This window comes from Pseudomonas sp. GW821-FHT01E10, from assembly GCF_059422365.1.
The window spans coordinates 1-56,235 of record NZ_JBWKWT010000018.1 but is presented as its reverse complement, the minus strand read 5'-3'; the positions used below and the strand labels follow the sequence as shown (position 1 = coordinate 56,235).

The 56,235-nt window shown below is 58.6% G+C and carries 54 protein-coding genes and 1 pseudogene (1 of these 55 only partly in view); 35 read left to right on the top strand and 20 right to left on the bottom strand.

Annotated features, from left to right (window positions below; genetic code table 11):
• From tssH to AC07V0_RS24235, 17 genes are all read left to right on the top strand, one after another.
• Positions 1-313, top strand: the 3' portion of a protein-coding gene (gene tssH, locus AC07V0_RS24315) for a type VI secretion system ATPase TssH (RefSeq protein WP_086945196.1). 2,336 nt of this gene lie to the left of the window's left edge; the window shows 313 of its 2,649 coding nt (coding positions 2,337-2,649); its start codon lies beyond the left edge, outside the window; it ends in the stop codon at positions 311-313.
• Between the two features lie 10 nt (positions 314-323).
• Positions 324-1,841: a sigma-54 interaction domain-containing protein gene (locus AC07V0_RS24310; RefSeq protein WP_086945195.1), complete on the top strand. Its 1,518-nt coding sequence runs from the start codon at positions 324-326 to the stop codon at positions 1,839-1,841.
• A gap of 306 nt (positions 1,842-2,147) precedes the next feature.
• On the top strand, positions 2,148-2,288 hold the full coding sequence (locus tag AC07V0_RS24305; protein WP_018927443.1) for a hypothetical protein: 141 nt from the start codon (positions 2,148-2,150) through the stop codon (positions 2,286-2,288).
• 17 nt (positions 2,289-2,305) lie between these two features.
• Positions 2,306-3,502 (top strand): type VI secretion system-associated FHA domain protein TagH, encoded by a 1,197-nt coding sequence (gene tagH / locus AC07V0_RS24300; protein WP_086945194.1) that lies wholly within the window; start codon positions 2,306-2,308, stop codon positions 3,500-3,502.
• 5 nt (positions 3,503-3,507) lie between these two features.
• Positions 3,508-4,008, top strand: a complete 501-nt coding sequence (tssJ, locus tag AC07V0_RS24295; RefSeq protein ID WP_018927445.1) for a type VI secretion system lipoprotein TssJ — start codon at positions 3,508-3,510, stop codon at positions 4,006-4,008.
• Between the two features lie 2 nt (positions 4,009-4,010).
• Positions 4,011-5,342 carry a type VI secretion system baseplate subunit TssK gene (tssK, locus tag AC07V0_RS24290; protein WP_018927446.1) on the top strand — a complete coding sequence of 444 codons (1,332 nt, stop codon included), beginning with the start codon at positions 4,011-4,013 and terminating at the stop codon, positions 5,340-5,342.
• A gap of 5 nt (positions 5,343-5,347) precedes the next feature.
• On the top strand, positions 5,348-6,223 hold the full coding sequence (icmH, locus tag AC07V0_RS24285; protein ID WP_018927447.1) for a type IVB secretion system protein IcmH/DotU: 876 nt from the start codon (positions 5,348-5,350) through the stop codon (positions 6,221-6,223).
• 13 nt (positions 6,224-6,236) lie between these two features.
• Positions 6,237-9,776, top strand: coding sequence for a type VI secretion system membrane subunit TssM (gene tssM, locus AC07V0_RS24280; protein ID WP_173861177.1), 3,540 nt, complete (start codon positions 6,237-6,239; stop codon positions 9,774-9,776).
• Positions 9,776-10,504 carry a PP2C family protein-serine/threonine phosphatase gene (locus AC07V0_RS24275; protein WP_086945192.1) on the top strand — a complete coding sequence of 243 codons (729 nt, stop codon included), beginning with the start codon at positions 9,776-9,778 and terminating at the stop codon, positions 10,502-10,504. Before tssM ends, AC07V0_RS24275 begins: the two co-directional genes overlap by 1 nt.
• The gene (locus AC07V0_RS24270; RefSeq protein WP_173861178.1) at positions 10,501-11,517 is read left to right on the top strand and encodes a serine/threonine-protein kinase; all 1,017 of its coding nucleotides are present in this window, start codon (positions 10,501-10,503) and stop codon (positions 11,515-11,517) included. The genes AC07V0_RS24275 and AC07V0_RS24270 overlap by 4 nt, the downstream gene beginning before the upstream one ends.
• Before the next feature lie 28 nt (positions 11,518-11,545).
• Positions 11,546-13,582, top strand: a complete 2,037-nt coding sequence (locus tag AC07V0_RS24265; RefSeq protein WP_086945190.1) for a type VI secretion system Vgr family protein — start codon at positions 11,546-11,548, stop codon at positions 13,580-13,582.
• A 5-nt stretch (positions 13,583-13,587) separates the two neighbouring features.
• The gene (locus AC07V0_RS24260) at positions 13,588-14,610 is read left to right on the top strand and encodes a tetratricopeptide repeat protein (protein ID WP_086945189.1); all 1,023 of its coding nucleotides are present in this window, start codon (positions 13,588-13,590) and stop codon (positions 14,608-14,610) included.
• 16 nt (positions 14,611-14,626) lie between these two features.
• Complete coding sequence (locus tag AC07V0_RS24255; protein WP_086945188.1) at positions 14,627-17,551, top strand: hypothetical protein; 2,925 nt, start codon at positions 14,627-14,629, stop codon at positions 17,549-17,551.
• Positions 17,552-17,965, top strand: a complete 414-nt coding sequence (locus AC07V0_RS24250; RefSeq protein ID WP_086945187.1) for a hypothetical protein — start codon at positions 17,552-17,554, stop codon at positions 17,963-17,965.
• Between the two features lie 256 nt (positions 17,966-18,221).
• A complete protein-coding gene (locus AC07V0_RS24245) occupies positions 18,222-18,638 on the top strand; it encodes a lysozyme inhibitor LprI family protein (protein ID WP_495019978.1) in 417 nt (138 codons plus the stop codon).
• Between the two features lie 243 nt (positions 18,639-18,881).
• Positions 18,882-19,370, top strand: a complete 489-nt coding sequence (locus AC07V0_RS24240) for a hypothetical protein (RefSeq protein WP_245852776.1) — start codon at positions 18,882-18,884, stop codon at positions 19,368-19,370.
• Between the two features lie 43 nt (positions 19,371-19,413).
• The gene (locus AC07V0_RS24235; protein WP_086945184.1) at positions 19,414-20,775 is read left to right on the top strand and encodes a lysozyme inhibitor LprI family protein; all 1,362 of its coding nucleotides are present in this window, start codon (positions 19,414-19,416) and stop codon (positions 20,773-20,775) included.
• A gap of 79 nt (positions 20,776-20,854) precedes the next feature.
• On the opposite strand, the gene AC07V0_RS24230 is transcribed toward AC07V0_RS24235, so the two are convergent.
• Positions 20,855-21,235, bottom strand: a complete 381-nt coding sequence (locus AC07V0_RS24230; protein ID WP_086945183.1) for a DUF6124 family protein — start codon at positions 21,233-21,235, stop codon at positions 20,855-20,857.
• A gap of 390 nt (positions 21,236-21,625) precedes the next feature.
• Here AC07V0_RS24230 and AC07V0_RS24225 point away from each other — a divergent pair, with 390 nt between their 5' ends.
• The 12 genes from AC07V0_RS24225 (at position 21,626) to AC07V0_RS24170 (ending at position 32,549) form a co-directional block, all read left to right on the top strand.
• Positions 21,626-22,906 (top strand): hypothetical protein, encoded by a 1,281-nt coding sequence (locus tag AC07V0_RS24225; RefSeq protein WP_086945182.1) that lies wholly within the window; start codon positions 21,626-21,628, stop codon positions 22,904-22,906.
• 109 nt (positions 22,907-23,015) lie between these two features.
• Positions 23,016-23,486, top strand: coding sequence for a cell division protein (locus tag AC07V0_RS24220; RefSeq protein WP_086945181.1), 471 nt, complete (start codon positions 23,016-23,018; stop codon positions 23,484-23,486).
• A gap of 8 nt (positions 23,487-23,494) precedes the next feature.
• A complete protein-coding gene (locus AC07V0_RS24215; RefSeq protein WP_086945180.1) occupies positions 23,495-24,937 on the top strand; it encodes a TIGR01777 family oxidoreductase in 1,443 nt (480 codons plus the stop codon).
• Between the two features lie 9 nt (positions 24,938-24,946).
• Positions 24,947-27,397: an alpha/beta fold hydrolase gene (locus AC07V0_RS24210; protein WP_086945179.1), complete on the top strand. Its 2,451-nt coding sequence runs from the start codon at positions 24,947-24,949 to the stop codon at positions 27,395-27,397.
• A gap of 53 nt (positions 27,398-27,450) precedes the next feature.
• Positions 27,451-28,194 carry a hypothetical protein gene (locus AC07V0_RS24205; RefSeq protein ID WP_018927464.1) on the top strand — a complete coding sequence of 248 codons (744 nt, stop codon included), beginning with the start codon at positions 27,451-27,453 and terminating at the stop codon, positions 28,192-28,194.
• A 76-nt stretch (positions 28,195-28,270) separates the two neighbouring features.
• The gene (locus tag AC07V0_RS24200; RefSeq protein WP_086945178.1) at positions 28,271-28,720 is read left to right on the top strand and encodes a hypothetical protein; all 450 of its coding nucleotides are present in this window, start codon (positions 28,271-28,273) and stop codon (positions 28,718-28,720) included.
• A gap of 10 nt (positions 28,721-28,730) precedes the next feature.
• Positions 28,731-28,862 carry a hypothetical protein gene (locus tag AC07V0_RS24195; protein ID WP_256580758.1) on the top strand — a complete coding sequence of 44 codons (132 nt, stop codon included), beginning with the start codon at positions 28,731-28,733 and terminating at the stop codon, positions 28,860-28,862.
• A 19-nt stretch (positions 28,863-28,881) separates the two neighbouring features.
• On the top strand, positions 28,882-29,430 hold the full coding sequence (locus AC07V0_RS24190; RefSeq protein ID WP_086945177.1) for a hypothetical protein: 549 nt from the start codon (positions 28,882-28,884) through the stop codon (positions 29,428-29,430).
• Positions 29,417-30,262 carry a tetratricopeptide repeat protein gene (locus tag AC07V0_RS24185; RefSeq protein WP_086945176.1) on the top strand — a complete coding sequence of 282 codons (846 nt, stop codon included), beginning with the start codon at positions 29,417-29,419 and terminating at the stop codon, positions 30,260-30,262. Before AC07V0_RS24190 ends, AC07V0_RS24185 begins: the two co-directional genes overlap by 14 nt.
• A 2-nt stretch (positions 30,263-30,264) precedes the next feature.
• Positions 30,265-31,020, top strand: coding sequence for a lysozyme inhibitor LprI family protein (locus AC07V0_RS24180; RefSeq protein ID WP_086945175.1), 756 nt, complete (start codon positions 30,265-30,267; stop codon positions 31,018-31,020).
• A gap of 44 nt (positions 31,021-31,064) precedes the next feature.
• Complete coding sequence (locus AC07V0_RS24175) at positions 31,065-32,063, top strand: hypothetical protein (protein ID WP_245846300.1); 999 nt, start codon at positions 31,065-31,067, stop codon at positions 32,061-32,063.
• Positions 32,064-32,144: 81 nt separating this feature from the next.
• On the top strand, positions 32,145-32,549 hold the full coding sequence (locus tag AC07V0_RS24170; RefSeq protein ID WP_018927471.1) for a hypothetical protein: 405 nt from the start codon (positions 32,145-32,147) through the stop codon (positions 32,547-32,549).
• A gap of 55 nt (positions 32,550-32,604) precedes the next feature.
• Here the strand turns inward: AC07V0_RS24170 and AC07V0_RS24165 are convergent, their stop codons facing one another.
• Positions 32,605-32,985 carry a DUF6124 family protein gene (locus AC07V0_RS24165; RefSeq protein WP_064621110.1) on the bottom strand — a complete coding sequence of 127 codons (381 nt, stop codon included), beginning with the start codon at positions 32,983-32,985 and terminating at the stop codon, positions 32,605-32,607.
• Positions 32,986-33,516: 531 nt separating this feature from the next.
• On the opposite strand from AC07V0_RS24165, the gene AC07V0_RS24160 reads away from it, so the two are divergent.
• Positions 33,517-33,900, top strand: coding sequence for a hypothetical protein (locus AC07V0_RS24160; protein WP_064621109.1), 384 nt, complete (start codon positions 33,517-33,519; stop codon positions 33,898-33,900).
• A gap of 286 nt (positions 33,901-34,186) precedes the next feature.
• On the opposite strand, the gene AC07V0_RS24155 is transcribed toward AC07V0_RS24160, so the two are convergent.
• The 6 genes from AC07V0_RS24155 to exbB all read right to left on the bottom strand — a co-directional run bounded on the left by AC07V0_RS24155 (position 34,187) and on the right by exbB (position 40,997).
• Positions 34,187-35,587, bottom strand: coding sequence for an aminoacyl-tRNA deacylase and HDOD domain-containing protein (locus tag AC07V0_RS24155; RefSeq protein ID WP_064621108.1), 1,401 nt, complete (start codon positions 35,585-35,587; stop codon positions 34,187-34,189).
• Positions 35,588-35,665: 78 nt separating this feature from the next.
• On the bottom strand, positions 35,666-37,741 hold the full coding sequence (gene recG, locus AC07V0_RS24150) for an ATP-dependent DNA helicase RecG (protein ID WP_018927475.1): 2,076 nt from the start codon (positions 37,739-37,741) through the stop codon (positions 35,666-35,668).
• 9 nt (positions 37,742-37,750) lie between these two features.
• The gene (locus tag AC07V0_RS24145; protein ID WP_008007618.1) at positions 37,751-38,680 is read right to left on the bottom strand and encodes a hydrogen peroxide-inducible genes activator; all 930 of its coding nucleotides are present in this window, start codon (positions 38,678-38,680) and stop codon (positions 37,751-37,753) included.
• Between the two features lie 188 nt (positions 38,681-38,868).
• Positions 38,869-39,615 (bottom strand): energy transducer TonB family protein, encoded by a 747-nt coding sequence (locus AC07V0_RS24140; protein ID WP_018927476.1) that lies wholly within the window; start codon positions 39,613-39,615, stop codon positions 38,869-38,871.
• Positions 39,612-40,040 (bottom strand): TonB system transport protein ExbD, encoded by a 429-nt coding sequence (exbD, locus tag AC07V0_RS24135; protein WP_007934588.1) that lies wholly within the window; start codon positions 40,038-40,040, stop codon positions 39,612-39,614. Before exbD ends, AC07V0_RS24140 begins: the two co-directional genes overlap by 4 nt.
• A 6-nt stretch (positions 40,041-40,046) precedes the next feature.
• A complete protein-coding gene (exbB, locus tag AC07V0_RS24130; RefSeq protein ID WP_064621107.1) occupies positions 40,047-40,997 on the bottom strand; it encodes a tonB-system energizer ExbB in 951 nt (316 codons plus the stop codon).
• A 189-nt stretch (positions 40,998-41,186) separates the two neighbouring features.
• On the opposite strand from exbB, the gene AC07V0_RS24125 reads away from it, so the two are divergent.
• Complete coding sequence (locus tag AC07V0_RS24125; protein WP_495019977.1) at positions 41,187-42,044, top strand: SDR family oxidoreductase; 858 nt, start codon at positions 41,187-41,189, stop codon at positions 42,042-42,044.
• Between the two features lie 140 nt (positions 42,045-42,184).
• On the opposite strand, the gene AC07V0_RS24120 is transcribed toward AC07V0_RS24125, so the two are convergent.
• From AC07V0_RS24120 to AC07V0_RS24095, 6 genes are all read right to left on the bottom strand, one after another.
• Positions 42,185-42,925: a hypothetical protein gene (locus tag AC07V0_RS24120; RefSeq protein ID WP_018927479.1), complete on the bottom strand. Its 741-nt coding sequence runs from the start codon at positions 42,923-42,925 to the stop codon at positions 42,185-42,187.
• A gap of 69 nt (positions 42,926-42,994) precedes the next feature.
• Positions 42,995-43,375, bottom strand: a complete 381-nt coding sequence (locus AC07V0_RS24115; protein ID WP_018927480.1) for a RidA family protein — start codon at positions 43,373-43,375, stop codon at positions 42,995-42,997.
• A gap of 24 nt (positions 43,376-43,399) precedes the next feature.
• On the bottom strand, positions 43,400-45,505 hold the full coding sequence (gene spoT / locus AC07V0_RS24110; protein WP_007934594.1) for a bifunctional GTP diphosphokinase/guanosine-3',5'-bis pyrophosphate 3'-pyrophosphohydrolase: 2,106 nt from the start codon (positions 45,503-45,505) through the stop codon (positions 43,400-43,402).
• Positions 45,506-45,561: 56 nt separating this feature from the next.
• On the bottom strand, positions 45,562-45,825 hold the full coding sequence (gene rpoZ, locus AC07V0_RS24105; RefSeq protein WP_003177259.1) for a DNA-directed RNA polymerase subunit omega: 264 nt from the start codon (positions 45,823-45,825) through the stop codon (positions 45,562-45,564).
• Positions 45,826-45,992: 167 nt separating this feature from the next.
• Positions 45,993-46,613 (bottom strand): guanylate kinase, encoded by a 621-nt coding sequence (gene gmk / locus AC07V0_RS24100; RefSeq protein WP_018927481.1) that lies wholly within the window; start codon positions 46,611-46,613, stop codon positions 45,993-45,995.
• A 12-nt stretch (positions 46,614-46,625) separates the two neighbouring features.
• Positions 46,626-47,489, bottom strand: coding sequence for a YicC/YloC family endoribonuclease (locus AC07V0_RS24095; RefSeq protein ID WP_018927482.1), 864 nt, complete (start codon positions 47,487-47,489; stop codon positions 46,626-46,628).
• A gap of 268 nt (positions 47,490-47,757) precedes the next feature.
• Between AC07V0_RS24095 and rph the strand changes: the two genes are divergently transcribed.
• Positions 47,758-48,480, top strand: a complete 723-nt coding sequence (gene rph, locus AC07V0_RS24090) for a ribonuclease PH (protein WP_007934600.1) — start codon at positions 47,758-47,760, stop codon at positions 48,478-48,480.
• A gap of 30 nt (positions 48,481-48,510) precedes the next feature.
• Positions 48,511-48,879: a DUF4870 domain-containing protein gene (locus AC07V0_RS24085; RefSeq protein ID WP_018927483.1), complete on the top strand. Its 369-nt coding sequence runs from the start codon at positions 48,511-48,513 to the stop codon at positions 48,877-48,879.
• Positions 48,880-48,951: 72 nt separating this feature from the next.
• Here AC07V0_RS24085 and crc read toward each other — a convergent pair whose 3' ends face one another.
• Positions 48,952-49,731 (bottom strand): catabolite repression control protein Crc, encoded by a 780-nt coding sequence (crc, locus tag AC07V0_RS24080; protein ID WP_007934608.1) that lies wholly within the window; start codon positions 49,729-49,731, stop codon positions 48,952-48,954.
• Between the two features lie 82 nt (positions 49,732-49,813).
• On the opposite strand from crc, the gene pyrE reads away from it, so the two are divergent.
• Complete coding sequence (gene pyrE / locus AC07V0_RS24075; protein WP_018927484.1) at positions 49,814-50,458, top strand: orotate phosphoribosyltransferase; 645 nt, start codon at positions 49,814-49,816, stop codon at positions 50,456-50,458.
• Between the two features lie 91 nt (positions 50,459-50,549).
• Here pyrE and AC07V0_RS24070 read toward each other — a convergent pair whose 3' ends face one another.
• The 5 genes and pseudogenes from AC07V0_RS24070 to coaBC form a co-directional block, all read right to left on the bottom strand.
• Complete coding sequence (locus AC07V0_RS24070) at positions 50,550-50,810, bottom strand: zinc ribbon-containing protein (RefSeq protein WP_018927485.1); 261 nt, start codon at positions 50,808-50,810, stop codon at positions 50,550-50,552.
• Between the two features lie 196 nt (positions 50,811-51,006).
• Positions 51,007-51,912, bottom strand: coding sequence for an acetylglutamate kinase (argB, locus tag AC07V0_RS24065; protein WP_018927486.1), 906 nt, complete (start codon positions 51,910-51,912; stop codon positions 51,007-51,009).
• Between the two features lie 25 nt (positions 51,913-51,937).
• Positions 51,938-53,314, bottom strand: a pseudogene (locus AC07V0_RS24060) (phosphomannomutase/phosphoglucomutase); the annotation flags it as partial.
• A gap of 342 nt (positions 53,315-53,656) precedes the next feature.
• Positions 53,657-54,112: a dUTP diphosphatase gene (gene dut, locus AC07V0_RS24055; RefSeq protein WP_018927488.1), complete on the bottom strand. Its 456-nt coding sequence runs from the start codon at positions 54,110-54,112 to the stop codon at positions 53,657-53,659.
• A gap of 5 nt (positions 54,113-54,117) precedes the next feature.
• A complete protein-coding gene (gene coaBC, locus AC07V0_RS24050) occupies positions 54,118-55,326 on the bottom strand; it encodes a bifunctional phosphopantothenoylcysteine decarboxylase/phosphopantothenate--cysteine ligase CoaBC (protein ID WP_086944349.1) in 1,209 nt (402 codons plus the stop codon).
• A 135-nt stretch (positions 55,327-55,461) separates the two neighbouring features.
• Here coaBC and radC point away from each other — a divergent pair, with 135 nt between their 5' ends.
• Positions 55,462-56,136, top strand: a complete 675-nt coding sequence (radC, locus tag AC07V0_RS24045; RefSeq protein ID WP_086944350.1) for a RadC family protein — start codon at positions 55,462-55,464, stop codon at positions 56,134-56,136.
• The last annotated feature ends 99 nt before the right edge of the window (positions 56,137-56,235 follow it).

Sequence of the window (56,235 nt, the reverse complement as noted above, 5' to 3'; positions counted from 1 at the left end):
GCGCGTGGTGCCTTACTACCCGGTGGGCGGCCCGGTGCTGCGTGAGCTGATCGAAATCAAACTCGGTCGTCTGGGCGAGCGCCTGAACCGCCGTCAGCTGGATTTCACTTACTCCCAGGACCTTGTCGATCACCTGGCTGAACGCTGCACTCAAAGCGACAGCGGTGCGCGCCTGATCGACCACTTGCTCGACCTGCATGTACTGCCGCTGGTGGCCGACCGTTTGCTCGATGCGATGGCCACCGGTGAAAGCCTCAAGCGCGTGCATGCGACGCTCGACGGCAATGCCAGCGTGACGTGCGAGTTCGCCTGAGGTGGGTGTGATGTTCACTCAAGTGCCGCAACCGCTGGTCTATGCCGAAGCCTTGCTGGCGCAGTTCGCCAGCCTGTCGCGGGCGGCGGACAGCGCTGTGCTGCTGGGTGACTTCGTGCGCGGCCTGGCCGAGCTCAGCGGTTGCGAGCTGACGCAGTTGTACCTGCTGGATGCGACCCACACTTGCCTGGGGATGAACGCCGAGTGCCTGAACGGCGTTCTGCAACCCCGGGAAGGGGCCAGCCTGCCGGCGGATTACAACGGTGAACAACTGCTGCAATTCGCCCTGTGCCAGAACCGCGTGGTGTGCCTCAGCGAGCTGAGCGGCAGCCTGCACGAAACCAGCTTCCTGCCGCCCCAGGCCACGCCCTGGCAGTCGCTGCTGTGCGTGCCGCTAGTCAATCAGCAGAAGGCTGTCGAAGGTTTGCTGCTGTGCGCCAGTCGCCGGGTAATCGACCTGCAAGGCTTTGCCGATTCCCTCGGTCAACTGGGCTCGTTCGTGCTCGGCCAACTGCACTTGCTGCAGCGTTTGCGTCAGCCGAACGGTGATACACGCCCGGCGCCGCTCAACGTCCCGAGCGCCAGCGGTTATGGCCTGATCGGCAAGAGCGCGGCGATGCGCCAGACCTATTCGCTGATCAGCAAAGTTCTGCACAGCCCGTACACCGTACTGCTGCGCGGTGAGACCGGCACCGGCAAGGAAGTGGTCGCGCGGGCGATTCACGATTGCGGCCCGCGCCGGTCCCAGGCGTTCATCGTGCAGAACTGCGCGGCGTTCCCCGAGAACCTGCTGGAAAGCGAGCTGTTCGGCTACCGCAAGGGCGCCTTCACCGGTGCTGATCGCGACCGTGCCGGGCTCTTCGATGCGGCCAACGGCGGCACCTTGCTGCTCGATGAAATCGGCGACATGCCGTTATCGCTGCAAGCCAAATTGCTGCGGGTATTGCAGGAGGGCGAGATCCGCCCGCTGGGTTCCAACGACACCCACAAAATCGACGTGCGCATCATCGCCGCGACGCACCGGGATTTGTCGGTGCTGGTCAGCGAAGGCAAGTTCCGCGAGGACTTGTACTACCGCCTCGCGCAATTCCCGATCGAACTGCCGGCGCTGCGTCAGCGCGAAGGCGACATCCTCGACCTGGCGCGGCACTTCGCCGACAAGGCTTGCGTGTTTCTGCAGCGCGATGCGGTGCGTTGGTCCGACGCGGCGCTGGATCACCTGTCCGGTTATGCCTTCCCCGGCAACGTTCGCGAACTCAAGGGTTTGGTCGAGCGCGCAGTGCTGCTGTGCGAGGGCGGCGAGTTGCTGGCCGAGCATTTCTCCCTGCGCATGGAAGCCATGCCGGAAGACAGCAGCCTGAACCTGCGCGAACGCCTGGAGCAGGTCGAGCGAAGTCTGCTGCTCGACTGCCTGCGCAAAAACGACGGCAACCAGACCCTCGCCGCCCGCGAACTCGGGCTGCCACGGCGCACGCTGCTGTACCGCCTCGGGCGGCTGAATATCAATTTGGGTGACTTCGATGGCTGATCTCGATTTCTACAACCCGACCACTCAGGTTGGAATGCCCCCTGTGGCTGGCGAATTCCCTGTGGCGAGGGAGCTTGCTCCCGCTGGGCTGCGCAGCAGCCCCAAAACCCTGCGCCGCGGTGTGGCAGTCAAACCGCACCCTCTGTTTTACGACTGCTTCGCAGCCGAGCGGGAGCAAGCTCCCTCGCCACAAAGGCGATGCGCAAGGCCTCTGGCTGGAGCGCTCGAATCCACCTCATCTGCTTCTGATAGCGCCACCCGAAAGGGTCGGCGCTTTGTGCTTTGTCTACCTCTGGAGACCCTCTGATGCCTGTTCGTCACTGGCAAGCCGTCCTGCTGACCTTCGTCGTTCTATGCGGCCTCGGCGGCTGTAGCGGCAATTACAAATACAACGACAACACCTATCGCCCATTGGGTGATCCGCAGGCGGTCAATCGCGGCAAGTGACCGCAAGGAGCATCATCATGGAACTGGTTTTCGAAATGCTGAACACCAAGCAGTTCGTGCCCACGGATTTGTGCCAGAAGACCTTCAAACAGGCCGGTGGCGTGATCGGCCGGGGCGAGGACTGCGACTGGATCATCCCCGACCGCAAGCGTCACCTGTCTAACCACCACGCGGTGATCAGCTACCGCGAAGGCACGTTTTTCCTGACCGATACCAGCAGCAACGGTATCCAGGACAGCGAAAGCGGCGCGCGCCTGCGCAAGGGCGAGCCGATGCGCATCGAACACGGCAGCGTGTATGTGCTGGGTGACTTCGAGATTCGCGCGCGACTGGTGCGCGACCCGGCGACGTTCGACGTCGAAGTCGGCCGTCCGCAGGCCGCGGGCAGCATCATCCCGGACGATGCGTTCCTCGACCTTGACCCGCTCAATGCCCTCGACCAGCAAGAACGCGTGTACTCGGAGATCGAGGAGCTGATTTCCCCGAGCACGGTGATCGAGGACACCCGTCAGCGCGCCGACTACGCGCGCATCGACATGGAAAGCCTGATGGTGCCGGAGCTGATCGCCGCCCCGGCAGAACCAGCGCCAGCCCCGCTGCCAAAAGCGGTTGAGCGTCAGAGCGAAGGTTTCTGGGAGCACTTCGGTGCGGCGTTGGGCGTGGACCTCAAAGGCCTCGACCACGACGCCCGCGAAGCCCTGGCCCTGAACGCCGCACGTCTGCTCAAGCAGAGCGTCGGCGGTTTGCAGCAGAGCCTGCGCACCCGAAGCGAGCTGAAAAACGAACTGCGCCTGGCCCAGACCACCGTACAAGGCAGCCAAAAGAACCCGTTGAAATTCGCCGTCGATGCCGGCGAAGCGCTGGGCATTTTGTTGCAGGGCAACAAGCCGGGCCAATTGCCGGCCGAGCAAGCGATCTCCCGTGCGTTCCGCGATTTGCAGGCGCATCAGGTGGCCTTGCTGACCGCCAGCCGCGCCGCTGTTCGCGGCACCCTGGAGCACTTCTCGCCGCAACAGCTGACCCTGCGTTTCGAGCGAGACAACAAGCCGTTTCTCGCCACCTCCGGCAGTCGCTGGAGAGCTTATGGGCGTTATCACCAGGCCCTGCGTCAGGACGATGACTGGAGCGAACGTCTGCTGGCCCGCGACTTCGCCCAGGCCTACGAAGAACAGATCCGCCTGATTTCCACCCTTCACACCGACCACCAAGGATGATGCGCATGTCTCGCTGTTCCACCGCTTTTTTCAAGATGCTGACTGCGTTCGCTGCTTTGGTGCTGCTGGCTGGTTGCTCGTCGCTGTCGCCGTATTCCACCGTGACCAAACTCAACCTGAAGCTGACCGCCAGCGATCAATTGAACCCGGACCTCAACGGTCGTCCATCGCCGATCGTCGTGCGCCTGTTCGAGCTCAAGCACCCGGTGGCCTTCGAGAACGCTGATTTCTTCAGCCTCTACGAACGCGCCAAGGAATCCCTGGCCCCGGACCTGGTGGCCAGCGAAGAACTGGAACTGCGCCCAGGCGAAACCGTCGAGCTCAAGCTCAGCGTGGAAGAGGGCAGCCGTTACGTTGGCGTGCTCGCCGCCTACCGCGACCTGCCGGAAACCAAGTGGCGCTACACCGTGCAAATCACTCCGGTGCAAGTCACCGCGGCTGATCTGACCCTCGATCAGGCCGGCATCCGCAACACCCATGAAACGCTCGCCAAGGCGGATGACTGAACATGAATGCCCATAAAGTCATTTGGCAGGAAGGCATGCTGCTGCGTCCGCAGCACTTCCAGCACAACGATCGCTACTACGACCACCAGATGAAGACCCGCACCCAGTTGCTGGGCAGCTACACCTGGGGCTTCCTCAACCTGGAAATCGACTTGCAGTTCCTCAACATGGGCAAACTGGTGATCAGCCAGGCCTCGGGGATTCTGCCCGACGGCAGCCTGTTCGAACTGGGCGGCAACACCGAGCCGTTGGCCCTGGACGTGCCGCCGAACACCGGCAATACGCCGATCTACCTGGCACTGCCGTTGGTGACGGGTAACCACATTGAGGCCCGCCGCCCGGAGCAATCCGACGTGCTGGCGCGCTACACCGCGTATGAAGCGGAAGTGGCCGACTCCAACGCCGGTGATGACTCCGCCAGCCAGGTCAGTTGCGCCCGTCCGGACTTCAAGCTATTGCTCGGCGAGCAGCAGAGCGATCAGGCCTACGTGAAGCTGAAGATCTGCGAAGTGCTCGACACCACGCCTGACGGCGTGATCAGCCTCGACCCGGATTTCGTGCCGACCTACATTCAGGCGCACTCGTCCAGCTACCTGCTGTCATGCCTCAAAGAAGTGATCAGCATGCTCGGCCACCGGGGCGACACCATCGCCGACCGGATCCGCTCCAACGGCAAGGTCGGCGGCGCGGAAGTCGGCGACTTCATGATGCTGCAACTGATCAACCGCACTGAACTGTTGCTGCGCCATTACCTCGGCCTGGAACAGGTTCACCCGGAAGAGTTGTACCGCACGCTGCTGACCATGCTCGGCGATCTGGCGACGTTTTCCAGCGACAGCAAACGCCCGCGTCTGGACAGCCGTTACCAGCACAGCGACCAGGGCGCGAGCTTCCGCAAACTGATGGAAGCGATTCGTCAGGTGCTGTCGATGGTGCTCGAACAGCACGCCATCGAACTGGTTCTGCAAGCGCGTCAGTACGGGATCATCGTGTCGCCGTTGCACGACCACAAACTGCTGGGCTCGGCTTCGTTCGTGCTCGCGGCCAGTGCCAACTGCGACTCCGAAGAACTGCGCCATCGCCTGCCGGCGCACCTCAAGGTCGGCCCGGTGGAGCGCATCCGCCAACTGGTCAACCTGCACCTGCCGGGCATCAAGGTCAAACCGTTGCCGGTGGCCCCACGGCAGATCGCGTTCCACTCCAACAAAACCTATTTCATCCTCGAACTCAGTTCCGAAGACCTGGCGCAACTCGAACGCTCCGGCGGCTTCGCGTTCCACGTGTCCGGCGAATTCGCCGAGCTTGAACTGAAATTCTGGGCCATCAGGAACTGACCGACATGATCAAGGACATGGAACACACCCAGGACGACAAAACCGTCCTGCTCGACCGCCAGGGCCACGGCCCGGCCTCGAGTCCGCTGACTGACTTCGCGGCACCGCCGCGTTTTGAACAGTTGGAAGAACGGATGATCTATGCCGCGCGCCTGCGCCCGGCCGAAGCGTTCAACATCAGCCTCAATTCGCTGGTGGCGGCGGCGTCCGAGCTGCTGTCGGAAGTGGTGCGGCTCAAACACAGCGACACCCGCGAAGACCTGTACGCGCTCAACGAGCGGCTGACCGCCGGGCTGAAACTGTTTGAAGTGCGGGCGCTGCACAATGGCGCCGAAAGCAGCCAGGTGATGGCCGCCCGTTACGTGCTCTGCACCGTGGTCGATGAAGCCGTCGTCACCACGCCGTGGGGCAACGAAAGCGAGTGGTCGCAGATGAGCCTGCTCAGCAGCTTCCACAACGAAACCTTCGGTGGCGAGAAGTTCTTCCAACTGCTGGATCGCCTGTCGAAAAACCCGGTCAAGCACCTGCCGATGCTGGAGCTGATGTACCTGTGTCTGTCCCTCGGCTTCGAAGGCAAGTACCGCGTGCAGGCCCGCGGCATGCTCGAGCTCGAAGGCATCCGCGACGCCCTGTATCGGCAGATTCGCCAACTGCGCGGCGACGTGCCTCGCGAATTGTCGCCGCATTGGGAAGGCTTGAACGATCAGCGTCGCAGCCTGGTGCGCATCGTGCCGGCGTGGATGGTGGTGCTGTTCACCGTGGTGTGCCTGGTGGTGATGTATTCGGGCTTTGCCTGGGTGCTGGGCGAACAACGCGAAACCGTTCTGCAACCTTATCAGCAGCTTGATCCGGCCACGGCTCAGCCGCAGTCGAAGCCGTAAACAGGGACGTGTGATGAAAAAGTTTTTCAAGAAAGTCGGCGCATTCCTGCGCCAGACCTGGGTATGGACCCTGTTGCTGGTGCTGTTCGTTGCGCTGCTGGTGTGGTTCGTCGGGCCGCTGCTGGCGGTCAATGACTACAAGTTCTGGGAAGGTTCGACCTCCCGTTTGCTGACCATCAGTGTGCTGTTCCTGATCTGGGGCCTGACCATGGTCTTCGTCAGTTGGCGCGCCGGTGTGCGCAAAAAGGCTGTGGAAGCCACCGAAGACGGCCAGGACCGCATTCGCCGTGAAGAGCTGATCGACGAAGAAGAGAAAGAGTTGAAGGTGCGTTTCAAGGACGCCCTGAAAACCCTGAAGACGTCGAGCCTGTATCGCGGCCGCAGTGAACGCTGGCGCAGTGATTTGCCGTGGTACTTGCTGATCGGCCCGCAGGGCAGCGGCAAGACCAGCCTGCTGGACTTCTCGGGCCTTGAGTTTCCGATCAACAAGATCGACCGCAAACTCACCCGCGACACCCTCGGCACGCGGCATTGCGACTGGTACTTCGCCGACCACGGCGTGCTGATCGACACCGCCGGGCGTTACCTGACCCAGCCGGATGCCGAAGTCGATGGCAGTGCCTGGAGCACCTTGCTCGACCTGCTGCGCAAGCGTCGCCGCAACCGCCCGTTGAACGGCGTGCTGGTGACCATTCCGGTGGAAACCCTGCTGGGCGGCAGCGAGCAGGACCTCGAAACCCTGGCCCGCCAGGTGCGTGCGCGCCTGCAAGACGTGCATCAGAAACTGCACGTCGATGTGCCGATTTATCTGGTGTTGAGCAAGGCCGATCGCCTGCTCGGTTTCGACGAGTTCTTCGATCAACTGACCCGCGAAGAAAGCGATCAGGTCCTCGGCACCAGCTTCCGCAAAGAGCAGAGCGGCACCGATGTGGCCGTGCTGCGCGCCGAGTTCGAAGAGCTGCTGCGTCGCCTCAACAGCCAGGTGATCATGCGCATGCACCAGGAGCGCGACACCCAGCGCCGTGGCCGCATCCTCGACTTCCCGCATCAACTGGGGCAGATCGGCGAGCGCCTGTGCCTGTTCGTCGACCTGGCGTTCACCGGCAACCGCTACCAGCGTGTCAGCCAGTTGCGCGGTTTCTACCTGACCAGCGCACCGCACCTGACTCAACAGATGGACCAGACCACCGCCAGTATCGGCGCCAACCTGGGCATGAGCGCCGGCATGCTGCCAACCCTGCGCAGCGGCCGTTCGCGGTTCATTCACCATTTGCTCAGCCGGGTGATCTTCCCCGAGGCCGACCTGGCCGGTCTGGACAAGCGCGAGCGCAGCCGCATCCATTGGGGTCAACGTGCCCTGTACGTGGGCGCACTGGCGGCACTGGCGCTGTTCGGCATGCTCTGGGCCGGTGGGTTCTCGGCCAACTATGAGCGTCTGGAAAACCTGCGTTCCCTGGCACAAACCTGGAACCAGCAACGCTCGGCCCTGACTGCGCGCGATGATTCCATGGCGGTGCTCAAGACCCTCGACACCAGCTACGCGGCGACACAAGTGTTCCCGAACAAAGGTGACGTGTCGTACCACGAACGTGGTGGCCTGTACCAGGGCGAAGACGCCAATCCGGTGGTCAAGAGCGCCTACGAGCGTGAGCTCGAAGCGCAACTGCTGCCACGGGTTGCGACGCTGCTGGAAGGGCAGATCCGCGCCAACATGAAGGACCGCGAACGCCTGCTCAACAGCCTGCGCGCATACCTGATGCTGAACATGAAAGATCGCCGCGATGCGGCATGGCTCAAGGATTGGGTCGCTACCGAATGGTCCCAGCGTTACGCCGGCAACACCGCGGTGCAGAACGGTTTGAACACCCACTTCGAGCGTTTGCTCAAGCAGCCGTTTATCTACCCGCTCAACGAACAACTGGTGGCGCAGGCGCGTCAGGTGCTGCGCAGCGAGTCGCTGGCCAACGTGGTTTACCGGATGCTGCGCGAGCAGGCTCGCAGCCTGCCGGAATACCGCCTGAGCCAACACATCGGCCCGCAGGGTTCGTTGTTTGTCGGCACCGATTACGTGATTCCGGGGTTCTACACCCAGCAAGGCTATCAGCAGTATTTCTCGGTCCAGGGCGCTGCGCTGGTCACCGATATCCTGCGTGATAACTGGGTGCTGGGCGAAGGCTCGGGCATCAGCGGCATGGACTTGCGTCGCCTGATGGTCGAGCTGGAGCAGCTGTACTTCCGCGACTACGCCAACTTCTGGAGCGAAGCGGTCGGCCAGGTGGCTCTGCCCGCGATCAGCGATTTCAGTGAGGGTGCCGAGCAACTGGCGGGCCTGACGTCGGCCAATTCCCCGGTGCTGCAACTGCTGGTGGAAGTGCGCGAGAACACTCGTTTCCCGGCGGAAGCCGAACCGGTTGATGAAGCCGCCGATGCCGCCGCGAAACTGGGCGAGCAGAAGGGCAAGCTCGGCAAGCTGGGCAAACTGGCGTCGGCCGCAGCGGACGCGGCGTCTGACATGGCCGCGACCAAAAACCTGCCGGACACCGCGAAGAAATCCCTGCAACGTCGCTTCGAACCGCTGCACCGCTTGCTGGATGACAACAACGGCCCGGCCGCTGATTTGACTCCGGCCCTGCAAGCCCTCAACGACCTGCAAATGCAAATGGCGAGCCTGGCCCGCGCCAGTTCACCGGAGCAGGCCGCGTTCGAAATGGCCAAGACCCGCATGAGCGGCCAGCGTGATGCGCTGAGCAACCTGCGCAATGCGTCGAACCGTCTGCCGCGTCCGGTGAGCGTGTGGTTCAACGTGCTGGCCGAAGACACCTGGCGTCTGGTGCTCAACGATTCCTACCAGTACCTGAACCAGCGTTATCAGAGCGAGCTGTACAGCTTCTACGGCAAGGCGATCAACAAGCGTTACCCGTTCAGTGCCCACAGCACCAGCGACGTCGCGATCAGCGACTTCCGCGAGTTCTTCAAGGCCCAAGGCATCGCCGATCGGTTCTTTGATACCTACATGCGTCCATTCGTCAGTGGCGATCCAGGCAACTACCGCCTGCGCAGCATTGACGGTCACAGCATGCCGATCTCCAAGGTCTACCTCGACCAGATGGCCGCGGCACAAGTGATCCGCCAGAGCTTCTTCGCCATCAACCCGGCCGAGCCGCAAGTGCAGTTCAAACTGGAGCCGTACACCCTCGACCCGGCGGTCAGCCGTTCCGAGTTCAAGTTTGGCGACAAGACCATCGAATACCGCCACGGCCCGATCGTGCCGGTGTCGTTCAAATGGCCGACCGACGCTGAAGACGGTCGCACCAGCCTGGTCCTCGACAAAATGGCTGGCCGCCCGATCGGTATCGAGAAGAACACCGGCCCATGGTCGCTGTTCCGTCTGTTCGACCTGATGCAGACCGAGTACCTGACCGGTCGCGACGTGCTGGTGCTCAAGGCAGACGTGGGTGGCCTGCGCGCCAACTACTTGCTGTCGAGCCAGCGCACGCCGAACCCGTTCGACATGGGCGTGCTGCGTACCTTCCGTATGCCGGTGCAGCTCTGATGCTGGTTGCCAGCCCCTGGCGCAGCGCTGCGCGTACCGATCCGGGCAAGGTTCGGGCGCGCAACGAAGATGCCTTTCTCGACTGTCCACAGCAGGGGCTGTGGGTGGTCGCGGACGGCATGGGCGGTCATCAGGGTGGCGACATCGCCAGCCAGTTGATCGTCGCCAGCCTGGCGGAATTGCCGGTGCAGGATGACTTCGACGAACGACTCAAAGGTATTCGCCAGTGTCTGCACTGGCTCAACCGCCGCTTGGGTCAGGAGTTGACCGTCACCGCCGGCCGTCACGACAGCATCATGGGCAGCACCGTGGTGGCGCTGCTGGTGGAAGGTAATCGCGCGGCCTGCATCTGGGCCGGCGACAGCCGCTGCTACCTGTGGCGCGGCCAGCGTTTGTATCAGCTGTCCAAGGACCATTCGCTGCAACAACAACTGATCGACGAACAGAACATGAGCGTCGAAGACGCTCGCGCGCATCCTGCCGCTCATGCGCTGACCCGTGCGGTCGGCGCTGCCGAGCAACTGACGCTGGATGTGTTGGAACTCGAGGTCTATCCCGGCGATGCGTTTCTGTTGTGCAGCGACGGTTTGTATCAAGGGCTGACTAGCGATGCCCTGGGCACCGCCCTGAGCCTGACCGCGCCGCACGTTGCGCTGGAGCGTCTGTTCGACGGCGCTCTGCGTGGCTCGGCCCGGGATAACCTGACTGCCGTGGTGATCCGCCAATGACTGAACTCATGCCACCGATCGACGACCTGCTGGTGACCGAGGAAGAAGCCAATAACCTGACTTACTTCGCTTTCGCCACGTCGCTAAACGGAAAGCCGCATCAGGCCAAACCTGCGCTGGCGCCGACCCGGGCCAGCATCAGTGAACTGCCCGACGTGCTGGCGGGACGTTACCGCATTGAGCGTCTGCTGGGGGCTGGTGGCATGGGCGCGGTTTACCGTGCACGGGATCTGCTGCGCGAACAGTTCGGCGATCCCGACCCTTACATTGCGCTGAAAATCCTCAGCGAAGAATTTGCCGAATCGCCGGACGCCAGTGCCTTGCTCTACAGCGAGTTCACCCTGACCCGACGATTGCGCCACGACAACGTGCTGCGTTTGCACACCTTTGAAGTGGACACCGACTGCCAGCGGGCCTTCATCACCATGGAACTCATGCGTGGGCTGACCCTGGACAAATTACTCTGCGAGCGGCCCCTGGGCCTGCCGTGGTTCGAGCTGCGCGACATCGCGCTGCCGCTGCTTGATGCGCTGGCCTACACCCACGCTCGCGGCGTGCTGCACGGCGACCTGAAGCCGAGCAACGTGATGCTCAGCGAAGAGGGCGTGCGTCTGTTCGACTACGGCCTCGGCCAGGCCGAAGAGGGCATCTTGCCCGGCCTGCCGCACCTGAGCCGCGACCGCTTCAACGCCTGGACCCCCGGCTACGCCGCCCCCGAACTGCTTGAAGGCCAGCCACTCTCGGCCAGCGCGGACGTGTACGGCGTGGCCTGCGTGCTCTATGAATTGGCGGGCGGCAAACACCCGTTCCGCCGCTTGCCGTCGACCGAGGCCCGCGACGGCCACCTCGACCGTGAGCTGCACGCACCTCGAAATCTACCCAAACACTGCTGGCCAGCCCTGCGAACGGCGCTGGCTTTCGATGCGGCCAAGCGCACCATCACCGCCGCCCAATTGCGTGACGCCCTGGGCGCCACTTCGTCTTTGCTGCAACGCCTGCGACTGCGGGCGTAACGGATGACTACCGAACAGGGAGCAAGCAATGTTCAACTCAGCTAACGAAACGCACTTCAGCCTGACCGTCGAAGACTATGTGGGCGACCTGCAAGTGTTGTCGTTCACCGGCACCGAAGGCATCAGCCAGCCGTATCGCTTTGACCTGGAACTGGTCAGCGAAAACCCCGACCTGGACCTGGAAAAGCTCCTGCACAAGCAAGCTTTTTTGGCCTTCGATCCAAAGGGTTCCGGCATCCACGGCCAGATCTACCGCGTCGCCCAAGGCGATGCCGGCAAGCGCCTGACCCGCTACAAAGTCTCCCTGGTGCCGCACCTGCAATACCTGCATCACCGCACCAACCAGCGCATCTACCAGCAGATGTCGGCGCCGAAAATCATCGCCCTGATCCTCGAAGAACACGGCATCAAGGGCAACGCCTACCGCTTCCAGCTGAGCACCCCGTGCCCGGACCGCGACTACTGCGTGCAATACGACGAAACCGACCTGCACTTCGTCCAGCGCCTGTGCGAAGAAGAAGGCATTCACTACCACTTCCAGCACAGCGAAAAAGCCCATCTGCTGGTGTTCGGCGACGACCAGACCGTGTTCCCCAAACTCGGCCAGCCCACCGCCTACGTACAGGGCAGCGGCATGGTCGCCGACGAGCCAGTGATCAAAGGCTTCAAACTGCGCCTGGAAACCCGCACCGGCCGCGTCACCCGCCGCGACTACGACTTCGAAAAGCCCAACCTGCGACTTGAAGCGGCGTACAAACCCGACGGCGAAAGCACCGAACCGGACCTCGAAGACTACGACTACCCCGGCCGCTTCCTCGACCGTGCCCGCGGCAAATTCCTCAGCCAACGTGCCCTTGAACGCCACCGCGCCGACTATCAACAAGCCGAAGGCCGTGGCGACCAGACCACCCTCGTCAGCGGCCACTTCCTCGAAATCTCCGACCACCCACGCACCGAGTGGAACGACCTCTGGCTACTCACCGAAGTCGTCCACGAAGGCAAACAGCCACAAGTGCTCGAAGAGGCGGTGACCAGCGACACCACCGACAACAAAGACGACTTCCACCAGGGCTACCGCAACCGCTTCCTCGCCACCCCGTGGAACGTGTTCTACCGCCCGGCCCTGGAACACCCAAAACCCCGCGTCCTCGGCAGCCAGACCGCCATGGTCACCGGCCCCAAAGGCGAAGAAATCCACTGCGACCAATACGGCCGCATCAAAGTGCAATTCCACTGGGACCGCGAAGGCCTGGCCGACGACAAAACCAGCTGCTGGATGCGCGTCTCTTCGAGCTGGGCCGGCGACCGCTACGGCGCCATCGCAATCCCGCGCATCGGCATGGAAGTGCTCGTCACCTTCCTCGAAGGCGACCCCGACCAACCGCTGGTGACCGGTTGCCTGTACCACAAGGAAAACCAGGTTCCCTACGACCTGCCGACGAACAAAACCCGCACCGTCTTCAAAACCCTCAGCTCACCAGGGGGTGGTGGGTACAACGAACTGCGGATCGAAGACAAGAAAGGGGCGGAGCAGATCTTTATTCATGCCCAACGGGATTGGGATGAAAACATCGAGCACGACCAGAAGATTCGGGTGGGGAATGAACGCCACGACACCGTGGTGAAGAACACCTACACCGAGCTGAAGGCCGAAGAGCACCGCACCACGATTGCTGATCGCAAGACCGAAGCGCGGATGGATGATCACCTGACGGTGGGGCAGAACCAGCACGTCAAGCTTGGGACTGCGCAGCTGACCAGTGCCGGGAAGGAAATACACCTCAAGGCTGGGGACAAGATTGTTATCGAAGCGGGGATGGAGCTGACGGTAAAAGCGGGCGGAAGCTTCATCAAGCTCGATGCCGGTGGGGTTACCGTGGTTGGGCCGGTGGTGAAGATCAATGCCGGTGGATCTGCAGGCTCGGGGACCGGGATTGGGATTAAGCCACCGGTGCTGCCGGGGGCGGCGGATAAGGATAAGGCGGGGAGTTTGATGGATCAGGCGTTGGGGAATGCTTCGCCTGAGAAGGTTAAACCGAAGGCTTTTTTTGTGTTTTCTGAGTGATCGACATGAATGGTGTTTTGAAGAAGAGTGGTGGCCTCGCTGTAGCGGTTTTCACCGCGTCGCTGCTGAGCCTGTTTCATGGCAGTGCTTATGCGGATGAATGCCCGTCTGAGGATTTTGCCCAGTTCCTTCCGGCGTTCTCTGCGAATGCTGAAACTCAGCAGCGGTTGACTGCGATGACGGTGAAGTCGCTGGTTTTGAAACCGGTGGGAGAGCATGGAGTTTTTGAGCCGCAAACGAGGGGAGTCAACAGTTCCAATTTGGCGTTTCCGCTAATGGCGCCCGTAGCCACAGACAAGACAAAAGGTGTCGAAGTCGAAGCGATCGACGACAGTCACTTCAATGTTGTGGATAAGCGGGCGGGTAACAGCAACATCAAGATCTTCAACTTTTCGCGCCAGGCGTGCTGGGTGCTTGAGGGTGTTGAAGACTGGTCGATCAGTGAGAAAGATCTGGTGGTGGCGAGCAAGCCGAGCATGAGCACCGCCGAGAATTTATGTTTTCAGCGTGCGGAAGCCTACGGAGGGCTGGGGGGGCTAGAGCAATACCGGCTGACAGGTGAGTTATTCGAAGCTTCGCTGGAAAATTATCTATGTGCGGCCGCCTCGGGTGATCCTCAGGCCAGTCTGAATGCTGCGAGTTTGAGTCTTTCGGGGATGGCTTCGCAGTTGGAGACGGAGAAGGTTGAGGCGCTTTTTAAAGCGGCGGCGACCACTCTCGCCGATGGTGCCGCCTCTCTATCCACGTTTTATTGCTACGGGAATAACACCGCGGCTGAAGGCCCTTGCCAGCATCCCGAACAAGCTGAAAAGGAGCTTATCCGCGCGGCATCGATGGGCTCGGCTGACGCTATGAATTATTTGGGTTACTCCTTTGAAACAGGGGAGTTGGTGACCAAGGATTTATCCAAGGCACTGGCGTGCTATCGCCTGGCCGCCGACAAGGGTAACGACACTGCCCTGAACAATTTGAATCGATTGAAAACGCAAGCGGCTGAAGCTAATCAAGCCAGCAGCCATTGCTACTAATTTGCAGGATGCAGAAATGACAGAGCCACTTGATTTAACGAACAAGTACACCGGCGGCGACTACGTATACAAGATGGGCGGGGACGGCGTCAAAACGAACGTAACCGGAAAAAAACTGATTGATTGTTCGCATATGGTTAATTTGTTGCTGACAGGTGCCGGCTACAACATTCCGTATGAAGAGACGCGTGAGATGGAGAATTCCAACTATTACACGACTGTTTTGCCGAAAGATGTGAAACGCGGAGATATTGCTCTTTGGATTAATGAGATTTCCCATAAAGGCGGTAGCCCGCTATTTCACACAGGAATTGTTGAAGATTTCAATCCTGGCACTAACAGCGGACATATATTTGGTGCGCAAACAAGCACTGGTCCTGCAAAGGCTTTGTTTGGTCCTAAGCCTCCAAGCCACTATTGGCCCGTCGTTACAAAGTTTCTAAGGGCTAAAGAAGAGTTTAGGACCGGTGCAGCAGCGCCTGCACCTGCTCAAAAGACGGCCCAACCGTCGACCAGCAAAGCTTCTATTATGAATTTTCAGTATCCCATCAGAAAACATGGCGGGAGTCAGTTTGAAGATGCTGATGAACTATACAAAGCTCTCGAAGCTGAAACATCGGGGCACTACTTGCTTGGAAGTAATCAGTTCTGGCACGGAGGGATTCATATCACTAATGCCAGCGCACCTCAGTGCGTTCGTGATGAGCCTGTACGCTGTATCGGTGATGGTGTGGTTGTGGCTTATAGATTGAATAAAAACTATCTGTCTTCAGAGTACGCAGGGGCGACAAGCTGTGCGAATTTAAAGTATTCGACATCATTTTGCCTAGTGCGCCACGAGTATGAGTCTCCTGCCAATGAGAAGTCGGAAGCAGTAAAAAGCAATAAATTAAGTTTTTTTAGTCTTTATATGCATATTTTGCCCTATGAGCTTTATAGTGCGGAAGAAGAAAAAACTAGTAGGATTGTTAAAGTCGTAAATGGTGGGTGGCCTGCACGTAATCATCATAAAGATCAAGCTGAAAGTAGTACTGTAGGTGATATACATAATGGCGTTGAGTTCGAAATTCTGAAGGAGCAACCTACCCTTGATGGTAAGTATACATTCGCCCAAGGACGGATACTTAAAGGTAAAATTGCCGAGCTAAAAAAAGGGGATGTTGTTTGGTTCGCTACTCAAGAAGATGGCAAGCCAATAAGAAATAGCAAGGGCAAGGAGCGATTAAAAGCAGTTCTTCCTCCTGAGCGACTAACGCCCGGCTATTGGAAAGGGATGGTCGATGCAAGTGTCAGTTCATTACAAGGACTCAAAGTAAGAAGTGCCCCGGTCGGTGAAAATGGCGGGGCGCAGGTTGCACCGGAGCAAGTGCTTTGTACTGGGAGTATGATACGGTTTGATAGTGGGAAGGTTCAGTGGTTGTTCCTTGAAGATGGAAAAAAATACCCAATGGCGGAGTGTTCATTTATTCCCTCAGAAGGAACCGGCCTCAAAGGGGCCGGTGTATTGCCAGAAAAATTCTGGTGCTGCGTGGATGACGTCGGTCCGAAACGACTAATAACAAGGAAAAAAATCACACCGACCGTTTTTGATAGCGTGGTTATTACTAATTCAGCAATCAAGGCAGGCGAGCCAGTAGGATATATGGGACTCTATGAGGTGCCTGCTAATGCAAAAGGTGGAGTTCACAGCAAATATCAGGTTCATGTCGAGGTTTTTAGTGCGGATACAGAACTAGAAAGTTACTTGAAAAATCCAGCGGCGTTGGTTGATGGGAAGAAATACCTGGTTTTGAACGAAGGGCAGATGCTGGCCGCCAAAACTGGGACTGATGAAGCTCCTGTATTCACCGAGCAGGAGCCTGCTATGAAGGCAAAAACTTATGCTTCGATGGATCGAGTTAGTATTGTAAAGGATGCTGCAGGAAAGGAATGGGTAAAAGTTACTGTCCGAAATGACGGTAAACCTCAAACTGGGTTTGTTAATAAAGAAAAGGGAGAGCTGATTTGTCAGCATGATTGGGAAAAGCTGGGTTTCAGAGTAGTAAAAGAATCCAATCCTAACGCCGATGGGTTCTTGGATCCAGGGGATATGCCGGTATTCTTTCAGGAGCTGTATGCAGAAATCGATGCCAAGGGTACTAAAGACAATGACGTAACTCCGGCTGAGCTTCAAGCGGCTCTGCGTGATCCGGAAATACGTAGTAGTTGGTCAAAGTTGATTGCTAATCATCCTACCGAGTGGCAGGCAAAGTCTTCTGAGGCAAAGTGGGAAAAGTTAAAAACTCTACTGGAGGACTCACCGGAGCTACTCAGACATGAGCAGGAGCGAATAGATAAGCTTGTATTCTGGGATGAAATGGCTGGTTCGATGCAGGTTGCATTCACCAATAAAGTTTATCATTTCCATCCTATAGAATTTATTAGTAATCTTAAGCCGAAGGGTGGTGCAGCCCATACCGGGTTATTTACTGTGGCAGACGGTAAAGCAGCGATTAAAGTGATTTACGAAAAATATGGAAAAGAAATGGCGATCATTATCGAGCGGATGTATCGCGACGAGACGGCCCATTTTGAGTCGGGTCAATATGCAAATTGTGGAACCGGTGGGATGGAGGCTTTTGGCGGCCCTCCTTACTATGGTTGGGATGGTGCAATCTTCGAAGCAAATCCAGAATATGCACCGGTTGGTACTTGGTCGGCATTCGAGAACAAGGGGATGAGCGGCCAAGGCGGCAACCAACAGGTTACAGATAAGAAAAAAGTTTTCATAGTATTGCCTTCGGTGTTGGCTGGCATGGAGTATAAGGCTGCATACATCAACAAGTATGACGGTAACTGGGCACGCTGGCACTCTAAAGAAATAGGTGCGCAAAATGCGTATAAAACTCATATTCAAGCAATTCGCGCTAGGTTTGTAGAGGCGCTGGAGAAAGGAGAGTAAATGAAGATTTTAAATCTTGTTCCTAGTATTGCCTTCAAAGCATGCATTGGGGCAGCGCTTTTTTTAATTACAGGATTGGCTTTCGCAGATGGTCAAGACGGTGTTGATGCTCGTTCTGAGGGTGAAGGCTGCTATGGCTACCTGACCGAGATGGTTAGGAGTAGTGACTTTCCATTTCGTTATACAAAGAAAGAAAAAATTAATCTGTTGATTGATGATGATAATGGTGAGCGCATACTGGCTCAGTTGTTCTATAAAACTTCTGGTGAAGGTATTGTTGGGTGGGTTAAGTATTATGTTCAAGATGAGGCGCTATTTAATGCATCGGCAGATTTGGATGAGCCTGTTGAGTTGAAGTATGATAAAAAATACGCGGAGTTGTATAAGGGTTGTATTGCTAAGCTTAATAAGTAATTTTGTTTGTGGGGATGGGGGTTGTCTGTGAGGTTAAATGCCGGCTCCAATAAATAGAGCCGGCTCGTTTCTTACTCGTCCTCCTTTTTTACTAGAGAATTGAGTAGTGAAAAAACAGGCGGATGGCGCCGATATATAGTCGTATGTTTGATGTGAAAACAAAAGCGAAAAGGGGACTGACTTAGTTATGAGGTAGGTTTAGTTGTTGTTAAATAAATCGACCCCTTTTTTATTTGAAAGTATCGGTTTAGTGACAATGAAATCGTTTATCTTGTTTGTTTGCTTAGTTTTTCCGATCTTTTCTTTTTCAGGTGAAAAAAGTTGTGGTGCAGTTACGTCAACTTTGGAGTTTAATTTATGTGTTAAGCAGGTACATGATTCTGCTGACTCTAGATTGAATGTTAGTTACAAGCAACTTATCGCGAGAGTGAAGTCTCAATATCAAATAGCTCCTGACCAAGGAGCGAAATTTTTGGTTAAGTTAAAAGCTTCACAATTGGCTTGGCTGAAGTTGCGAGATACTAATTGCGCTATAGAAGCTTTTGAGTATGATGAGAAAATGCCGGCTTATGAGGTGGCGGTAAATGTTTGCGTCACCAAAATGAGTCTCGAGCGTTCAGAGTATTTAGATAATACTTTTCCAGATAACTATAACGCCCCTAAGGAAAAATGATTAGGTGAGCGTGGTGTGTTTTACAGCTGGTTTATATGCTGCGCTTAGCGAAAGGTAGCGAAAGGTAGCGAAAGAGGACTGATTTAGTTATGAGGTAGGTTTAGTTGGCGATTAATAAATCGGTCCCCTTTTTGCTGTCCACTTAAAGGCCGAGTATTTGGTTACCATTGTTTGTTTAAATAGGTTGTTACGATGCGTAAATTTTGTTTTTTATTATTGGTATTTATGCTCTGTAGGGTCTCCGTGGCTCAGGACGATAGCCTCTATCTGCGGGGGGTGGTAGTAGATGGACCCTATAAAACAACTGCTGTCGAAAATGCGGAATTATCGGTTTTGGAAACGGGAGATGCAGAGTATCCCGTGTCTTTAGTCCTCGACGTGAAAAACAGCGATGGAGTATCGGCTAGACAGTTAGTTGATAAATATGATGTTGCTGGTTCGCCACCTAAGGTCGAATCGATATTTTTTTATCCGGTCCAGGATGTAAAGAATGTCTTTGTTTTGGTTTCTTGGGAAATTAACAGTAGAGGTATTGGTACCTACGGTACTCTGTATCAGGTCTATGCTTATGCACGAAGTAGCAATGGTAGGTTGATCTCCAATCGATTGATTCAGGCTAATAGGTACTTGAGCGGGATCGATGGCTTTAGTGAGGGTGTGCCACAAACGTTTGCTTATAAAGATGCGGCCTCAATAAAGGCATACGTAAAGAAGCACCTTAATACGCCATAACCCCTTACGAAGGGATCTGTTAAAAAATACAAGGATGATTGGGATGAATCAGTTTATAAGACTCCTTATTGGTGCAACGTTTAGTGGTCTGCTAGGTTTGCCCACTGCATTTGCGCAGGATGATTGCAGCGAGAGCACCATAAGCGAGCAAATTGACAGGTGTTCTGATGTCGCGAAGAACGCTGCCGATTCTCAGTTGAATACGAGTTACCACCAACTGATGGCTCGACTCGAAGCGCAGTATCGAGCCGAACCCGACACTGGGGCGGCGTATACGGCGAAGGTCAAAGAAGCACAGCGTGTGTGGATAAAATTGCGCGATGCGAATTGTCCGCTCGAAGCGTTTGAGATTAAGCCTGGCACGTCCGCCTATGTAGCGACGGTGAACAATTGCATCGCAAGAATGAGCCGCGAGCGTACAGCCTTTCTGGACAATATTGCGCCCGACATCGTGAATGGTTCAGCTGTTGGGCGAGGGGCAGACGTCTCGTGTCCATCCCAGAACTTTGCTCAGTTTCTGCCGGCGTTTTCTGCCAATGCCGAGTCCCAGAAGCGCCTAACCGCACTGGCGGTAAAAATATTGGTATTGAAGCGCACCTCGGACCCTGGTCAATTTGAACCGCAAATTACTGCGGAGACTGGCTCCAGTTTGGCGTTTCCGTTGATGGCCGCGATGGAAGGCAAAACTGAAGGGGTTGAGATCGAAACAGTCGATGACACTCACATGAACGTTGTGGATAAACGGGCCGGTAACAGCAACATCAAGATTTTTAACTTTGCTAAAAAGTCGTGCTGGTCGCTGGTGGGGATTGAGGATTGGTCGATCAGCGAGAAGGAGCTTGTCGCACCCGGTAGACCCGGAATGAGCCGCGCGGAGAACCTTTGTTATCAACGTGCTGAGGGCTTGGGTGGGTTAGGGTTTCTTGAGCGATACCGTCTGACTGGGGAGTTGATTGAAGCGTCCCTGGAAAACTATGTCTGTGCTGCGGAGTCGGGCGATCCACAGGCGAGTCTGTCGGCGGCAAGATTGAGTCTTTCGCAGATGGCGCCTCAATTGGAAACCAGCAAGCTTGAGGCATTGTTCAAAGCGGCATCGACGACACCGAACGGCGCGCTGGGTTATGCCACTTATTTTTGTAACGGTAATTCCACCGACTATAGCGGCCCTTGCCTGCACCCCGAGCAGGCAGAAAGGGAGGTTATTCGCGCAGTTTCCATGGGCTCCACAGATGCGATGAATTACCTGGGGTCTTCTTTTGAGAATGGCCAGTTGGGAACAAAGGATATGTCCCGGGCGTTGGCCTGTTATCAGTTGTCAGCTGATAAAGGTAGCCCGGGGGGGAGCGACGGCGTGAAGCGTTTGGTTTCGCAAGGCTCAGACATAAAGGCCAGTCACTGTCTGTAAATTTCACCGTGCAGGTATAAACGCTGAAGAAGGGGACTTTAAGTCCCCTTCGTAACGTCCCTTTTTTATCCGAGTTTCACTACGCCTTCGCCCGATGCTCCGCCGGATTCGGCGAATCAATATGATCCAGCGCTCGCTCCACCAACAACTGCACCCCATCGGCCATTCTGCTGAGTGCCAGGGCGACTGAGCGGCGGGTGCCTTCGATGTCATCAGCCAGGTCGGCGGCGATGGCGCTGATGGACTTCAGGTCTTCTGAGGCGTTGGCCAGGAGGGCTTCGGTGTCGATGTCGGGGGAGACGGTGAAGAGTTTGCCTTTGCGCTTGGGTTTTTCTTTGGGGGGTGGGGCGAAATGGTGGTCGAGGGCGCGTTCGGCGGCTTCGTGGAGCTTTCTGGAATCTAAGGATTCGTAGGGGGATGTGGCTTCGTTTTCAGGAGGATTTGGTGTTGGCTTGAACATAGATGTAATCCCGTAATTAAGGAGCCGACACCGTTTCGCGTGCACTTCGAAAGAGGTGGCAGCTGTGCATAGGTGTGCAAGACCGGCGGGATTACCCGGCAGACCCGAAGGTCTCCCATACACAGCCGCCATAACGGTTCGCGAGCATAGAAAAATGCTCGATGAATTGCCATAACCATTGTGTATCCCGCCGGACTTGCACGTCCGTGTCACCGATTTTGCGGTGACGAACAGAGGTTATCGATGAGCGCGAGCGCTGGATAGTTCATGAACAGCCCGGCGTGTTGAAGGAAATGTCCGATGGTGTCGACGTCTACGTAGGCGGATGATTGAGCGTTTTTAAACACGACACCTGAGCCGTTTAAACCGTAGGTTTTTTGAGTGATCAACATGGATTGTATTTTTAAAAAAGGATACGGCTTCACGGCGGCGCTGATGGGCGCCGTTGTTCTGAGCCTGTTCCTTGGCGGCACGGATGCGTTCGCTGAAGATCAACCTTGCCCGTTCGACGTGCCTCAAACAGAACTGAAGGTTGCAAGCTGCGTTCAGGAAGGGGGCGTGAACGTACTCAAGCTTGTACCCCGTAACCAGCCGGACTACGCCAACAACTTCGATAGTCTCCCCACTGTCATTGTCACTGGGAAAAATCTGCAGGACATTTTGGCGGTTGTCGGAATCGACAATACACGGCGCTACAACAAGCTGATCGAACTGCCTGATGCTGAATCAATCATGGAGTTTTCGGACGCTACGGCGACAGCCAAAGCGTCGATGCAGCAGCAAGGCTGGAAGCTGCTGGACATGAAAAACGTCATTTATCCTAGGCCGGGCGGTGTTGAAGGGTTCGGATTAATCTGCAACACACTTCAAGCAGAAACAGCACAGGGCTTTGTCGTTGTTTCTCAGTGCAATACTTTTTATGAAAGCGAGAGATCAAGCCTGAAAAAGATCCTTTCCAGGATCACCTGCGAACCCCCAAAAAGTGAAGCATTCCCAGCGCTCAACACAGACTCGGGCTCTATCGTTTTCAACCACGCCAAACTGCCCGAAGACGAATCCCAAGACGCCGATGACGTCGCCATCAACGTCGATTATGTAAATTGTGCCGATGGTACAAAAAAGAACATAGGCGGCCTGCCATTTTTGGCGGCCACTGGACGAGTGCAAGCGGCTTTCTTTGCGCAGGCTGAACCCGAAGCCGAGCCGATGCTATTCGTCATTCATGCGGTCGGAATCAGAGCTGATACGGGCGTTAATTATTTGGGCGAGTATTACACCACTCATGCGTATTCCCGTACGGCGGCGGGTTATGTGAGAGATGAGCGGTTGTCGAATTATTTTGGTAATGGCGGCGATATTGCGCGCGATTCCGAGTCGTCGGAGTTGATCTACACGTTCCCTTATAAAACCGCTGAGGGGATCGTCGCCAAACTCAATTCTGCCGCCTATAAACGCTGGGCAGCGGGGGACAGGGTGACGCTCACGATTAACAAAAAGACCTCGATTCACAGTTCGCCCGTTTTGGCGGACATGACGAAAATGTATTTGATCAAGGGCGACTCGGTGTTGCAGGAAGGGGTTGAGGCCGGGTGGCTGCAAATCATGTTTAAAACCCCCAAAGGAAAGGAAATTCGGGGCTGGGTTCAATGCAACGATGCCGATGGTTGTTAGTCGATTTTCTATTAGAAATTTTAGAGGCGAGACCGGTCCCGTGATTAATCACTAAATCTCCCGATTTCCTTTAGACTTGCGCCCCTCAAGGAAGACCTCAGGACACGGAATGCCAGTCCCCTCAAATACCCTTCGCCAAGCCCTGGTCGTTTGGCTATACGCCGCCGCACTGGTGCATCTGCTCGTCAGCATCCTGCTGACTTGGGCCGGCCATTCCGGTTCGCTCGACGGCTATCTGCAAACTATCGAAAAAGCCTTCTGGTTGGCCGACACCGTACCCACCGCCGCCCGCGCGCAACAAGTCTGGTGGCTCGCCCTATTCGGCGCCACGCTGCAAAGCTATTCCCTCTACATGCTCGCCCTCGTGCACTTCGGCCATCGTCTTAAAACCCCTATGGCATGGGGCTGGTTGATTGCCGGCATCGTGCTCTGGGCGCCGCAGGACATGTTGATTTCCCTCCAGGCGCAGGTCTGGTCGCATCTGTGGTTCGACAGCTTCGCGCTGCTCACTTTACTGCCTCCGCTGATCTGGCTGTATCGCCACGACCGCCGCACCTCCACCTCAACACACACCGAGTGATGCCAACCATGCCTGACTTTTCTCTCCTGGATTGGGCGATTGCTCTGTTGATTGCCCAGGCCTGCCTGGGTGCGCTCGATACCCTGTACCACCACGAACTGACGGTGGCGTTGCCGTATCGCCACAGTGCCCGGCTGGAGTTGTCGATCCACGCGATGCGCTCGTGTTTCTACGGGATTCTGTTTCTGGGCATGGCGCATCTGGCATTCCACGGCACGTGGGCGATTGTGATTGCGCTGCTGTTCGCGCTGGAGATCGGCCTGACGCTCTGGGACTTCGTGGTCGAGGACCGCAGCCGCAAGTTGCCGGCCATCGAGCGCATCATGCATACCGTGCTGGCGGTGAACGGCGGGGCTTTCTTTGCTCTGTACGGGGGGCAATTGGCGCAGTGGGCGAGTTTGTCTACCGGCCTGAGCGCTATCGATTTCGGCTGGCGTGGCTGGTTGCTGACGCTGTTCGCTATCGGCGTTACGGCTTCGGGTATTCGTGACGGATTGGCGGCGTTGCGCATGCAGCGCGAAGGTAAGCCGTCTAACCCGTTCGCTGGCGGAGCTTACAAACGGGTACTGGTGACCGGTGGCACCGGGTTTATCGGTGAAGCCTTGGTCAATCAATTGCTCGACGCCGGCCACACCGTCAGCGTGCTGGCTCGCGATCCTTTGAAAGCCGCGTACCTGTTCGACGGCCGCGCCCGTTGCCTGCGTTCGCTGAGCAAACTCGGTTACAACGAAACCTTCGACGTGGTGATCAACCTGGCGGGGGCACCGGTTGCTGGTCCGCGTTGGAGCGCCAAGCGTCAGGCACAACTGATCGCCAGTCGCGTCAATACCACCGAAGCGCTGATGACTTGGCTGAAAAATGCCACGCATAAACCGGCGTTGTGGGTTCAGGCCTCGGCCATTGGCTTCTACGGCGTGCGCGATGCCAGCGAACGTCTCGATGAAACATCGACCAGGGGCGATGGCTTCATGGCCGAACTCTGCGCGCAATGGGAAACGGCCGCGCAACCGGCCACTGAGTTCGGTGTGCGTCAGGTGGTGATGCGCCTCGGCGTGGTGTTCGGGCCGGGCGGTGCGTTGTTGCCGTTGCTGATTCCGTTTCGCCTGGGCTTTGGCGGACGCATGGGCGATGGTCAGCAGATCATGAGCTGGGTGCATCGCGACGATGTGATTCAAGTGATCGCACGCGCGTTCGATGATGAGAGCTTGAGCGGCACTTACAACTTGGTGGCGCCGGATACGGTCAGTCAGGCAGCGTTTGCCGAGCAGGTCGGCAAGGTCTTGAAGCGTCCGGTGTGGTTTCACATTCCGGCGGCACCGGTGCGCGCACTGGCGGGGGAAATGGCTCAACTGTTTTTCGACGGCCAGCGTGTGGTGCCCGAGCGTTTGAGCGAGGCGGGCTACACGTTCCGCTATCCAGCCCTCGACGCCGCCCTGCGCGATCTGGCCTGAGGATTGTTCATGAGCAAGCCCCTGATGTACCTGCTGGCCGGCAACGGTAGCGCCGCCGATTGGTGGGATGATGCGCTGCCGCACTTTCAGCGCTATCAGGTGGTGCCGCTGGAGTTGCCGGGCTTTGGCAACAATCCACAGGCACCCTGCGAAGACCTCGCGGCGTACGCTCAAGCGTTGCTCGCGATGACGGTGCAGGGCAGCGCGATCATGGCGGTCGGGGTGAATGCGTTGCTGGTGTTGCATGCGCTGCAACGTCAGCCGGGGCACTTTTGCCGCAGTGTGTTGCTCGCGCCAGTCGGGGCGTTCTTGTGGCAACGACGGCTGCCAGCGTTGATGTCGCCGCTGCCGATTCGCAAGACCATTCACTGGTTGCTGGCGAACAAACCAGCGCTTTTTAAACACAAGTTCTCCAATCAGACTTGGACACCCGCGCAATACCAGCGCATGGGCGCCGGGTATGCCCGCTGCCGCGCGTTTGTGCCGCACTGGGACTTGGTGCGAGCAGACACCGCGTTGCCGCTGCTGGAGTGGATCACTGATCCGGTCGAGCTGGTCTGGGGCGATCAGGACAATGTGCTGGGCATCGCTCAGGCCGCAGCATGGTCAGCCATTCTTGCCCGCGCTGATCTGACTATCAGCCTGAAACCCGGTTGGGGTCATTACCCGTGGATCGACTCGCCGGCCGAATTCGCTGCGTGGCTGGAGTCGGGCGAGCGTGGGTTCGTCGCGCATACCAAGGGCGGGCGCTTGCGTCTGGCCGAGTTGGCCGGGCAAGCGGTGCCGCCGGCGCTGTCACTCAATGATTGTCACGATGAACGTCTGCTGGCGTTTCTCGCGAGCCAACCGGACGCCACGTGGGCGGTGCGCTCCTCCAGTTATGGCGAGGATAAAGCCGATGCGGCGAACGCCGGGCTGAGCACCACATTCCTGCGGGAACCGACGCCCAACGTGCCTGCGCGCATTGCCGAGCTGAGCGCGGCAGGTGTGGAAGAAGTGGTGGTGCAACGCTTCATCACACCGCAGTTGTCCGGGATCGCTTTTGTGCGACATCTGTCGGTGGAACTGGAATGGGTCGAAGGTCATCTTGAGTCGTTGGCCGATGGTCGGGTGAGCCCCGAGCGGGCGATCCTTTCCCGCCTCGGCGACTCTTGGGGCAGCGATACTTTCAAACCTTCCCACGGCCTGACAGCGGACCTGTTGTGGCGTTTTCTGCAAGACGTGTTGCGAGTCTTCCATTACGTGCCTGGCGACGTCGAATGGGCCTGGGATGGCCAGCAACTATGGTTGCTGCAATACCGGCCGATCAGCGATTACGGCTGGCGTCGGCACCTGACTGCCGCCAACATCGCCGAGATCCTGCCGCCCCAACCCAGCACTTTGGTGGAGTACGCCCAACGGCGTGCGGCGGCGAGTATTCCAGCGATCATGGCGCGTTGGGATTCGCGGGTGTTGCAGGACAACGAACCGTTCACGGCGGTGTTTGGCGGCGCCTCGTACATCAACAACGATTTGTTTCTCGCACGACTCGCAGACTGGGGCATCTCTGCCAGCAGCTACGCCGGCGAAGTCGGTGGCGCGACTCCGTATCTGCCTTGGCGACCGCTACGGATGTTACATTCGCTACCGTTATTCCTGCGTATGCAGCGCGTTGCTCGCGGGCATTTGCTGAGCCTTGAGCATGGCTTGCGGCGCTTCGACGGTGAACTGTCCGAGCTCACCACCCAAGGCGCCGACGGCCGGCAACTGGCCGACTGGTTCACCCGATTTTATGTGTTCGTGGTGCAAGGCAATCTGTGCATCGCCACCTCACTGGCCAGCAGCGGCGGCGACCTGTTGGGACGGCCACCGACGGCTTATGACGACCTTGAACACAGCCCACATCGTCTGCCGTGGGAAACCGATCCCGCCACACCGCGCCCGGCACCAACCGACCTGCCGTTGCAGGCCTTCCCGCAGTGGCCGGGGTTTATCCGCTTAGCCCATTCAACTGGCCTGCCGGGCCTGCGCGGCTACTACCTGCAAGTGCGTGAGTGGTATCGCGACAATCTCATGCGGATCTTCTTCCGCCTCCATCACGCCATGCCGCTGGCAGATCGCGAGCATTGGTTTGCGCCGCATCCCGACGTTCGTACCCGCGACGGCAGCTTCTGGCAGGACGGTCGCGAAGGCACGGAGCAGGCGACCGGGTTCATGATTTATCCGGGGCAGGTGCAAGGCGTGCTCGGCGCCGACATCCTGCTCGAAGACACCCTCGACCCCGGTCGCCACGCGCACTATCAAGCAGCGCGGGCGGTGATTGCGCGGATGGGCGGGCGGTTGTCTCACGGCTCGACGTTGCTGCGTGAACTGCGCAAGCCCTCGGCGGTGATGCCGCAGGTTGATCCGGCGTGGCTGGGGTGTGAGGTGGTGTACCGCGATGGTGAGTTGAAGTTGATCATTCCAGCGAACAAAGGATGAACCGACTGCTGTTGAGCAGTCGTCGATAACGTTATGCACAGGGATGTCGGTTGATGGGCTTAATCAAGTCTTCATGGCTGCGGGGTTCGCTACTTGGCTGGGTTGCGCTGACGCATACAGCTCTCGCCGCCGATGCCGTGGTGGTCGGCGGTGAGTCAGGCCAGTCGGCGGTTGCACACGGTCCGACCGAGGCTGTTGTCGAGCTGGATACGTGTCGGTTCTCCATGCCGTTGTTGCAAGACCAATGGCTGACGTTCGATCGCTTTTATCTGGTGTTTGTCGCGGGTAAACAACTGCCCGCTCGGGCCAGCGCGCCTGGTTTATGGCAGGCGGAAACATCGAGCGGTTATGACTGGCATTTCGAGAAGTCCGACAACCTGAGTCAGCCGTGGTTTGGCGTGATGTGTGAAAACGCTGACAGCTTCTCCCGGCTCACGGCCCGGAAGCCCCCGGAAGAGGACTCCATCGCGCTGCAAGTCCTACGTGATGACAACGACCGCAGATGCCCGGCGACCCTGACCGATCACGGTTGGGAGCCCACGTCGCTGGCGGGCCCCAAGAAAAGCTACACCTTCGAGGCACTGGGTGGGGAGAAGTCATCTGGGTTCATCTTCGGTTTCCATGACAAATCACGACGTCACATCACTCGCGTCGCTTTCTGCTTGCTCAGGGGCGAAAGCGTACTGATCGGCTCAGCAGAGTCAGGCTCATCCACTCCTTTGGCTATCAGCGCCGAAGGGTTTGAACAAATCAAAACAGCGGTGCGCAGTATTGTTTTTGAGAAAGCAGCCCAATGATGTACCCCATATACGGAGTTACAGCGTGAAAGGATGTTCAGTTCTACTCGGAGGCCTCTTGGCCATTGCCACGTCCATGGCTTTCGCCGCCGACCCGGACTTCAAGGACTACACCGTCACCCCAGTGTTCACCGGCGCCAACCATGAACCGGTACCGCAAGAAAACGGCAACGCGATGATGGATCAAGCACGAGCGCGGGCTCTGAAAGGCAAGGTCAATTTCGCCGGTCATTACATCCTGTACAGGCTCGGTTGTGGCGGCAGCGCCATTTGCGGCGAAGTGCTGGATGCGCGTACGGGGGACGTTGTCGTCGGGCTGCCGAACGCATACGACGGCAGCACTTTCGATATGGCCTACCAGCCCGATAGCCGCTTGATCTTCATTTCCGGCCTCGCGCTCGATGGCGAAGAAGACGCGCAAGGCAATCGGTTGGAAAGTCGTTACCGGGATCGTTACTACGAGTTTGTGAACAATGAGTTTCGGCTGCTGACGATCACTGACGCGGAATCACCGCCGCTTGATTAAGGATGATTGGATGAACCGTTTTTTCATTCAGCCCACGCTGAATGCTCTTTTACTTTTGCCCCTCGCCTACGCCATCCCGGTAACCGCCGAAGCAGGAGCCGACGGCTATGCAAAGTGCCTCGCAAAAAAACAGCCCAGTTAACGGTGAAAGGGAATTTTCCATGAATCAGCGTCTTCTCGCGGGCAGCCTTTCGCTGCTGCTCTCGTTTCCAGCCTTCGCCGCGCCTTCGGATGCCTACACCCAACGCGATGTCATGCAGTGTGGCGGCGTTGAGGTGGTGTTGGTGTCGTCCTGTCGATCCGTGACGGTGCAGGACACTGAAACCCACGTAATCCCGGTCTGCTCCGACCAGACAATCAACATCGGCGGCAAAGTGCTTCGGCGCAACATCGACAAAGTTTCACAGCTCACGTCCGACGGTGCGAAGACGAAGATGCTGAGTAACGTGGTAGTGGCGATGGATTGTGTGAAAGGAACCACGGGCAGCCTGGTTTCAATCGGCGGTTATGGCGGGTGCGGATCCTGCCCTGAATGGCGCGGTTATTACTCGACGGCCGGACGGTTAGAGCATTACAGCTACAGCAATAGCTATCGGTCGTTTGGTTCGAAAGGTTCTTGGGAGGGGCTCATCGAGGCTTATGGCGTCACGAAGAGACAACTGCAATCGGAAAGCCCTGCAGTGAAAAGGATCGTTTATGGCCAGCCTTAAGTGGGTGTTGATGTTCGGCAGCCTGTTTGTCGCCAGTGCCTTTGCCCAAGACCTGCCAATAGTCGGTGTCGGCGGACACTCAGTGACGTTTCGGGCGACAGAATGGACGATGCCCGGTGTGGAGTCGGCGACTGCTTGGTTCACCGCAAGTGGTAAAACGTTCCCGCTCTTCAGCATCGACGTTGGTGCTGATGGGCACTCCGGTTGGCTCAGTCCTGACAAGAAAACCTTGTTGCTCGACCCGGTGAGCTTCGGCATGTTGTCGGTCGAGAGTGGTGAAGAAAAACTGGTGTCGCAACAGCATTGCGATGTGATCTCGATGGAGACCGGTTGCGTGCTGGCTGAGCGTTCTGCCAGCTTTTGTGTCGGTAAATGGGTGGGCAATCAGTGGGTTTCCAACGACGGTGAAGTGTTCAATCCCGTCCTGGAGACGAAGCCCCCAAAGGACTTGTTGAGGCATGTCGTGGACATCGAGCCGGCGCAGTCCCGCGCGGAATCCATCGAATGGAGCCTGAGCTTTTTGAGTCCGGAGTCCTACATGGCGTGTCATCCACCGGCGCGTAATGTTCAGGCGTTCAATGACTTGGGTTTCTACTTGGCCGAGGGTGGTAACGATGAGCTTGCACTGAAATTTTATCGAGGCGTTGAGGCGCTCGGTAAACGCACAGTGTTGATGTTGAACATCGCCGATTCACTGTGGCGCCTTGGTCGCGAAGACGAAGCGCAGCGCTATTACAGCCAATACCGCGACGCAATGAGCGCCGACGGCAAGGCGCAGAAAATTCCGCAACGTGTAGTTGAGCGATCTGTAATTCAGGGAATGAAAAATTGAATATGTTTGTGCGCTGTATCGCGTTGTCCTTTGGATGCCTGTTTGCCTCCATCGCGATGGCCAAGGACGAATGCAAAGAGACCACCGTGAGCTGGCAGATCGATCTGTGCGTGGAAGCGGCACGCAAAGAAGCCGACGTACAGCTCAATGCTAGTTACAAGAAACTGCTAGCGCGGTTCGAGTCTCAGCAGCGGCGCGACCCTGAACAGGGCAAGGCGTTGATGGCGATGGCCAGAGAGGCCCAGCGCGCGTGGATCAAGCTGCGCGACACCACGTGCCCGCTCGAAGCCACGGAAAGCGAGCCCGGTGTGGCGCTGCATATTACGACTATCAACAACTGCGTGGCCAGAATGAGCCTGGAGCGTGCGGCTTATCTGGACACTATCGTCGCTGATGAGCCGGGTAATGTGGTTGATCTCAACAAGGTGTTCCTGTCCGGCTCCCAGCGCTTCGGCGATGTCGTGGCGCGTTATGTCAGCACCTTTGGCAGCCCTTGTTTGACGGTTCAGATTTTGGCGCCTAACGGCGGTTGGAGAGTGCTTTCCTCCAAGCGGTTTTGCAGTTTTGACGGCAAATCGTTTTGGGATGGCTATGCCAGTGCGTTGTTTGAGGATCATGCATTTGCTGCCGATGGTTTACACCTGACGCTCAGCTTGTTCGAGCTTCGTGGGGACGGAGAGAAGCGTCTCGCCTGCGTGATTCCGATTCAGAATGAGCAAATCAAAGAACTGAAGTGCGGCGCTCCTGAAGCAGCGTGAAACCATCAGTGTAAATATTTGAAGATTGATCAACAGGGAAGTGGGTGGAATTGGCCAGGCTCTTAAGTTTTATTGCTGCGCTCGGATGCATGGTCGGTTTGTCGGCTCAACCGGCATCGGCAAGTGACCTACAAACCATAGGCGAGCTGCATCCGCCGGTGGTTGCTTCGTTGGGTGATCAAAAGATCACGGTGTTCTTTTTGAAGAACAACCTTAAAGGTCAGGTTGGGGGCGTGCATGTGCCTGATGCTGAAATTTTCTACGCCCCCATGAATGCGGTGAAGCCTTCGCTGAATTATGTGTGGAAGGTCGAAGGCGAACAAATTGCCTCGGTGTTCTTCTTCGAGCGCAAATTCCCTGAGCGAGCGGGGAAGTCCATGTTTGTTCTGACAAAACACAAAGTCTCGCACAGCCATTTCGAAGGTGATTCCTATTCGGTGCTGGAACTGCCGCTCTTCAAGGACGGCGATCACTTGTCCTTGCAGTTTTTTCGCGGTGACCCGCCAGACCCTGAGTTGCAGAACTGCCGCGACGGTCTAAATCTGGAAGATGACGTAGAAGTCGAGTGTGCTTACAAGGATGCGGCGAGCATTAAGAAGCGCTTGGCAGACTTGGATGCAAAGATGATTGCGAATTCAAAACTGGGTCAGGGCAACCGTCAGAAGACACTACAAGCCGATGGTGACGCGGCCAGTGATTCTTGCCCCTCGACCGACTTTTCAACGTTCCTCTCAGCTTTCTCCGAACGCGCAGACTTGCAGAAAGCCTTCGTCCAACAGCCGCTGAAAATGCTCACGACTGTGGCGGGAGATCCCGAGCCTGAGATGGAAAAGCGCAGCGTCAGCGGCGATCAGATCAAGTTTCCAATCATCCCGGATCGTGTGAAACGAGAGGCCGATGGTCTTACGTTGACCGTCAAGGAAGAGCGGGGCAACAACGCCACGGCGATCCTGCAGAAGCCGGATACCGATTATGTCTTCGAGTATCAGTTTGTTCGTGGGCAATGTTGGCGGCTTGCAAAAGTCTCGGATTTTTCACTTTAGGCATGCGGTAAGCTCTACTGAGAGCACGACATCGTTTTCAAAAAAATGAGATCAGAGGGATCTGTGAAGAAGTTATTTTTAATGCTGTTGTTGGTATTGCCGCTGACGGCCCGTAGTGAGATCACAACACAGGTCTCGTGTTTCCGTTCGCTGGAAGGTAAAAACATCAATTTCGAATTCAGAACCTATTACGACTCGGTTACCCAATGGAGCGGCACTGGGGTTAGGTATAGCAAGTCGAAGAAGGCCATTTCTCTAGTCCATCGAAGCACCGAGCAAGAAATCCTGGCAGAGGATCGGCCCTATCAATTCACGACAACTTGGGTGGAAGTTTCCGAGGGGGCGCTGACGGGTGAGTATGAGATGGTCCGTCAGGGTGCTCGGATCTATGGGATGACCTATACGAATTACAAATCCGGTAAGAAATATTCGTTCGATCAAGATATCAGCATGGAGGCGTCACCAGAGACAGGCTGTCAGTGGTGAGTCGAGATTATCGAGAAAGGGGACTCAACGTCCCCTTTCTCTTTCTGTGGTCCCTTTATGCCTTAGCCCGATGCTCCGCCGGATTCGGCGAATCGATATGATCCAGCGCTCGCTCCACCAACAACTGCACTCCATCCGCCATTCTGCTGAGCGCCAGGGCGACTGAGCGGCGGGTGCCTTCGATGTCATCGGCCAGGTCGGCGGCGATGGCGCTGATGGACTTCAGGTCTTCGGAGGCGTTGGCCAGGAGGGCTTCGGTGTCGATGTCGGGGGAGACGGTGAAGAGTTTGCCTTTGCGCTTGGGTTTTTCGTTGGGTGGTGGGGCGAAATGGTGGTCGAGGGCGCGTTCGGCGGCTTCGTGGAGTTTTCTGGAATCTAAGGATTCGTAGGGGGATGTGGCTGGGTTTTCTGGGGGATTCGGTGTTGGCTTGATCATTTGAGTAGTACCGATATTAGGAGCTAGCACCGTTTCGCTTGCACTTCGAATGAGGTGGCAGCTGTGTATAGGTGTGCAAGACCGGAATCGGCAAACCGGCAGACCCGAAGGTCTCCCACACACAGCCGCCATAACGATTCGGGAGCATAGGAAAACGCTCAATGAATAGCCATAACCGATTGTGTGCCGATTCCGGACTTGCACGTCCGAGTCACCGATTTTGCGGTGACGAACAGAGGTTATCGGTGAACGCCAAGGTCGCCTAGTTCACGGACAGCCCGGCGTTTTGAAGGAAATGTCCGAGTGGTTTGAGGGCATTAAGATCAAAAGATCGCAGCCTTCGGCAGCTCCTACAGGAATGTGTTTCTTTAGGTGTAGGTCGGGTCCCTCAGAATGAAGTGCAAAGCGTGACTTAGCGGTCATCATGCGGGAAAAACGGTTCATCTTCTTCTAACGCAACCCGATGGTGGCGTTCTGGCTTGAAGCGACTACACTGCGCCGGCCGTTCATTTTTCTTTTGAGGCTGTGCGCATGAAATTTCGTTTTCTTCTGTGGATGCTGGGTTTGTTGATGGGTAAGGCCAGTCGGACTAATCCTGCGTTTCAGCAGCAGTTGGGTGACAAGGCGTTGGTGTTTCAGCTACAGACCCTGGACGGGAAGGTGGCGCGGCATTTCGTGGTGAAGGATCAGCGCATTACCAGCAAGTCCGGCGTGTATGCCGAGCCTGCGTTTGCGATTGCCTTTAAAGACGCGGCGTATGGCTTTGCCACGATGCAGGCGAAGAACAAGCAGTTGGCGTTCATGCAGGGGATTCAGGACAAGTCGATTCAGATCAAGGGCAACCCGGCGCTGGTGATCTGGTTTCAGGGGTTGACCAAGTATTTGAAGCCTAGGAAGGCGAAGGCTGAGGCCTGAGAACCTTGATCCAGTCAGGAGTGGAGGAGGCTTTTGTGGCGAGGGAGCTTGCTCCCGCTGGGCTGCGAAGCGGCCCTAAAGCCTGAGACTTCGGTTGTATCTCACACACTGCGGCGGCTGGGTTGCGACTGCTGCGCAGTCGAGCGGGAGCGAGCTCCCTCGCCACAGGGGTTGTGGTGATCAGGTAGATCGGTGGGGGATTCATCGCGGGCAAGCCCGCTCCCACAGGGATTACCTGAGTCCTGTGGGAGCGTGGCTTGGTCCGGGCGGCGATCCGACGATGCCTTTAGGCCTGGCTAAATTGCGAAGCCAATTCGCGCAGCAACACTTCAGCTTCAAGCACTTTGCTGACCACATCGTTGGCCTTGTCGCGCGTCAAACCAACGCGTTCCAGCAACGCATCCGGAATGTCTTCATCCGGACCCGAACCAATCCCGCGACTACGCAGCAAACGCACGGCCAAACATACGAGGTTCGGGTACTCGGCGTAGTCGCCGTCGTAGCTTGGGTCGTGCTGGAAGCGCAGGGCGGTGGCCAGTTCTTCGGGCATGTCCCAGTAGCGCATCAGCCATGAGCCGATCTGTTCGCGGCTGATGCCCAGCAGGTGTTGCTCGACGTAGCTGTGGCACAGGTGCGGGTTGACCTCCAGGTGGCGGCAGATCAGCGAGAAGTGCGGCGGGAAGACGTGGGCCAGCAGCAGGTAACCGAAGTTGTGCAGCAGGCCGGCGAGGTAGGTCAGGCCGGCTTCCGGGCGCTGGGCGCGGGGCATGGCGCGGGTCAGGCCTTCGATGACGGCGGCGGTGTAGATCGATTGCTGCCAGTACGGCGTGGTGTGTTGCGGGTGGTCTTTGGGCAGGCTCAGGGTTTTGCCCAGGGCCAGGCCCAGCGCCAGGTTGATCACCAGGTCGAAACCCAGCACGCGGACGATGGCGTCTTCCACTGAACGAATCTTGCCCGGCGAGGCGTAGTACGGCGACGCCGCCCAGCTGACGACTTGGGCGGCCAGGGCTGGGTCGGTTTCGACCACGCCGGTGATGTCGTCGATGGTGGCGTTGGGGTCGACCCGCAGTTTGATGATTTTTTGCGCGGTTTCGGCCAGCGGCGGTATCTCGATGGTCGCTTCCAGGCGTTGCTGAATGCGCCGCGCGGTGAACGCTTGCACGGCCTGGGTGATTTCCTCGCGGTCATCGTCGGGGCGGTCGAGGTTCGGGCGGATGCTGTGCACGGCTTCGCCGAAGTTGCCGGCGCTGGCCTTGGTCAGCATGGTTTTGAAATCTTCGCTGGTGATTTCCAGCAGCACGCCCGGCTCGCCCGAGTTGATCAGCAACTTCGGTTCGCGCAGCAGGCTTTCTTCATACAGGCACGGTGAGCTGGTGAGCGCCGGCAGGCCGGGCAGCAGGCTCAGGCTGTGTTTGCCGAGCATTTTTACCAGGCGTTCGGTGGATACGGCGGTCAACCGGCGGCCGGTGAGTTCTGCGAGGCGGTTGAGGTCGAGCAATTGACTTTGCGGAAACAGCACCATGAGCGCGCCGACGGCATCGTCCAGCAAAACCGCCTGCACTTTGCGTGAGGCGTTCAGGCCGTGATGGTCGAGGACTTCCTGGTAGGCGATGCCCAGTTTGCCGAGCAGCAGCCGAATAACAGACGGAGCGTGCGGGGTTTCAGGGGCGAGGGCAGCTTCTGTCATGGTCTGTATCCGTTTTCAAACAATTGCAGGAGTATAACCAGCTTGTTTAAAGCCAGGGTCCAGAAACTGCGACAGTGCTCACACTTGGCCGTATTGCTGCCCATGGCGTAGCCAGCGGTCGAGCAGCGGGCTGACGTGATCCGGCCAGCGTTCGAGCAAGGCTTGGGCGGCGTCGCGCACGGCGGGCAGTAAATCGGCATCGCGCATCAGGTCCGCGACCTTGAATTGCAGCAGGCCGGTCTGGCGTGTGCCGAGCATTTCGCCGGGGCCGCGCAGTTCGAGGTCTTTTTCGGCGATGACAAAACCGTCGTTGGTTTCGCGCATGATGCCCAGCCGCTGACGGCCGATCTGCGACAGCGGTGGATGGTAGAGCAGCACGCAATGGCTGACGGCGCTGCCCCGGCCGACGCGGCCACGCAACTGGTGCAATTGTGCGAGGCCAAGGCGTTCGGGGTTTTCGATGATCATCAGGCTGGCGTTGGGCACGTCCACGCCAACTTCGATCACGGTGGTGGCGACCAGCAGTTGCAGGTTGCCGGCCTTGAATTCGGCCATGACGGCAGCTTTTTCGGCGGGCTTCATGCGGCCGTGGATCAGGCCGACCTTCAACTCGCCGAGGGCGGCGGTGAGGTCTTCGTGTGTGGTTTCGGCGGCCTGGCAGGTCAGCTCTTCCGACTCTTCGATCAGCGTGCACACCCAATAGGCCTGACGGCCCTCGGCACAAGCGCCGCGCACCCGTTCGATCACTTCGACGCGCCGGGTGTCGGTGACCAGCACCGTATTCACCGGGGTGCGGCCGGGGGGCAATTCGTCGAGGATCGAGGTGTCGAGGTCGGCGTAGGCGCTCATGGCCAGCGTCCGCGGGATCGGCGTGGCGGTCATGATCAGCTGGTGCGGACACATCCGCCCGCCGACGCCTTTCTGCCGCAATGCCAGGCGCTGCTGCACGCCGAAGCGGTGCTGTTCGTCGATGATCGCCAGTGCCAGGTTCTTGAATTGCACTTCGTCCTGGAACAGTGCGTGGGTGCCGACCACCATCGGTGCGCCGCCCGCGATCTGCTCCAGCGCGGCCACGCGGTTTTTGCCCTTGAGCTTGCCCGCCAGCCACGCAACTTCGATGCCCAGCGGTTCGAGCCAGCGCTTGAAGGTGATGAAGTGCTGCTCGGCGAGGATTTCGGTGGGCGCCATCAGTGCGACCTGATAACCCGCTTCCAGCGCCTGAAGCGCGGCGAGGGCGGCGACCACGGTTTTGCCCGCGCCCACGTCGCCCTGAATCAGCCGCAGCATCGGTTCGTGCTGGCTGAGGTCGTAAGCGATTTCGTTGCCGACCCGTTGCTGGGCGCCGGTCGGGGTGAAGCCGAGGTTAGCCAGATACTGTTGTGGCAGTTTCGTGGCTTTGGGCATGGCCGGCGCGCGCAGGGCACGCATGCTCTCGCGCAGGCGCTGCTGGGACAGTTGATGGGTCAGCAGTTCTTCGAAGGCCAGACGATGCTGGGCCCAGTGATGACCGAGGGCGAGTTCGTCGACGTCGGCATCAGCGGGCGGGTGATGCAGGTAGCGGATCGCATCGGCCAGCGGCGCCAGTTGATAGTCCCGGGCCAGTTCGGTCGGCAGCCAGTCGGGCAGGCTGCTGGGGCCGAGCAGGGTCAGGGTTTGCATGCACAACTGGCGCAAACGCTGCTGGGTCAGGCCTTCGGTGAGCGGGTAGACCGGGGTCAGGGTTTCATCCACCGGCGGCGGTTCGTCACCGGTGATGGCGCGGTATTCCGGGTGGTAGATTTCCAGCCCCGAGGCGCCGGGCCGGGCTTCGCCGTAGCAGCGAATCCGTGTGCCGCGTTTGAGGCCTTCTTTCTGGGCGTTGCTGAAATGGTAGAAGCGTAGGCTGAGCCCGCCGGTACCGTCCTGCAGACGGACAACCAGGCTACGGCGCCGGCCCATGACCACGTCGGCACCGCTGACGGTGCCTTCGATCACCGCGTCTTGCCCGGGTCGCAAATGGCCGATCGGGACCACGCGAGTGCGGTCCTGATAGCGCAACGGCAGGTGGAACAGCACGTCCTGGAGATTCTCCAGACCGACCTTGGCGAGTTTCTCGGCCATGGCTTCGCCGACACCCTTGAGTGCCGTCACCGACACTTGCGACAACTCGGTCATGACAGCGACTTAACCGGCCACCACCGGCGCTGGCGGCTTGGCCACCGAGCACAGGCGAATGGAGTCGGCGAGGATTTCAATCGCCTTGGGCCGTGGGAAGCTCGCGCGCCAGGCGATGGCCACGGTGCGGAACGGCACCGGCGCACTCAATGGACGCACTTCGATCACGCCGGGGGCGTAGTGGTGGCTGTCCACCGCCGACAGCGGCAGGATCGAAATGCCCAGGCCAGAGGCGACCATGTGGCGGATGGTTTCCAGCGAGCTGGATTCCACCGTGGTGTGCTTGGCGCCGTCGTTGCCTTTGGCCAGGGTCGGGCAGGCTTCCAGCACTTGATCGCGGAAGCAGTGGCCTTCGCCGAGCAGCAGCAGGCTCTTGTCGTTGAGCAGAGCGGCGTCGATGGATTCTTTTTGCGTCCACGGGTGTTGGGCCGGCATCAGGACGTAGAACGGCTCGTCGTAGAGCTGCAACGTCAGTACATCGGCTTCGTTGAACGGCAGGGCGATGATGATCGCGTCGAGCTCGCCGTTGCGCAGTTTGTCGCGCAGCACGTGGGTGAAGTTTTCTTCGATGTACAACGGCATCTGCGGGGCGACCCGGTGCAGTTGTGGAATCAGGTGCGGGAACAGGTACGGGCCGACGGTGTAGATCGCGCCGACTTTCAGCGGCGCGGTCAGCTGGTTCTTGCCGGCCTGGGCCAGTTCGCGGATGCCTTGGGCCTGTTCCAGGACTTTCTGTGCCTGGGCAACAATGCCTTCACCGACCGGGGTCAGGCGCACGGCGCTCTTGCTGCGCTCGAAAATCAGCACACCGAGTTCGTCTTCAAGCTTTTTCACGCCCACCGACAGGGTCGGCTGGCTGACGTGGCAACGCTCGGCCGCGTGACCGAAGTGCTGCTCTTGGGCGAGGGTAACGATGTAGCGTAATTCTGTGAGAGTCATAGCAAGCGTCCATGAAGTTGCGGGCCAAGCATACCGGCTGCAATCGATAGACGCACGTTATCAGACTGAGTGTGCTAAGTGACACTGGGCAATGCAGGTTTGCCGTTTCCAGATATGCAAAAAGGCACCTTTCGGTGCCTTTTATAGGTTTTGTAACCGCCGAAGAACCTGTGGGAGCGGCGGTGTTTTTAGCGTCGGCGTTCCAGCGAGTAAACAAACGGTGCAACGATTTCGATGGTGCCGTTGTTCAGCATGTCGGCCGGTGGCTTGGGCAGCGGTTGGGCGCGGCGGATCATTTCCAGGGTAGCCCGGTCCAGATCGGCGTTGCCGGAGCGGCCCACCAGTTCGAACGACAGCACGTTACCTTCGGCATCCACCACAAAGCGCAGACGGTTCAAACCTTCCTTGCCGCGTTGCTGTGCGCTGGCCGGGTACTTTTTGTACTTGGCCAGGTGCGCGAGCAGGGTGCCTTGCCAACTGGCCTTGGCGGCTTGTTGCGCGGGCGATGGACCGGGAGCCGGCTGAGCGGACTTCTCCGTCGGCGCCTGGGTTGGCTGCGTGTCGCTAGGCTTCTCCTCGGAAGGCTTTTCCTTCGGTGGCTCCGGCTTTTTCTCCACAGGCTTGGGCGGTTGCGGCTTCGGCTTGGGTTTGACCGGCTTGGGCACGGCAATCTCGGCCTTCGGCGCTTCAGCGAGTTTTGGAATCGGCAGTTCTTCCACCGGTGCCGGTGGCTGTGGCGGCGTGATCACCTTCGGCGGTGCGGGCGGTGGCGGGGCCGGCATCGGCGCCAGCTCGACCATCATCGCTTGCGGCGGCAGCTCGATCGGCGGGCGCGAGGTCCAGTTCAGCGCGAGCGCAATGGCCAGCGCATGGACGCCCAGCACCACGGCCAGGCTACCGCTGTAACGCGTCAGCTTTTGGCGCGTGTTGATCATTTTTTGGCTGCCGTCTCGAGTCCGACCAGGCCGACCTTCAGGTAACCGGCGGCGCGCAGGGCGTCCATCACGCTCATCAGGTCGCCGTAGTCCACGCCTTTGTCGGCCTGGAAGAAGATCGTCGTGTCTTTCTTGCCCTGGGTCTTGGCGTCGAGTGTGGCGCCGAGGGCTTCGGTCTTCACTTCGTCTTCGCCGAGGAACAGGCGCTGGTCAGCTTTGACGCTGAGGAACACCGGTTTCTCTGGCCGCGGCGCCGGTTTGGCGGTGGAGGCGGGCAGGTCGACCTTGATGTCCACGGTGGCCAGCGGCGCCGCCACCATGAAGATGATCAACAGCACCAGCATTACGTCGATGAACGGCGTGACGTTGATTTCGTGGTTCTCGGCCAGATCGTCGTCTGCGCCTTCTTTCAAATGCAGGCCCATGGCCGATTACCCCACTTTCACCATGTGCGGTTGCGAGCTGCGCTCGGGCGGCTGGTGGTCGAGGTCGCGGCTGACCAGCAGCAGGACTTCCGCCGAGGCGTCGGACACTTGTGCCTTGTAACCGGCAATGGAGCGGGCGAAGACGTTGTAGATGACCACCGCAGGAATCGCTGCAACCAGACCCAGCGCGGTCGCCAGCAGGGCTTCGGCGATGCCGGGGGCCACGACGGCGAGGTTGGTGGTCTGGGTTTTGGCGATGCCGATGAAGCTGTTCATGATGCCCCATACGGTACCGAACAGGCCGACGAACGGCGCGGTGGAACCGATGGTGGCCAGCACGCCGGTGCCGCTGCTCATGTTGCGACCGCAGGCTGCGACGAGGCGCTCGAGGCGGAAGCTCACGCGTTCCTTGATGCCTTCCTTCTCGCGGCTGTTGGCCGACAAGCGCATTTCTTCCAGCGCGTCGTGGACCAGCAGGTTGGCCAGGGTGCCTTCCTTGGCCGCCGTGGTGCTGGCTTCCTTAAGGGTGGCGGCTTTTTTCAGATGAGCGATTTCAGCGCGCAGACGACGCTTGGCGCCCATCAGCTCGAAGCCCTTGGCGATCCAGATGGTCCAGGTGATGATCGAGGCGATGGCCAGGCCGATCATCACGATTTTCACGATAATATCGGCGTTCTTGTACATGCCCCATGGCGACAGGTCGTGGGCCATGCCCAGGGAGTTGTCGGCTTCGAGAGCTTGCGGCATGTCCGCGGCGTCTACGGCCTGGACCGGATCGGTCGCGACAGGTGCGGTTTGAACGGCTGGTGTTTGAGTAGCCGCAGGCTGTGTGGCCGGCGCTTGCGCATCGGCGAATGCGGCGGTCGGCGCCAGCATCAGGCTGAGCAGCAGGGCGGCTACCGCGCTCCAGGCGCGAGGTCGTTTGGTTGGCGAAGCGGAGAGTTGATTGCGTGTCATGCTGGCCGGACCTGAGAGGAAAAGACGGTAAGTGTTCTTCCAGGCCTCGTAAGGCCGAGAACAAAAGTGGCTGGCATTATTGCAATTAATTCTTGTTAACAAAAGTAATAGCGTCTCTTTTTTTCTTCCATTGCTAGCTGCTTATCCATTTCGGGCGCTAGTCTGTACCTTTCTTGAGGGAGTCTTCTGATGTCCGCGCCTTCTGTTTTGATCGCCGGCTGCGGTGATGTCGGCAGCCGTCTGGCTACGCAATTGCTGGCAGGGCACTGGCAGGTTTATGGCCTGCGCCGCAATGTGTCGCGCTTGCCAGCCGGAGTGGTTGGCGTTGCGGGTGACCTGTTCAGCGCGCAATGCCCGGCTGACTGGCCGACCACGCCACTGGACTATCTGGTGTACAGCGCCGCTGCCACCGACCACGACGAGGCGGGCTATCGCTCCGCCTATGTCGAAGGCTTGCAGCATGTGCTGGGGTGGTTGAAACAACATGGCCAGCAGCCAAAGCGCATTCTGTTTGTCTCCAGCAGCAGTGTTTACGGTCAGCAGGACGGTGAGTGGGTCGATGAAACCTCGCCGACGGTGGCGGGCGGTTATTCGGGGCGTTTGATGCTGGAAGCCGAGCAAGTGGCGCGTGATAGCGGCATCCCGGCCAGCATCGTGCGTCTGACCGGTATTTATGGTCCGGGTCGAGAGTGGCTACTGACTCAGGTTCGTCGCGGTTATCGCGTGGCGATCGATCCCCCGCTGTACGCCAATCGCATTCACGTCGACGACGCGGCGGGGTTGCTGGCGTTCCTGCTTGAGGCGGATCGGCGTGGAGTGGCGCTGGATGATGCTTATATAGGTGTCGATGATGCGCCTGCGCCAATGGCAGAGGTGGTGGGCTGGTTGCGTGAGTATCTGGGCGTGACCGAGTGGGCCGATGATGCCAGTGTGCGTCGTGCCGGCAGCAAGCGCTGCAGTAACTCCCGGGCGAAGGCGTTGGGCTGGACACCGCGCTATCCGAGTTTCCGCGAAGGTTATGCCGCGATCCTCGAAGGCCGCTGCTGACTTCCAGTCACCTCAAACCAAATGTGGGAGCAGGCTTGCTCGCGAAGGGGATATAACATTCAACATCATCGTTGATTGTTACACCGCTTTCGCGAGCAAGCCTGCTCCCACATGGGTTCTGCGTTGGCTTCAGGGCGGGCTTACTGCTTTTCGAGCAACCACTTGCGATCACCCGGTGTGAACGAAGGCATCTCGTCCGCCAGTGCAGTGTTCACCGTCTGGAAAATCTCCAGTTCTTTGCCCTTGCGCGCAAAGATCCAGGTATTGCCCTGGCCATTCAACTGCAGCCAGATGTTGTCGTTGCCGCCGCTCATCGACGCGCAATCGCCTGCCAGGCACAGGGCATAGCGATCTGCACCGGGCAGACCGGCGACCTGACCGTCTGCCTGGAACTGGACGGTGCTGCCTTCGCCCGGGCCGCTGAGGATTTTCCAGCTGCCGCCCATGTAAGCCGAATACAGCGCGCGCTCGAAACTAGCGCCAATAGGCGCTCCTTCCGGAACCTGGACCGATGCGCGGTCGAAGACTTGCTCGGGCTCGTTGTCGTTGGCAGCCTGGTTCAGTCGCTTGCCATCACGCTTCAGCTCGCTGGCGGAGCTGCCATAAAAGTCGACATTCCAGGCGCCGGACTTTTCGCCCAGCAGCTTGCCTTCGACGTTTTCAAAACCATTGGTGTAGCGGGCCTGACCGGCCCTGGTGTTGACGTTCCATTCCAGATTCGGGCCATAGGCCTGGAGCGCTTCACGCAGGGGGCCGCCTTTGGATGCGGCATCGATCGCCACCTGGTTGATCCAGGTGCCGCTGATATCACGGTCGGCAGGGTTGCTGGCACATCCGCCCAAGAGTAGGGCGACCAGCGAGAGAGCTAGCGCGTGGCGCATGGTGGAATCCTTTCAGAACCCTTTGTACAAGATCAGTCGGCGCAGCCTCGCAAGGCTGCGCCAGACACATTACTCGATGACCAGAATGGCATCCATTTCAACCTGCGAACCCTTTGGCAGGGCTGCAACGCCGATGGCGGCGCGGGCTGGGTAAGGCTGGTCGAAGTACTTGCCCATGATCTCGTTGACCTTGGCGAAGTGGCTCAGGTCGGTGAGGAAAATGTTCAGTTTGACGATGTCTTTAAACGAACCACCGGCGGCTTCTGCCACGGCTTTGAGGTTCTCGAATACCTGGATGGTCTGGGCTTCGAAGCCTTCGACCAGTTCCATGGTTTTTGGGTCCAGAGGAATCTGACCCGACATGTACACGGTGTTGCCAGCCTTGATCGCCTGGGAGTAAGTACCGATGGCGGCCGGGGCCTTGTCGCTGTTGATAACGGTCTTGGTCATGTATGACTCCTTGTGAAGGGTGGGCTACGCGCGCATGCGGGTGATGCGGATGACCCCGGTCAGGGCGCGCAGTTTCTTGATCACGCGGGCCAGGTGCACGCGGTCGTGCACGCTGACCACCAGTTGGACCACGCTGATACGACCGTCGCGTTCGTCCATGCTGATTTTTTCGATATTGCCGTCGGCCGCGTTGACGCTGCTGGCCAGCAAGGCGATCAGGCCGCGCTGGTGTTCCAGTTCGACGCGCAGCTCGACGTTGAATTCGCCGGTGACATCCTTGGCCCACGAGAGCTGGATGCATTTTTCCGGGTTGTGGCGGATTTCGCTGATGTTGCGGCAGTTGTCCAGGTGCACCACCATCCCTTTGCCGGCGGACAGATGGCCAACGATCGGGTCGCCAGGGATCGGCGTGCAGCACTTGGCGTAACTGAGCACCAGGCCTTCGGTACCGCGAATGGCCAGCGGACCTTCCGGGCTTGGCAGCTGTTCGCCTTCGCCGAGCAGGCGGCGGGCGACTACGTAAGCCATGCGATTGCCCAGTCCGATGTCTTCGAGCAGGTCTTCGATCAGTTCCAGGCGATATTCGTGGAGCATCAACTGCACACGCTCGGCCGGGACTTTTTCCAGCGAGCTGTCGAAACCGTTGAGCACCTTGTTCAGCAGGCGTTCGCCGAGGCTGATGGATTCGGAGCGGCGTTGCAGCTTAAGCGCATGGCGGATGTGGGTCCGCGCCTTGCCGGTGACCACGAAGTTGAGCCATGCCGGGTTCGGCCGTGCGCCGGGGGCGCTGACGATCTCGACCGTGGAGCCGCTTTGCAGCGGTTCGGACAGCGGCGCGAGACGACGGTTGATCCGGCAGGCAATGCAGCTGTTGCCCACGTCGGTGTGTACCGCGTAAGCGAAGTCGACCGCCGTGGAGCCTTTTGGAAGTTCCATGATCCGGCCCTTGGGCGTGAACACGTAGACCTCGTCCGGGAACAGGTCGATCTTCACGCTCTCGATGAATTCCAGCGAGTTGCCGGCCCGTTGCTGCATCTCCAGCACGCCTTTGACCCACTGGCGGGCGCGGGCATGAGTGCCTTTGGGCTGTTCGTCGCCGCTGGATTTGTACAGCCAATGGGCGGCGATGCCATTGTTGGCCATCTCTTCCATTTCACGGGTGCGGATCTGGATCTCGATCGGTACACCGTGCATGCCGAACAGCGTGGTGTGCAGCGACTGGTAGCCGTTGGCCTTGGGGATCGCGATGTAATCCTTGAAGCGCCCCGGCAACGGTTTGTACAAATTATGCACAGCACCCAGCACGCGGTAGCAGGTATCGACCTTGTCGACGATGATCCGGAACGCGTAGACGTCCATGATCTCGTTGAAGGCCCGACGCTTGCCGCGCATTTTCTTGTAGATGCCGTAGAGGTGTTTCTGACGACCGCTGACCTCGCCCTGGATGCCATCAATGGCCAGGCAGTGGCTGAGGGACTCTTCGATCTTGTTGACGATTTCCTTGCGGTTGCCCCGGGCGCGTTTGACCGCCTGGTTGATCCGCGCGGAACGCATCGGGTGCATGGCCTTGAAGCCGAGGTCTTCGAATTCTATGCGGATGGCGTGCATGCCCAGCCGGTTGGCGATGGGCGCATAGATTTCCAGGGTTTCCTTGGCGATCCGCCGGCGTTTTTCGCCGGACAGCACTTCCAGGGTACGCATGTTGTGCAGGCGGTCGGCCAGCTTGACCAGGATCACGCGAATGTCGCGCGCCATGGCCATGGCCATTTTCTGGAAGTTTTCGGCCTGGGCTTCGGCTTTGGTCTCGAAGTTCATCTGGGTCAGTTTGCTGACCCCGTCGACCAGTTCGGCCACGGTTTCGCCGAACTGCGCTTGCAGCGCTTCCTTGGCAATACCGGTGTCTTCGATCACGTCATGCAGCATTGCAGCCATCAAGCTTTGATGGTCCATGTGCATGTCGGCAAGAATATTCGCCACCGCAAGAGGATGCGTGACGTACGCCTCACCGCTGCGGCGGCGTTGACCGTCGTGGGCTTGTTCGGCGTAGAAGTACGCTCGGCGGACCAGGTTGACCTGGTCCTTGCCGAGGTAGGTCGATAAGCGATCGGCGAGGGCGTCTATGCTCGGCATGATAATTCCTGCCGTTTGCTATGACCCCGCGCCGTGCTACGTCGACCAGGCATGGCTTATACTGCCTCGTTGGACTCGTCCTCGAACGCTGCGAACAGCGGTTCGTCTTCGACGATTTCAGCGTTGGCGATGAACTCGTAGCTCATCAGGCCTTCAGCGATTTCACGCAGCGCTACAACTGTAGGCTTGTCGTTTTCCCACTGAACCAGGGGCTCTTTGCCACCAGTGGCCAGTTGACGGGCACGCTTGGTAGAGAGCATGACCAGCTCAAAGCGGTTTTCCACGTGTTCTAGGCAGTCTTCAACGGTTACGCGGGCCATGGTATTCCTCGGAGCGAATGCAATATGCGCGCTGCCCGGTTGGGCGAGCGGACTCAACAGTTTAAAAAATCACCAGCGATTAGGGAAGCGCTGATTTTTTGACCAGGCTCTTCAACGCGCTATAAGCACCAATGTAAAGCCCTTGCAGCGGTTTTGGGAAGAGCTGATTAGCCGAGCAATTCAGCTAATAATTTGCCATGACGCTGCTGCTGACGCTTCTGATGCAGCTGGTTGGCGCGGAAAATCGCCTTCAGATCGTCCAGTGCGTGGGCGAAATTGTCGTTGATGATCAGGTAATCGTAGTCGACGTAATGGCTCATCTCGCTGACGGCTTCGCGCATCCGGCCTTCGATGATCTCGTCACTGTCCTGGCCGCGATTGGTCAGGCGTTGGTGCAGGGCCTCCAGGGACGGCGGCAGAATGAAGATCGAACGGGCCTGGGGCATCAACTTGCGCACTTGCTCTGCACCCTGCCAGTCAATTTCCAGAATCAGGTCGTGACCTTCATCCAGGGTCTGCTGCAGGTGGCTTTGCGAAGTGCCATAGAGATTGCCGAACACTTCGGCGCGCTCGAGGAAATCTCCGTGCTCGATCATCTTCACGAACTCGCTGCGTTCGACGAAGTGATAGTTCACGCCGTTCACTTCACCAGGGCGCATGGCGCGGGTGGTGTGGGAGACCGAGACGCGGATCTCCTGATCAGCGTCGGTCAGGGCTTTGACCAGGCTGCTCTTGCCCGCACCAGAAGGTGCGGAAATGATGTACAGGGTGCCGGTACTGTGGGTCATGTCAGGTTTGCCTTACTCAATATTCTGTACTTGTTCGCGCATCTGCTCGATCAACACCTTGAGGTTGACCGCCGCTTGGGTGCTGCGCGGGTCGAAGGCTTTGGAGCCCAGTGTGTTGGCTTCGCGGTTGAGCTCCTGCATCAGGAAATCCAGGCGTCGACCGGCAGCGCCGCCGGATTTGAGCACCCGGCGAACTTCGATGATGTGAGTGCTCAGGCGATCCAGTTCTTCGGCGACGTCGCTCTTTTGCGCGAGCATGACCATTTCCTGCTCCAGGCGCTGCGGGTCGAGGTCGGCCTTCATGTCGGTGAAGCGGTCGAGGACTTTCTGACGCTGCGTGGCGAGCATCTGCGGGACCAGCTCACGCAGGATCACCACATCTTCTTCAATGGACGTCAGGCGTTCGTTGATCAACCGCGCCAGCTCCGCGCCTTCGCGCTCGCGGCCGGCCTTGAGTTCTTTCAGGCCTTGGTTGAACAGCGCCATGGCTTCGGCATTCAGCGCTTGCGGGTCGGCGGCGTCGGCCACCAGCACGCCGGGCCAGGCCAGGACTTCCAGCGGGTTCAGCGCGGCCGGGTTCTTGATCAGGCTGGCGACGGTCTCGGCGGCAGCGACCAATTGCGCGGCGCGCTCGCGGTCCACTTGCAGCGGTTTGCCAGTGCTTTCTTCGGTGAAACGCAGGGTGCATTCGAGCTTGCCCCGGGAAATTCCCTGGCGCAGGGCTTCGCGGACGGCGCCCTCGAGGTCGCGGAAAGATTCCGGCAGGCGCAGATGGGGTTCCAGGTAGCGGCTGTTGACCGAGCGCAGCTCCCAGCTCAGGGTGCCCTGGACGCCGGCTTTCTCGACGCGGGCGAAGGCGGTCATGCTGTGCACCATGGAGGTACCTCGCAATGCAGGTCGGCGCGTAACCCATGGTTCGCGGACCCGCTATCTGTGAATTAAAGCCGACAGGCAGCAAAGGCGCAGGATTGTAGCGCAGTGGGGCGGATGCGCCCAATCACACGCTGTGACAATGGGCTGCAGGCCGTCGGCTACGCTCTATTCAGAGCCTTCAATCGTCGGGTGATTTTTTTAGAAGTGCCCACTCGCGGCCCACGGCTCTATAATGCTCGGCAGTTTTCCGTCCCCCGTACAGGTAATCCCTATGAAACGTCCAAGTGGTCGCGCTGCCGATCAGCTCCGCTCGATCCGCATTACCCGCAACTACACCAAACACGCCGAGGGATCTGTACTGGTCGAGTTCGGTGATACCAAGGTCATCTGCACCGTCAGCGTCGAGAACGGCGTGCCGCGTTTCCTCAAGGGGCAGGGCCAGGGCTGGTTGACCGCTGAATACGGCATGCTGCCGCGCGCCACTGGCGAGCGTAACCAGCGTGAGGCGAGCCGCGGCAAGCAAGGCGGCCGCACTCTGGAAATCCAGCGGCTGATCGGTCGTTCCCTGCGCGCTGCGCTGGACATGTCCAAGCTGGGCGACGTCACCTTGTACGTCGACTGCGACGTGATCCAGGCTGATGGCGGCACCCGCACCGCGTCCATCACCGGCGCCATGGTTGCACTGGTCGATGCCTTGAAAGTGATCAAGAAGCGCGGCGGCCTCAAAGGTGGCGACCCGCTCAAGCAAATGATCGCTGCCGTTTCGGTAGGCATGTATCAGGGCGAACCTGTGCTTGACCTCGACTACCTGGAAGACTCGGCTGCCGAGACTGACCTCAACGTGGTGATGACCAGCACTGGTGGTTTCATCGAAGTCCAGGGCACTGCCGAAGGCGCACCGTTCCAGCCGGAAGAGCTGAACGCGATGCTGGCACTGGCGAAGAAAGGCATGATCGAGATTTTCGAACTGCAGAAGGCTGCACTGGCTGACTGATTGTTTTGATGTCCGGCAAAGGAGAGCGCCATGAGTGATGAACAGCAGTTGCTTCCCACCCCGAGCTCCGAGGCTCGCCAGTGGGCGATGTTTTGTCACCTCTCGGCGTTTCTCGGTGTCTGGTTTCCGTTCGGTCACCTGATCGGGCCGCTGATACTCTGGCAGTGGAAGCGTGAAGCCGACCCGTTCATCGATGCCCAAGGCAAAGAAGCGCTGAACTTTCAGATTACCGTGGCCCTGGTCTCGGGCATCTGTTACGTGCTGATGCTGGTGTTGATCGGTTTTGCGCTGCTGCCGCTGGTCCTGATCGGGGCGATGGTGCTGTGCATCATTGCCGGGCTCAAGGCCAATGACGGGGTGCCTTACCGCTATCCCTTCACCTGGCGGTTGATCAAATAACAGGCAGTAAAAATCAGCGCGCACAAAAAAGCCGACAGCAATGTCGGCTTTTTTGCATCTGCGAAAAGACGCTTAGATCGTCAGCGTCCAGTCGTAGTCCACGATCAACGGTGCGTGCTGCGAGAACCGTGGCTGACGTGGCAGGCGTGCGCTGCGTACGAAGCGGCGCAGGCCAGGGGTCAGCAACTGGTAGTCGAAACGCCAGCCCAGGTTGAGCATCTCGGCCTGTTCGTTGTCCGGCCACCAGCTGTACTGGTCGCCTTCGCGGCTGACTTCCCGCAGGGCGTCGACATAACCCATGTTGCCGACAATCTCGTCCATCCAGGCACGCTCAGGCGCCAGGAAGCCCGGGGATTGCTGGCTGTCGCGCCAGTTCTTGATATCCAGCTTCTGTTGCGCCACGTACAGCGAGCCACAATAAATGTACTCGCGACGTTTGCGTCGCTGTTTATCCAGATAACGGGCGAAGTCGTCCATTAGCTTGAACTTCTGGTTCAAGTCTTCATCGCCATTCTGCCCCGAAGGGAGCAGCAAGGTCGCGATGCTGACCTTGTCGAAATCGGCTTGCAGGTAGCGCCCGTAGCGGTCGGCCGTCTCGAAGCCGAGACCGCTGATGACAGCCTTCGGTTGCAACCGCGAGTACAAAGCCACGCCACCTTGGGCGGGAACTTCGGCTTCGCAGGCATAAAGGAAGTAGCCATCCAGTTGGAAGGCTGGATCGTCCAGTTCAAAGGCGGAGGCGCGGGTGTCCTGCAGGCAGATGACGTCGGCATTCTGTGCTTGCAGCCAACTGAGCAAACCACGCTCGACTGCAGCCTGAATACCATTGACGTTCACACTGATGATCCGCATAAGTGGCCCCAAAAATCGCGTGCGGGTATGATACACGGCGTCTACCTAATTAGCTAAATCCGTGGTATTTGGGGTTTTTTTCATGCAAGCGTATCAACGCGATTTCATTCGTTTTGCCATCGATCGCGGCGTTTTGCGCTTCGGTGAGTTCACCCTGAAGTCCGGGCGCACCAGTCCATACTTCTTCAATGCCGGCCTGTTCAACTCAGGGAAGGCCCTGGCACAGCTGGGCCGTTTCTATGCGGCAGCCATCGTCGAGAGCGGTATTTCCTTCGACGTACTGTTCGGCCCGGCCTACAAAGGCATCCCGTTGGCGGCAGCCACCGCCGTGGCACTGGCCGAACATCACGACCGTGACCTGCCATGGTGCTTCAATCGCAAGGAAGCCAAGGCCCACGGCGAAGGTGGCAGCCTGGTTGGCGCGCCATTGACTGGCGACGTGCTGATCATCGACGACGTGATCACCGCGGGCACCGCCATCCGCGAAGTGATGCAGATCATCGCTTCCCAGGACGGCGCCAAAGCTGCCGGTGTGCTGATCGCCCTGAACCGTCAGGAGCGTGGCAATGGTGAGTTGTCGGCCATCCAGGAAGTGGAACGTGACTTCGGCATTCCGGTGATCAGCATCGTTTCGCTGAACCAGGTGCTGGAGTTCCTGGCTGACGATCCGCAGCTCAAGCAACATTTGCCTGCGGTTGAAGCCTACCGCGCCCAGTTCGGCGTGTAATCACGCTCCCACAGGGATTGCAGACAGCAAAAGACCCCGCTCAGCATGTTGAGCGGGGTCTTTTGTTTATGTATGGCCCAGTCCCCCAGCATTATTTTTTGCTGGTGCTGCTGAATGTCTCGGCTTTTTTGATCCCGCTGGGTTCATTGGTTTTCTCCGGGTACGGATCAGCCACAGCATCGCCCTGGCCAGTCAGAATTCTCCAGCCATGACGGGTGTGTGCGGTCTTGCGGAGTTGCGGGCAGGGCGGCATCGATGTTTTGCCCTGATTCGAGTATTCGTGACCGCAATCGACACAGGCATAGGTGCCAGGTGAAACATCGCTGCCGTAAGGGACGTAGTCTTTTTGCATGGGTAGACCTCCTGTGGATTCAGAGAAGATCCTATGCAGATTGCTTCCTTCGTGAAGTCGGACGTTTCGCCCAATCAGGTCAGGCATTTCCGGCGCGCATAAAAAAGATCGCAGACTTCGTCAGCTCCTACAGGTTTTTCGTACATCCGAAATCCGTAGGTGCTGCCGAAGGCTGCGATCTTTTTAAGGTTTTGAATCAGGGACGCTTGCGATTGCTGATCAGCGTACCCACACCGGTGTCGGTGAAGATTTCCAGCAGAATTGCATTTGGCACCCGACCATCAATGATCAGCGAGCTGCCCACGCCACCCTGTACCGCTTCCAGCGCGCAACGGATCTTCGGCAGCATGCCGCCGTAGATGGTGCCGTCGGCGATCAGGTCGTCGACTTGCTGGGTGCTCAGGCCGGTCAGGACCTTGCCGCTCTTGTCCATCAGGCCGGCAATGTTGGTCAGCAGCATCAGCTTCTCAGCTTTCAGAGCCTCGGCCACTTTACCGGCCACCAGATCGGCGTTGATGTTGTACGACTCGCCGTTGGCACCGACGCCGATCGGCGCGATCACCGGAATGAAATCGCCTTTGACCAGCAGGTTCAGCAGGTCGGTGTTGATCCCGACCACTTCGCCGACGTGGCCGATGTCGATGATTTCCGGCTGGGTCATCTCAGGGGTCTGGCGGGTGACGGTGAGCTTCTTCGCGCGAATCAGCTCGGCGTCTTTACCGGTCAGGCCGATGGCGCTGCCGCCGTGACGGTTGATCAGGTTGACGATGTCCTTGTTGACCTGGCCGCCGAGGACCATTTCCACCACGTCCATGGTCGCGGCGTCGGTGACGCGCATGCCATCGACAAAGTGGCTCTCGATCGACAGTCGCTTGAGCAGGTCGCCGATTTGCGGGCCGCCGCCGTGAACCACCACCGGGTTGATGCCGACGGCTTTCATCAGCACGATGTCGCGGGCGAAGCCGGTTTTCAGCTCCTCGCTTTCCATCGCGTTGCCGCCGTATTTGATCACCAGTGTCTTGCCGACATAGCGGCGAATGTAAGGCAGCGCTTCGGACAGGACCTTGGCAGTGTTGGCGGCGGCTTCGCGTTCGAGGGTCATTCAGGGCTCCGGGTGCTTCAATAGATCAAAACGGTAGTTGGAGATCAGGTGCAACGCGCTTCAGCTGGACGTGGAATACATCCTTGATGCGCTGCAATTCAGCCTCGTCATCGGCCTCGAAGCGCAGCACCAGCACCGGTGTGGTGTTGGAGGCGCGAACCAGGCCCCAGCCTTTGGCATAGTCGACTCGCACGCCGTCAATGGTGGTCAGGTCGGCGCCTTCACCCCACTGTGCGTCGTGCAGTGCATCAATGATGCTGAATTTGCTCTCTTCGGTCACATGGATATTGATTTCCGGCGTAGAAATATCGTTCGGGAAGGTCGCGAACAACTCTTCCGCGGTGGATTTCTCTTTGCTGAGGATCTCCAGCAGCCGCGCGGCGCTGTAAATGCCGTCGTCGAAACCGAACCAGCGCTCCTTGAAGAAGATATGCCCGCTCATTTCGCCGGCCAACAGGGCGCCGGATTGTTTCATTTTCTTTTTGATCAGCGAGTGACCTGTTTTCCACATCAGTGGGCGACCGCCATATTCTTTGATCAGCGGGATCAGGCGACGGGTGCATTTGACGTCGAAGATGATTTCCGCGTCGGGGTTGCGTGCTACCACATCCTTGGCGAACAGCATCAGCAGGCGGTCCGGGAACACGACGCTGCCGGTGTTGGTGACCACGCCCACGCGGTCGCCATCACCGTCGAAGGCCAGGCCCAGGTCGGCGTTGGTTTCCTTGACCTTGGCGATCAGGTCTACCAGGTTTTCCAGCTTGCCCGGGTCCGGGTGATGGTTCGGGAAGTTGCCATCGACATCGCAGAACAGCGGGATGACTTCGCAGTTCAGGGCTTCGATCAGTTGCGGGGCAATCACGCCGGCCGCGCCGTTGCCGCAATCGACCACCACTTTCAGGCGGCGGGCGAGTTTGATGTCCTGGACGATTTCGGTGTTGTAGCGGTCGAGGATCTCGACCTTGGTGATGCTGCCCTTGCCGCTGCTCAGGTTGTTGGTCTTGAGGCGGTCGTGCAGGGCCTGGATCTGTTCGTTGGCCAGGGTATCGCCAGCTATGACGATCTTGAAGCCGTTGTAGTTCGACGGGTTGTGGCTGCCGGTGAGCATCACCCCGGATTTGCCGGCCAGTACGTTGGCGGCGTAGTACAGCGCTGGCGTTGGCACCAGGCCGACGTCGCTGACGTGGCAACCGCTGTCGGCCAGGCCCTGAATCAGTTGTTCCACCAGTTCCGGGCCGGACAGGCGACCGTCGCGGCCGACGGACACATTGGGCTCGCCCTGGGCCAGGCTCTGGGAGCCGATGGCGCGACCGAGCCAATAAGCGGTTTCAGCGTTCAAGAATTCCGGGACGGTGCCGCGAATGTCGTAGGCGCGGAAGATGCTGTCGGGGAACTTGGGTGCGACTTGGGCTGGGGTGCTCATCTGTAGGAATGCTCCATCTCGAAAGTGGCTGGACCTGCCGGCGAAGAACTCGTCGGCTGGCTCGGACTGAAGGGTATGACGGCGTTTTCCGCAGAGAGTTCGTGGTGCGAAAAGGCCATGCCACCAATGTCGACGAGTATTGGGTCGATCAATGCCTTGATTTTCAGTGGTAAACCTTCCAGATGACGTCTGTGTGATTTGTGGCGAGGGAGCTTGCTCCCGCTTGAGTGTGCAGCACTCACAAAGTCGGCAATTGTTGCCAGAATCATGGGGCCGCTACGCTTTCCAGCGCGAGCAAGCTCACTCGCCACAGGGGGCATATCAGTGGCTGCCGGAATGTCCGAAGCCGCCGGTGCCGCGCTGGGTTTCGACAAACTCTTCGACCATTTCGAAGTGCGCTTGAACCACTGGTACCAGAACAAGTTGTGCGAGGCGTTCGCCAACGACCATGTTGAAATCGGTCTGGCCACGGTTCCAGCACGACACCATCAGCGGGCCCTGGTAATCGGAGTCGATCAGGCCGACCAGGTTGCCCAGCACGATGCCGTGCTTATGGCCCAGGCCGGAGCGCGGCAGAATCAAGGCCGCCAGGCCCGGATCGCCGATATACACCGACAGGCCGGTAGGGATCAGCAGGGTCTCGCCCGGCTTGATGACAGTGTCTTTTTCCAGCATGGCGCGCAGGTCGAGGCCGGCGGAGCCGGGCGTGGCGTACTGCGGCAGCGGAAATTCGCTGCCGATGCGTGGGTCGAGGATCTTGGCTTGCAAAGCGTGCATGTAAATTAAACCTGGTTCAGACGTTCGGCGATAAAAGTGATCAGCTGGCGGGCAATCTTGCCTTTGCTGGTCTGGGCAAAAATAGTGGCGTGCAGCTCACGGTCGATCACGCTGCAGGCGTTTTCTTCGCTGTTGAAGCCAATACTCGGGTTGGCGACGTCGTTGGCGACGATCAGATCGAGGTTCTTGTCTTTCAACTTGCGGGCAGCGTAGTCGAGCAGGTGTTCGGTTTCGGCGGCAAAGCCGACACTGAACGGACGGTCGGGACGGGTGGCGATGGTGGCCAGAATGTCTGGGTTGCGTACCATCTGTAGCAACAAGCCGTCGCCGCTTGTAGGGTCTTTCTTGAGTTTCTGTGGGGCCACGACTTCCGGACGGTAGTCCGCGACCGCTGCCGAGGCGATGAACAGGTCGCAAGGAATCGCGGCTTCACAAGCGGCGAGCATGTCCCGGGCGCTGACCACGTCGATGCGTGTGACGCGATCCGGGGTCGGCAGGTGCACGGGGCCGGTGATCAGGGTCACGCGGGCGCCGGCTTCTACCGCGGCTTCGGCCAGGGCAAAGCCCATTTTGCCGGAGCTGTGGTTGGTGATGTAGCGCACCGGGTCGATGTTTTCCTGGGTCGGGCCGGCGGTGATCAGCACGTGTTTGCCGGTCAGCGCTTGGCGCTGGAAGCAGTCTGCCGCGCACTGGGCGAGGTCGGTGGCTTCGAGCATGCGGCCCATGCCGACGTCGCCGCAGGCCTGGCTGCCGGAGGCCGGGCCGAAGACTTTGAAGTCGCGGCTTGCGAGGGTTTGCAGGTTGGCCTGGGTCGCCGGGTCGCGCCACATGGCTTGATTCATCGCCGGCGCCACGGCGACTACCGCGTCGGTGGCCAGCACCAGCGTGGTCAGCAGGTCGTCGGCAATGCCTTGGGCCAGGCGAGCGATCAGGTCCGCAGTGGCGGGGGCGATCAATACCAGGTCGGCCCATTTGGCCAGTTCGATGTGACCCATGGCGGCTTCGGCCGCCGGGTCCAGCAGGTCCAGGTGGACCGGGTGCCCGGACAGGGCCTGCATGGTCAGCGGGGTAATGAATTCGCTGCCGCCACGGGTCATGACCACGCGCACTTCGGCGCCCTGGTCGATCAGGCGGCGAACCAGCTCGGCGCTCTTGTAGGCAGCAATGCCGCCGCCGACGCCCAGAACGATGCGTTTCCGATACAGCCGCTGCATAGGTCTGCCTTTCATTTCGTTGATGACTGCATGGCGATACCCCCTCCCCAGGGGTGAAATCGCCCGCAAAAAAGATGGGCTACGATATCACAGCGACCGCTACGGAACAGCGGCGCCCACTTACATGGAGGTGTTATGAGCATTCGCGATTGGCCAGCGGCGGAGCGACCGCGGGAGAGGTTACTTGAGTTAGGTTCGGCGAGTCTTTCGGACGCCGAGTTGCTAGCGATTTTTTTACGTACCGGTGTATCGGGTAAAAGTGCAGTAGATCTGGCACGGCATCTGTTGAGTCAGTTTGGCAGCCTGCGTTCACTGCTCGAAGCCGATCAAACTGCGTTCAGCAGGCAATTGGGGCTCGGGCCGGCGAAATTCGCTCAGTTGCAAGCGGCACAGGAAATGGGCAGGCGGCACTTAGCCGAACGTGCGCGCCAGAAATCGGCACTGGAAAATCCGCAGGCGGTTCGTGATTACCTGAAGTCGATGCTGCGCCACGAGCCTCACGAGGTATTCGGCTGTCTGTTTCTGGATTCAAAACATCAAGTGCTGACCTTTGAAGTGCTGTTTCGCGGCTCCATCGACAGTACCAGTGTCTATCCAAGACAAGTGGTTAAACGCGCTTTGGCCCACAACGCCGCAGCGTTGATCCTCTGCCACAACCATCCGTCGGGTAACTCCAATCCCAGTCAAGCCGACCGGATGCTGACCAAGCGCCTGCAAGAAGCGCTGGACCTGATCGATGTGCGGGTGCTCGACCATTTCATCGTCGGTGATGGCGATCCGTTGTCCATGGCCGAGTACGGGTGGATGTGAAGAGGAAAGGCTAGATGAGTCACTGTGGGAGATTCTATGGTTGAGGGGAAACCCTCAACTTGCTTTCGGCTGGTATTCGCTCTGCCCCTTCAGTAGCGC

Excerpts from the sequence above, each read along its gene's own strand:
- AC07V0_RS24220 (WP_086945181.1), top strand. The coding sequence starts at position 23,016 with ATGCCAGTCCCCTCAAATACCCTTCGCCAAGCCCTGGTCGTTTGGCTA.
- tssK (WP_018927446.1), top strand. The coding sequence starts at position 4,011 with ATGAATGCCCATAAAGTCATTTGGCAGGAAGGCATGCTGCTGCGTCCG.
- AC07V0_RS24255 (WP_086945188.1), top strand. The coding sequence starts at position 14,627 with ATGACAGAGCCACTTGATTTAACGAACAAGTACACCGGCGGCGACTAC.
- AC07V0_RS24200 (WP_086945178.1), top strand. The coding sequence starts at position 28,271 with ATGGCTTTCGCCGCCGACCCGGACTTCAAGGACTACACCGTCACCCCA.
- exbD (WP_007934588.1), bottom strand. The coding sequence starts at position 40,040 with ATGGGCCTGCATTTGAAAGAAGGCGCAGACGACGATCTGGCCGAGAAC.
- AC07V0_RS24160 (WP_064621109.1), top strand. The coding sequence starts at position 33,517 with ATGAAATTTCGTTTTCTTCTGTGGATGCTGGGTTTGTTGATGGGTAAG.
- rpoZ (WP_003177259.1), bottom strand. The coding sequence starts at position 45,825 with ATGGCCCGCGTAACCGTTGAAGACTGCCTAGAACACGTGGAAAACCGC.
- AC07V0_RS24155 (WP_064621108.1), bottom strand. The coding sequence starts at position 35,587 with ATGACAGAAGCTGCCCTCGCCCCTGAAACCCCGCACGCTCCGTCTGTT.
- tagH (WP_086945194.1), top strand. The coding sequence starts at position 2,306 with ATGGAACTGGTTTTCGAAATGCTGAACACCAAGCAGTTCGTGCCCACG.
- AC07V0_RS24115 (WP_018927480.1), bottom strand. The coding sequence starts at position 43,375 with ATGACCAAGACCGTTATCAACAGCGACAAGGCCCCGGCCGCCATCGGT.
- AC07V0_RS24235 (WP_086945184.1), top strand. The coding sequence starts at position 19,414 with ATGAATCAGTTTATAAGACTCCTTATTGGTGCAACGTTTAGTGGTCTG.
- gmk (WP_018927481.1), bottom strand. The coding sequence starts at position 46,613 with ATGACCCACAGTACCGGCACCCTGTACATCATTTCCGCACCTTCTGGT.
- recG (WP_018927475.1), bottom strand. The coding sequence starts at position 37,741 with ATGACCGAGTTGTCGCAAGTGTCGGTGACGGCACTCAAGGGTGTCGGC.
- pyrE (WP_018927484.1), top strand. The coding sequence starts at position 49,814 with ATGCAAGCGTATCAACGCGATTTCATTCGTTTTGCCATCGATCGCGGC.
- AC07V0_RS24310 (WP_086945195.1), top strand. The coding sequence starts at position 324 with ATGTTCACTCAAGTGCCGCAACCGCTGGTCTATGCCGAAGCCTTGCTG.
- AC07V0_RS24250 (WP_086945187.1), top strand. The coding sequence starts at position 17,552 with ATGAAGATTTTAAATCTTGTTCCTAGTATTGCCTTCAAAGCATGCATT.
- rph (WP_007934600.1), top strand. The coding sequence starts at position 47,758 with ATGAAACGTCCAAGTGGTCGCGCTGCCGATCAGCTCCGCTCGATCCGC.
- AC07V0_RS24120 (WP_018927479.1), bottom strand. The coding sequence starts at position 42,925 with ATGCGCCACGCGCTAGCTCTCTCGCTGGTCGCCCTACTCTTGGGCGGA.
- AC07V0_RS24095 (WP_018927482.1), bottom strand. The coding sequence starts at position 47,489 with ATGGTGCACAGCATGACCGCCTTCGCCCGCGTCGAGAAAGCCGGCGTC.
- AC07V0_RS24085 (WP_018927483.1), top strand. The coding sequence starts at position 48,511 with ATGAGTGATGAACAGCAGTTGCTTCCCACCCCGAGCTCCGAGGCTCGC.
- spoT (WP_007934594.1), bottom strand. The coding sequence starts at position 45,505 with ATGCCGAGCATAGACGCCCTCGCCGATCGCTTATCGACCTACCTCGGC.
- crc (WP_007934608.1), bottom strand. The coding sequence starts at position 49,731 with ATGCGGATCATCAGTGTGAACGTCAATGGTATTCAGGCTGCAGTCGAG.
- AC07V0_RS24195 (WP_256580758.1), top strand. The coding sequence starts at position 28,731 with ATGAACCGTTTTTTCATTCAGCCCACGCTGAATGCTCTTTTACTTTTG.
- AC07V0_RS24225 (WP_086945182.1), top strand. The coding sequence starts at position 21,626 with ATGGATTGTATTTTTAAAAAAGGATACGGCTTCACGGCGGCGCTGATG.
- AC07V0_RS24260 (WP_086945189.1), top strand. The coding sequence starts at position 13,588 with ATGAATGGTGTTTTGAAGAAGAGTGGTGGCCTCGCTGTAGCGGTTTTC.
- AC07V0_RS24190 (WP_086945177.1), top strand. The coding sequence starts at position 28,882 with ATGAATCAGCGTCTTCTCGCGGGCAGCCTTTCGCTGCTGCTCTCGTTT.
- argB (WP_018927486.1), bottom strand. The coding sequence starts at position 51,912 with ATGACCCTCGAACGCGAAGCCGCCGCCAACACTGCCAAGGTCCTGTCC.
- exbB (WP_064621107.1), bottom strand. The coding sequence starts at position 40,997 with ATGACACGCAATCAACTCTCCGCTTCGCCAACCAAACGACCTCGCGCC.
- AC07V0_RS24305 (WP_018927443.1), top strand. The coding sequence starts at position 2,148 with ATGCCTGTTCGTCACTGGCAAGCCGTCCTGCTGACCTTCGTCGTTCTA.
- AC07V0_RS24210 (WP_086945179.1), top strand. The coding sequence starts at position 24,947 with ATGAGCAAGCCCCTGATGTACCTGCTGGCCGGCAACGGTAGCGCCGCC.
- dut (WP_018927488.1), bottom strand. The coding sequence starts at position 54,112 with ATGCACGCTTTGCAAGCCAAGATCCTCGACCCACGCATCGGCAGCGAA.
- radC (WP_086944350.1), top strand. The coding sequence starts at position 55,462 with ATGAGCATTCGCGATTGGCCAGCGGCGGAGCGACCGCGGGAGAGGTTA.
- AC07V0_RS24265 (WP_086945190.1), top strand. The coding sequence starts at position 11,546 with ATGTTCAACTCAGCTAACGAAACGCACTTCAGCCTGACCGTCGAAGAC.
- tssM (WP_173861177.1), top strand. The coding sequence starts at position 6,237 with ATGAAAAAGTTTTTCAAGAAAGTCGGCGCATTCCTGCGCCAGACCTGG.
- AC07V0_RS24275 (WP_086945192.1), top strand. The coding sequence starts at position 9,776 with ATGCTGGTTGCCAGCCCCTGGCGCAGCGCTGCGCGTACCGATCCGGGC.
- AC07V0_RS24170 (WP_018927471.1), top strand. The coding sequence starts at position 32,145 with ATGCTGTTGTTGGTATTGCCGCTGACGGCCCGTAGTGAGATCACAACA.
- AC07V0_RS24140 (WP_018927476.1), bottom strand. The coding sequence starts at position 39,615 with ATGATCAACACGCGCCAAAAGCTGACGCGTTACAGCGGTAGCCTGGCC.
- AC07V0_RS24070 (WP_018927485.1), bottom strand. The coding sequence starts at position 50,810 with ATGCAAAAAGACTACGTCCCTTACGGCAGCGATGTTTCACCTGGCACC.
- AC07V0_RS24230 (WP_086945183.1), bottom strand. The coding sequence starts at position 21,235 with ATGTTCAAGCCAACACCAAATCCTCCTGAAAACGAAGCCACATCCCCC.
- coaBC (WP_086944349.1), bottom strand. The coding sequence starts at position 55,326 with ATGCAGCGGCTGTATCGGAAACGCATCGTTCTGGGCGTCGGCGGCGGC.
- AC07V0_RS24215 (WP_086945180.1), top strand. The coding sequence starts at position 23,495 with ATGCCTGACTTTTCTCTCCTGGATTGGGCGATTGCTCTGTTGATTGCC.
- icmH (WP_018927447.1), top strand. The coding sequence starts at position 5,348 with ATGATCAAGGACATGGAACACACCCAGGACGACAAAACCGTCCTGCTC.
- AC07V0_RS24165 (WP_064621110.1), bottom strand. The coding sequence starts at position 32,985 with ATGATCAAGCCAACACCGAATCCCCCAGAAAACCCAGCCACATCCCCC.
- AC07V0_RS24125 (WP_495019977.1), top strand. The coding sequence starts at position 41,187 with ATGTCCGCGCCTTCTGTTTTGATCGCCGGCTGCGGTGATGTCGGCAGC.
- AC07V0_RS24205 (WP_018927464.1), top strand. The coding sequence starts at position 27,451 with ATGGGCTTAATCAAGTCTTCATGGCTGCGGGGTTCGCTACTTGGCTGG.
- AC07V0_RS24245 (WP_495019978.1), top strand. The coding sequence starts at position 18,222 with ATGAAATCGTTTATCTTGTTTGTTTGCTTAGTTTTTCCGATCTTTTCT.
- AC07V0_RS24145 (WP_008007618.1), bottom strand. The coding sequence starts at position 38,680 with ATGACTCTCACAGAATTACGCTACATCGTTACCCTCGCCCAAGAGCAG.
- AC07V0_RS24270 (WP_173861178.1), top strand. The coding sequence starts at position 10,501 with ATGACTGAACTCATGCCACCGATCGACGACCTGCTGGTGACCGAGGAA.
- AC07V0_RS24180 (WP_086945175.1), top strand. The coding sequence starts at position 30,265 with ATGTTTGTGCGCTGTATCGCGTTGTCCTTTGGATGCCTGTTTGCCTCC.
- AC07V0_RS24185 (WP_086945176.1), top strand. The coding sequence starts at position 29,417 with ATGGCCAGCCTTAAGTGGGTGTTGATGTTCGGCAGCCTGTTTGTCGCC.
- tssJ (WP_018927445.1), top strand. The coding sequence starts at position 3,508 with ATGTCTCGCTGTTCCACCGCTTTTTTCAAGATGCTGACTGCGTTCGCT.